The organism is uncultured Parvimonas sp. (assembly GCF_963524015.1).
Classification (GTDB): domain Bacteria; phylum Bacillota; class Clostridia; order Tissierellales; family Peptoniphilaceae; genus Parvimonas.
In genome coordinates this window covers 288358-338571 of record NZ_CAURDT010000002.1, presented here as the reverse complement: position 1 = coordinate 338571, position 50214 = coordinate 288358, and the positions used below count along the sequence as shown (strand labels likewise).

General features: G+C 28.0%; 44 protein-coding genes (1 of these 44 only partly in view). 38 read left to right on the top strand and 6 right to left on the bottom strand.

The annotated features are described in order from the left end of the window. From RWJ08_RS04475 to RWJ08_RS04400, 16 genes are all read left to right on the top strand, one after another. The coding region (locus RWJ08_RS04475) for an Ig-like domain-containing protein (RefSeq protein ID WP_313961219.1) at positions 1-1544 on the top strand (1544 nt) is incomplete at its 5' end. Between the two features lie 469 nt (positions 1545-2013). Further along, positions 2014-6225: a Cna B-type domain-containing protein gene (locus RWJ08_RS04470; protein WP_313961218.1), complete on the top strand. Its 4212-nt coding sequence runs from the start codon at positions 2014-2016 to the stop codon at positions 6223-6225. 210 nt (positions 6226-6435) lie between these two features. After that, a complete protein-coding gene (locus RWJ08_RS04465; protein WP_313961217.1) occupies positions 6436-7242 on the top strand; it encodes a class I SAM-dependent methyltransferase in 807 nt (268 codons plus the stop codon). A gap of 10 nt (positions 7243-7252) precedes the next feature. After that, positions 7253-7717, top strand: coding sequence for a hypothetical protein (locus tag RWJ08_RS04460; RefSeq protein WP_313961216.1), 465 nt, complete (start codon positions 7253-7255; stop codon positions 7715-7717). 99 nt (positions 7718-7816) lie between these two features. After that, positions 7817-8728, top strand: a complete 912-nt coding sequence (locus RWJ08_RS04455) for a YafY family protein (protein WP_313961215.1) — start codon at positions 7817-7819, stop codon at positions 8726-8728. Positions 8729-8770: 42 nt separating this feature from the next. Continuing rightward, on the top strand, positions 8771-9379 hold the full coding sequence (locus RWJ08_RS04450) for a GyrI-like domain-containing protein (protein ID WP_313961214.1): 609 nt from the start codon (positions 8771-8773) through the stop codon (positions 9377-9379). Positions 9380-9390: 11 nt separating this feature from the next. Beyond that, positions 9391-9930 (top strand): ClbS/DfsB family four-helix bundle protein, encoded by a 540-nt coding sequence (locus RWJ08_RS04445; protein WP_313961213.1) that lies wholly within the window; start codon positions 9391-9393, stop codon positions 9928-9930. Between the two features lie 23 nt (positions 9931-9953). After that, positions 9954-10829: a radical SAM protein gene (locus RWJ08_RS04440; RefSeq protein ID WP_313961212.1), complete on the top strand. Its 876-nt coding sequence runs from the start codon at positions 9954-9956 to the stop codon at positions 10827-10829. A gap of 495 nt (positions 10830-11324) precedes the next feature. Then, positions 11325-12122 carry a protein-ADP-ribose hydrolase gene (locus tag RWJ08_RS04435; protein ID WP_313961211.1) on the top strand — a complete coding sequence of 266 codons (798 nt, stop codon included), beginning with the start codon at positions 11325-11327 and terminating at the stop codon, positions 12120-12122. 39 nt (positions 12123-12161) lie between these two features. Continuing rightward, positions 12162-12947 carry a hypothetical protein gene (locus RWJ08_RS04430; RefSeq protein WP_313961210.1) on the top strand — a complete coding sequence of 262 codons (786 nt, stop codon included), beginning with the start codon at positions 12162-12164 and terminating at the stop codon, positions 12945-12947. Positions 12948-12954: 7 nt separating this feature from the next. Further along, entirely contained in the window at positions 12955-13944 is a 990-nt protein-coding gene (locus tag RWJ08_RS04425) for a hypothetical protein (RefSeq protein ID WP_313961209.1), read from the top strand. Between the two features lie 516 nt (positions 13945-14460). After that, positions 14461-15747, top strand: coding sequence for an ABC transporter permease (locus RWJ08_RS04420; protein ID WP_313961208.1), 1287 nt, complete (start codon positions 14461-14463; stop codon positions 15745-15747). 10 nt (positions 15748-15757) lie between these two features. Continuing rightward, a complete protein-coding gene (locus tag RWJ08_RS04415; RefSeq protein ID WP_009354939.1) occupies positions 15758-16402 on the top strand; it encodes an ABC transporter ATP-binding protein in 645 nt (214 codons plus the stop codon). 10 nt (positions 16403-16412) lie between these two features. Then, a complete protein-coding gene (locus RWJ08_RS04410; protein ID WP_293440316.1) occupies positions 16413-17792 on the top strand; it encodes an ABC transporter permease in 1380 nt (459 codons plus the stop codon). A gap of 133 nt (positions 17793-17925) precedes the next feature. Then, on the top strand, positions 17926-18582 hold the full coding sequence (locus tag RWJ08_RS04405) for a response regulator transcription factor (RefSeq protein ID WP_009354903.1): 657 nt from the start codon (positions 17926-17928) through the stop codon (positions 18580-18582). Further along, a complete protein-coding gene (locus RWJ08_RS04400) occupies positions 18579-19910 on the top strand; it encodes a sensor histidine kinase KdpD (protein WP_009354960.1) in 1332 nt (443 codons plus the stop codon). Before RWJ08_RS04405 ends, RWJ08_RS04400 begins: the two co-directional genes overlap by 4 nt. Before the next feature lie 609 nt (positions 19911-20519). Here the strand turns inward: RWJ08_RS04400 and RWJ08_RS04395 are convergent. Then, positions 20520-21896 carry an MATE family efflux transporter gene (locus tag RWJ08_RS04395; protein ID WP_313961207.1) on the bottom strand — a complete coding sequence of 459 codons (1377 nt, stop codon included), beginning with the start codon at positions 21894-21896 and terminating at the stop codon, positions 20520-20522. Between the two features lie 102 nt (positions 21897-21998). Next, entirely contained in the window at positions 21999-23882 is a 1884-nt protein-coding gene (locus RWJ08_RS04390) for a cation-translocating P-type ATPase (RefSeq protein WP_313961206.1), read from the bottom strand. A 159-nt stretch (positions 23883-24041) separates the two neighbouring features. Here RWJ08_RS04390 and RWJ08_RS04385 point away from each other — a divergent pair, with 159 nt between their 5' ends. Both RWJ08_RS04385 and RWJ08_RS04380 read left to right on the top strand, forming a co-directional pair. Then, on the top strand, positions 24042-24599 hold the full coding sequence (locus RWJ08_RS04385) for a TetR/AcrR family transcriptional regulator (protein WP_313961205.1): 558 nt from the start codon (positions 24042-24044) through the stop codon (positions 24597-24599). 115 nt (positions 24600-24714) lie between these two features. Further along, a complete protein-coding gene (locus RWJ08_RS04380; RefSeq protein ID WP_313961204.1) occupies positions 24715-25365 on the top strand; it encodes an HAD family phosphatase in 651 nt (216 codons plus the stop codon). 64 nt (positions 25366-25429) lie between these two features. On the opposite strand, the gene RWJ08_RS04375 is transcribed toward RWJ08_RS04380, so the two are convergent. Continuing rightward, positions 25430-27409, bottom strand: a complete 1980-nt coding sequence (locus tag RWJ08_RS04375) for a S9 family peptidase (RefSeq protein ID WP_313961203.1) — start codon at positions 27407-27409, stop codon at positions 25430-25432. 176 nt (positions 27410-27585) lie between these two features. Between RWJ08_RS04375 and RWJ08_RS04370 the strand changes: the two genes are divergently transcribed. Together RWJ08_RS04370 and RWJ08_RS04365 are read left to right on the top strand one after the other, a co-directional pair. Continuing rightward, positions 27586-28071: a GNAT family N-acetyltransferase gene (locus RWJ08_RS04370; RefSeq protein ID WP_313961202.1), complete on the top strand. Its 486-nt coding sequence runs from the start codon at positions 27586-27588 to the stop codon at positions 28069-28071. Positions 28072-28081: 10 nt separating this feature from the next. Further along, positions 28082-28795 carry a carbon-nitrogen hydrolase family protein gene (locus RWJ08_RS04365; protein WP_293440286.1) on the top strand — a complete coding sequence of 238 codons (714 nt, stop codon included), beginning with the start codon at positions 28082-28084 and terminating at the stop codon, positions 28793-28795. A 299-nt stretch (positions 28796-29094) separates the two neighbouring features. Here RWJ08_RS04365 and RWJ08_RS04360 read toward each other — a convergent pair whose 3' ends face one another. Beyond that, entirely contained in the window at positions 29095-29439 is a 345-nt protein-coding gene (locus RWJ08_RS04360) for a helix-turn-helix domain-containing protein (protein ID WP_293440284.1), read from the bottom strand. A gap of 137 nt (positions 29440-29576) precedes the next feature. Here RWJ08_RS04360 and RWJ08_RS04355 point away from each other — a divergent pair, with 137 nt between their 5' ends. After that, positions 29577-29966, top strand: a complete 390-nt coding sequence (locus RWJ08_RS04355; RefSeq protein WP_293440282.1) for a nuclear transport factor 2 family protein — start codon at positions 29577-29579, stop codon at positions 29964-29966. A 216-nt stretch (positions 29967-30182) separates the two neighbouring features. Here the strand turns inward: RWJ08_RS04355 and RWJ08_RS04350 are convergent, their stop codons facing one another. Beyond that, on the bottom strand, positions 30183-31190 hold the full coding sequence (locus tag RWJ08_RS04350) for an alpha/beta fold hydrolase (protein WP_293440280.1): 1008 nt from the start codon (positions 31188-31190) through the stop codon (positions 30183-30185). 9 nt (positions 31191-31199) lie between these two features. Beyond that, complete coding sequence (locus tag RWJ08_RS04345) at positions 31200-31847, bottom strand: TetR/AcrR family transcriptional regulator (protein ID WP_313961201.1); 648 nt, start codon at positions 31845-31847, stop codon at positions 31200-31202. A gap of 235 nt (positions 31848-32082) precedes the next feature. Here RWJ08_RS04345 and RWJ08_RS04340 point away from each other — a divergent pair, with 235 nt between their 5' ends. From RWJ08_RS04340 to RWJ08_RS04260, 17 genes are all read left to right on the top strand, one after another. Continuing rightward, complete coding sequence (locus RWJ08_RS04340) at positions 32083-35619, top strand: hypothetical protein (protein ID WP_313961200.1); 3537 nt, start codon at positions 32083-32085, stop codon at positions 35617-35619. Positions 35620-35881: 262 nt separating this feature from the next. Beyond that, positions 35882-36364 (top strand): GNAT family N-acetyltransferase, encoded by a 483-nt coding sequence (locus RWJ08_RS04335; protein WP_313961199.1) that lies wholly within the window; start codon positions 35882-35884, stop codon positions 36362-36364. A gap of 35 nt (positions 36365-36399) precedes the next feature. After that, positions 36400-36765, top strand: a complete 366-nt coding sequence (locus tag RWJ08_RS04330; protein WP_313961198.1) for a hypothetical protein — start codon at positions 36400-36402, stop codon at positions 36763-36765. 26 nt (positions 36766-36791) lie between these two features. Continuing rightward, positions 36792-37247 (top strand): GNAT family N-acetyltransferase, encoded by a 456-nt coding sequence (locus tag RWJ08_RS04325; protein ID WP_313961197.1) that lies wholly within the window; start codon positions 36792-36794, stop codon positions 37245-37247. Between the two features lie 219 nt (positions 37248-37466). Beyond that, on the top strand, positions 37467-38324 hold the full coding sequence (locus RWJ08_RS04320; protein ID WP_313961196.1) for a hypothetical protein: 858 nt from the start codon (positions 37467-37469) through the stop codon (positions 38322-38324). Next, a complete protein-coding gene (locus tag RWJ08_RS04315) occupies positions 38309-40306 on the top strand; it encodes a DHH family phosphoesterase (RefSeq protein WP_313961195.1) in 1998 nt (665 codons plus the stop codon). Before RWJ08_RS04320 ends, RWJ08_RS04315 begins: the two co-directional genes overlap by 16 nt. Then, on the top strand, positions 40287-40733 hold the full coding sequence (gene rplI, locus RWJ08_RS04310; RefSeq protein ID WP_009354503.1) for a 50S ribosomal protein L9: 447 nt from the start codon (positions 40287-40289) through the stop codon (positions 40731-40733). The genes RWJ08_RS04315 and rplI overlap by 20 nt, the downstream gene beginning before the upstream one ends. A 3-nt stretch (positions 40734-40736) precedes the next feature. After that, positions 40737-42065 (top strand): replicative DNA helicase, encoded by a 1329-nt coding sequence (gene dnaB / locus RWJ08_RS04305; protein WP_313961194.1) that lies wholly within the window; start codon positions 40737-40739, stop codon positions 42063-42065. After that, positions 42058-42669: a GNAT family N-acetyltransferase gene (locus RWJ08_RS04300; RefSeq protein WP_313961193.1), complete on the top strand. Its 612-nt coding sequence runs from the start codon at positions 42058-42060 to the stop codon at positions 42667-42669. Before dnaB ends, RWJ08_RS04300 begins: the two co-directional genes overlap by 8 nt. Next, positions 42653-43408, top strand: a complete 756-nt coding sequence (locus RWJ08_RS04295) for a DnaD domain protein (RefSeq protein ID WP_313961192.1) — start codon at positions 42653-42655, stop codon at positions 43406-43408. Before RWJ08_RS04300 ends, RWJ08_RS04295 begins: the two co-directional genes overlap by 17 nt. A 2-nt stretch (positions 43409-43410) precedes the next feature. Next, positions 43411-44391 (top strand): ATP-binding protein, encoded by a 981-nt coding sequence (locus tag RWJ08_RS04290; protein ID WP_313961191.1) that lies wholly within the window; start codon positions 43411-43413, stop codon positions 44389-44391. Positions 44392-44400: 9 nt separating this feature from the next. Continuing rightward, a complete protein-coding gene (locus tag RWJ08_RS04285) occupies positions 44401-45585 on the top strand; it encodes an AI-2E family transporter (protein WP_313961190.1) in 1185 nt (394 codons plus the stop codon). Positions 45586-45587: 2 nt separating this feature from the next. Further along, positions 45588-46853, top strand: a complete 1266-nt coding sequence (gene serS / locus RWJ08_RS04280; RefSeq protein WP_313961189.1) for a serine--tRNA ligase — start codon at positions 45588-45590, stop codon at positions 46851-46853. A 9-nt stretch (positions 46854-46862) separates the two neighbouring features. Beyond that, the gene (locus RWJ08_RS04275) at positions 46863-48038 is read left to right on the top strand and encodes a D-alanyl-D-alanine carboxypeptidase family protein (RefSeq protein ID WP_293440393.1); all 1176 of its coding nucleotides are present in this window, start codon (positions 46863-46865) and stop codon (positions 48036-48038) included. Positions 48039-48248: 210 nt separating this feature from the next. Further along, positions 48249-48713 carry an 8-oxo-dGTP diphosphatase gene (locus tag RWJ08_RS04270; protein WP_009354402.1) on the top strand — a complete coding sequence of 155 codons (465 nt, stop codon included), beginning with the start codon at positions 48249-48251 and terminating at the stop codon, positions 48711-48713. A 33-nt stretch (positions 48714-48746) separates the two neighbouring features. After that, positions 48747-49628 carry a DMT family transporter gene (locus tag RWJ08_RS04265; RefSeq protein ID WP_313961188.1) on the top strand — a complete coding sequence of 294 codons (882 nt, stop codon included), beginning with the start codon at positions 48747-48749 and terminating at the stop codon, positions 49626-49628. Next, a protein-coding gene (locus tag RWJ08_RS04260) for a hypothetical protein (protein WP_313961187.1) crosses the window boundary here: on the top strand, positions 49628-50214 show its 5' portion. Its footprint extends 4 nt past the window's final position; only the first 587 of its 591 coding nucleotides appear in the window; its start codon is at positions 49628-49630; the stop codon falls past the right edge of the window. The genes RWJ08_RS04265 and RWJ08_RS04260 overlap by 1 nt, the downstream gene beginning before the upstream one ends.

The following is a 50214-nucleotide window of genomic DNA, read 5'->3' as shown; positions in this document are numbered from 1 at the left end:
AACTACTTTACAAGATTACTTACAAAAATACTACTGGAAAAGAACAAACAGTAACTATTACTGATAAGATTCCAGAACATACAACTTATGTAGAAGGTTCAGTAGATAATAACGGAGTTTACAAGGATGGAACAATTACTTGGACTAAGGAAAAAGTAGCTGATGGAGAAACATTTGAAGTTACTTTCAAAGTAAAAGTAAATGATGATGTAAATGGCGAAAAGATTCTTAACAAGGCAAATGTAGTAGATGGAAATAACAACTTTGATACAAATGAAACAACAAATCCAACACCTACAAAGCCAGTAAAGGATGTATTTGAACCACAAAATGATCGTGTAAGTATTGATGGACAAGTAGTTAAGGCAGGACAAGAATTACTTTATAAAGTTACTTATACAAATACTACAGGAAAAGACCAAAAAGTTGTAATAAAGGATAGAATTCCAGAACATACAACTTATGTAGAAAATTCAGCAGATAATAACGGAATTTACAAAGATGGAGAAATCACTTGGACAAAAGAAAAAGTAGCTAATGGAGAAACATTCGAAGTTACTTTCAAAGTAAAAGTAGATGAAAATGTAAATGGCGAAAAGATAGTAAACAAGGCAAATGTAGTAGATGGAAGTAACAACTTTGATACAAACGAAACAACAAATCCAACATCAACAAAACCAGTAAAAGATGTTTTTGATAGTAAAGATGATAAGACAAGTATTGATGGCAATGAAGTAAAAGCAGGTCAAGAATTAGTTTATAAGATAACTTACAAGAACACAACTGGAAGTAAGCAAACTGTAACAATAACTGACAAGATTCCAGAACATACAAAATTCATTTCTGCAGATAATGATGGAAAAGAAAAAGATGGAACAATAAAGTGGGTTAAAGAAGTAGAAGATGGAGAAACTTTAACAGTTAGCTTCAAGGTAAAAGTTGATGAAAAAGTAAATGGTGAAAAGATAGTAAACAAAGCAAATGTAGTAGATGGAAACAATAATTATGATACAAATGAAACTACAAACCCAACACCAACAAAACCAGTAAAAGATGTTTTTGATAGTAAAGACGATAAGACAAGTATTGATGGTAAGGGAGTAAAAGCGGGACAAGAATTGCTTTACAAAGTTACTTACAAGAATACAACAGGTAAGGAACAAAAGGTTGTAATAAAGGATAGAATTCCGGAACATACAACATATGTAGAAGGTTCTGCAGATAATAACGGAGTTTACAAGGACGGAGAAATTACTTGGACTAAGGAAAAAGTAGCAGATGGAGAAACATTCGAAGTTACTTTCAAGGTAAAAGTAAACAGCGATGTAAATGGCGAAAAGATAGTAAACAAGGCAAATGTGGTAGATGGAAATAATAATTATGAAACAAATGAAACTACAAATCCAACACCATTAAGACCAAGACCACAAGTACCAAAGACAGGATATGGAGTAAATACAGGATTATATACAGTATTACTAGGATTATCAGCTGGGGCACTTGGAGGAATGAAGATCAGATATAGAAGAAAGAGAAAGAAATAGTTTCTTAAAAGTTAATATTTGATACAAGAAAGATAGAAAAGATTGGGAATTATAAACCCAATCTTTTTTTGTATAATAATTTATTATTCTAAATTTTTATATAATATAGAGATTATTTATATTAAATTATTAAAAACACTTGACATAATATATATATATATATAATGGTATGTGAAAAGATATACATTTTAATCTAAATATTAAAAAAATTTATATAAAAATTCTACAATTGTTGAATAATATAAGAGAAAAGTCGTTATTTTCAAAAATTTACTTGAAGTATAGACAATTTTAATTAATTGTGATATAATACAAAGTACTAAACTTTTAACTAAATTAATAAATTTTCAGTAATTTGGAGAGTTTCTTTATTGTTTACATTGCAGATAAAATCTGAGTTTATATGCAATGTAAATTGAAAAGTTAGTAATTTTTTAATTTAGATTTCTTATGGAAAGGAGAAAATGATATGAGAAGAAAGATTTATAAAACCCTATTATCATTATTAATGGTTGTGGGAATGATTCTTCAAGTAGTTAGTTCAACTGTTGTTGCTGAAGGAAAACAAGTTGATGCAACAATTAAAAAGTTCGAAATTCAAAATTTAAGTGGACAAAAAGTAGATAAAGTATTTGTGAGTGATAGATTCTACTTAAATATGGATTGGGATGCTAGTTCAAATGGAGCAAATCTGAACGAGGGAGATTATTTTGATATTACATTACCAGATAAGATGAAATTTCCTTCTGATACAACAGCAACAGAATTTAATATTTATGGAGAAGATGGTAAGACTGTCATTGCTACAGCTAAGGTTATGCCTGGAGCTGGAGATAAAGGTGGCAAGGTTCGAGTTACTTTTACAAAATGGGTTAAAGGAAAAGAAAATGTTAAAGGAAATGTACGTTTAGCTGCAGTATTCGACAAGGAAGCTGTTAAGAAAAATGAAAAGAACAAATTTGATATTACAGTTAATGGAAAAGTTACTCCTACAGAGATAACTGTAGAAGGACCAAAAGAATTACCAAAAGATGAAATACTTGCTAAATGGGGACAATCCGGAGCTAATGCGAATGAAGCAGAATGGTGGGTTAGAGTTAACTACAAAAAAGCAAATATGACTAATGCAGTTATAACTGACCATTTAACTGGTGGAACTGGAGATGAAACATATATTCCAGGTAGTTTCAGACTAAGACGTGTTGAATACAATAGTGTAGGAGATTATTCAAAAGTTTATGAGGATGTTGATTTAACAGGTAAACTTACACTTTCTGCTGATAAAAAGACATTTACAATTAATTTAGGGGAAGTGAATGGTGACCAATATCGTCTTATTTACAAAACAACTTATACACCAGGAACTACACTTCATAATAATGTAAAAATTACTTCAAATGAAGTTAATACAACTACAACTGGAACTCATATTTCTGCAGAATCTGGTGGTTCTGGAACAGGTAATTTAGCTAATAAGATTAAATTAATCAAGGTTGATGCTGAAGATAATACTATTAAATTAGCAAATGCAGTTTTCGAAGTTACTGCTCCAGATGGAACTAAGTCTGAATTAAAAACAGGAGCTGATGGAACTATAACTTCTGGTTCCCTTACTTCAGGAACTTATAAAGTAAAAGAAAAAACTGCTCCAACTGGATACCTTTTAAATGAAGAAGAATTTACATTGGTAGTATCACCTAAAGGTGGAGCAATAAAGACAATTACTAATAAGAGAATTAAGATTAATATTTCTGGTAAAAAGACTTGGGATGATGCAAATAACCAAGACGGAAAAAGACCTGCAAAAATCAAAGTAAATTTACTTGATGATGATAAGAAAGTTGTTCAAACAAAAGAAGTAACTCCAGATGCTGATGGTAACTGGAATTATACTTTTGAAAATGTTGATGAATACAATGTAAAGACAGGTAAGAAGATTAATTATACTGTTTCAGAAGAAAAAGTAGATGGATATAGTACAGAAATAAATGGACATAATATCAAGAATTCTTACACACCTAGCAAGACAAGTATTCAAGTAACAAAAGCTTGGGAAGACAAAGAAAACCAAGACGGAAAGAGACCTGAAAGTGTAACAATTAAGTTATTAGCTGATGGAGTTGCAACAGATAAGACTCTTACTTTAACAAAAACAAACAATTGGACAGGAAGCTTTACTGGACTTGACGAATACAAAGACGGAAAGAAAATTGTTTATACAATTGAAGAAGAAGACGTTGGTAATGGATATTCAGGATTTATTGCACAAACTTCAGAAACAGGATTTAATGTAATAAATAAAAGAGAAACAGAAAAGACATCTGTAGAAGGATCAAAGACTTGGAATGACAATAACAATCAAGATGGAAAGAGACCTATAGAAATAACAATTAATCTATTAAAGAATGGAACAAAAATAGATTCAAAGAAAGTTACTGAAGCTGAAGGTTGGAAGTGGAAATTTGAAAATCTTGACAAATATGAAAATGGACAAGAAATCAATTACACTATTTCAGAAGAAAAAGTTGAAGGTTATACTACAGAAGTTGCTGGATATAATGTAAAGAACTCTTATACTCCAGGAACAACAGGTATTCAAGTAACAAAGGCTTGGGAAGATAAAGAAAACCAAGATGGAAAAAGACCTGAAAGCATAACAATTAAGTTATTAGCTGACGGAGTTGAAACAGATAAGACTCTTACTTTGACAAAGGAAAACAACTGGAGCGGAAGCTTTACAAATCTTGATGAATATAAAGATGGAAAGAAAATTGTTTATACAATTAAAGAAGAACCAGTTGGAAATGGATATATTACTGAAATTATTGGCGATGCTCAAAAAGGATTTAAGGTAATAAATACAAGACAAACTGAAAAAGTAGAAGTTGAAGGCTCAAAGACTTGGAATGACAATAATAATCAAGACGGAAAGAGACCAAAAGAAATAACAATTAATTTATTAAAGAATGGTACTGTAGTAGATACTAAGAAAGTTACAGAAGCTGAAGGTTGGAAGTGGAAATTTGAAAATCTTGACAAATACGAAAATGGAAAAGAAATCAATTACACTATTTCAGAAGAAAAAGTAGATGGATATACTACAGAAGTTGCTGGATATAATGTTAAGAACTCATATACTCCAGGAAAAACAGGTCTTCAAGTTACAAAAGCTTGGTCAGATAAAGAAAATCAAGATGGAGTAAGACCTGAAAGTGTAACAATTAAGTTATTAGCTGATGGAGTTGAAACAGATAAGACTCTTACTTTGACAAAAGCAAATAATTGGAGTGGAAGTTTCACAGATCTTGACGAATACAAAGACGGAAAGAAAATTGTTTATACAATTAAAGAAGAAACTGTTGGAAATGGATATGTAAGTGTTGTTACTGGAACTGCAGAAGATGGATTTACAGTAACTAATACAAGAGAAACTGAAAAAGTAGAAATTGAAGGTTCAAAGACTTGGGATGATGCAAATAACCAAGACGGAAAGAGACCTAAAGAAATAACAATCAATCTATTAAAGAATGGTAATGTAGTAGATACTAAGAAAGTTACAGAAGCAGAAGGTTGGAAATGGAAATTTGAAAATCTTGATAAATTCGAAAACGGAAAAGAAATCAACTACACTATTTCAGAAGAAAAAGTTGAAGGTTATACTACAGAAGTAAATGGATATGATGTTAAGAACTCATATACTCCAGGAAAAACAGGTATTCAAGTAACAAAAGCTTGGGCAGATAAAGATAACCAAGATGGAAAGAGACCTGAAAGCGTAACAATTAAATTACTTGCTGATGGAAAAGAAACAGGAAAGACACTTAAATTATCAGAAGAAAATAAGTGGACAGGAAGTTTCACTGATCTTGATGAATATAAAGATGGAAAGAAAATCGAATATACAATCAAGGAAGAAGCTCTTAAAGATGGTTATGTAAGTGTTGTTACTGGAACTGCAGAAAATGGATTTACAGTAACTAATACAAGAGAAACTGAAAAAATATCTGTTGAAGGTTCAAAGACTTGGGATGATGCAAATAACCAAGATGGAAAGAGACCTACAGAAATTACAATCAATCTATTAAGAAATGGAAAGAAAGTAGACTCTAAGAAAGTTACAGAAGCAGAAGGTTGGAAATGGAAATTTGAAAATCTTGACAAGTATGAAGGTGGAAAAGAAATCAACTACACTATTTCAGAAGAAAAGGTAGAAGGATATACTACAGAAGTTAAAGACTACAATGTTAAGAATTCATATACTCCAGGAAAGACATCTGTTCAAGTAACAAAAGCTTGGGATGATAAAAATGACCAAGATAAGAAGAGACCTAATAGTGTAACAATTAAGTTACTTGCTGACGGAAAAGAAACAGGAAAGACACTTAAATTATCTAAAGATAATAAGTGGACAGGAAGTTTCACAGACCTTGATGAATATAAAGATGGAAAGAAAATTGAATATACAATCAAGGAAGTTGAAGTTGGTAATGGATATAAGACAGTTATTACAGGAAATGTAAAAGAAGGTTTTGTAGTAACTAATGTAAGAACACCAAATAAACCTAAACCAAGAGTACCACAAACAGGATTAGGAAGTTCTTCAGTTCTATATACCGCTTTAGTTGGATTATCAGGAGCTGTTTTATTTGCAGGATTTAGAAGAAAGAAAAAAGAAGATTAATTTTAGAAATTCTTTTAAATAGTAAAAGATAATTAAATATTTAGTATGTAGAGATACTGTTAAAAGAAGAGCATCAAAAAGATGCTCTTCTTTTTTTGTGATAAAAATATAACTTAATTGTATTTAAACTATATTTTTAAATATTACTTGAAAGACAGTATCAAATTGTAGTAAAATATAGTAAAAGTTGATAATTAGAAAGGAAATAATATGAATAAGGAGAATTTACTTAGTGGTGTTGAAGATACTTTATATATTCCTCTCGTTGCAAGAATATTTGCTTCCGAAAAATTTCCAAACTATTTTTATGATGAAAAAGCATTGTCATTAAAGCAATATATTCCTACAAATCTTATTGAAAAAAATGCTAGTGAATATTTTCATATGGCAAGTGTATGCAGACAAGATGTAATAGATAAAAAGATAATTAAATTTCTTGAAGAAAATGAGAATTGTAATGTTGTATTTTTAGGTGCAGGACTAGAGACTGCCTACAATAGAATTAACAATAAAAAAGCTAATTTCTATCAAGTAGATTTACCTAGCGTTATAGGAATTAGAAACAGAATTCTCGGAAATGCCGAGAACGAAAAGCTAATTTCCGGAGATATGTTTACTCTTGAATGGATAAAAGAAATAGATACAGAATTGCCAACTATGATTGCAGTTTCTGGAGTTTATCAATATTTTAATAAAGAAAAAATTGTGGAAATGGTTAAAAAAATGAAATCTCTTCTTCCCAAAGGAGAGTTGGTCTTTGATGCAACTAACACAAAAGGACTTAAAATTGCAAATAGATATGTTAAGAAAACTGGTAATGTAAATGCACAAATGTATTTTAGTATAGATAATGTAACTGAGTTTACAAAGCTAACAGATACAAAATTAATAGATGTTCAAGGCTTTTTTGCTAGAGCATTGAAAATCTGTTCAAATGCAAAAATAATAACTAAATTATTTATGTATTTTTCAGATAAATGGAATAGGACAAAGGTTATTCATTTGAAATTAAATTAATGGAGAAGTTATGGACAAGTTTATTATTTTAGGGATATTAATTTTACTTGGATTAGTATTTTTATATTTAATGTTTAATCCGCCAAAAAGAAAAAAATATAATTTAAAAAGGCTAACTTTTAATAATGAAAATAATTTTTCTTGTAAAACTCTTGGAAACGAGCTGTTTATAGCAAAAAGTAGTAGAAAGTTTATATTACCAACAGAATTTGACCTATGGACTGAGATTATTCTTTTCGAAAACGGTATTGCATTTAAAAGAAATAATAAAGAAAAGAAAGTATATTTTTCTGAAATATATGAAATAGAGCCAATGCTGATTAACTCACTTTTTGTAAAGGGTAAATATTTTGGTTACATTTTTAAATGTAATGATAATAGTATTATTGTAAAAAGTAATGATATAGAAGATTTAGAATTATTTATGGAAAAACTTTTTGATCTTTTTCCAAAAGAAATGATAAGAGAAATTTAGAACAAAATAGTCGATGTGGTTTTTAAACTGCATCGACTTTTTTATAATATGACAATTAATGTCATGTTGTGATATAATATTTCTAGGAGATGTTAAGAAATGAGAGATAGCAGACTATTTAGAATTTTATATTATATTTTGGAAAAAGGAAAAGTTACAGCAAATGAACTTTCTGAAAAATTTGAAGTATCAGTGAGGACAATATATCGAGATATTGATGTGATTAGCTCTGCTGGAATTCCAATTTATGCCACACAGGGAAAAGGTGGAGGAATAGAGATAGCAGATGATTTTGTATTAAAAAAATCTTTGCTTTCTGAAAAAGAACAGGAACAGATTTTAGTTGCATTAAAAGGTTTAGAGGGAATAAATAAACAATATGAAAATGAGCTTTTAACAAAATTGTCTGCCTTTTTCAAAATTAAAAATACAAATTGGATTGAAGTTGATTTTACAAATTGGCAAAGAGGTAATGAATATGACGAATTGTTTAATGATATAAAATCAGCAATTATAAATAAAAATATTATTAGATTTACATATTTTTCAAGCAATGAAAAAGAGACAAGTAGAGAAATAAAGCCAATTAGACTCTTATTTAAGGGTTGGGATTGGTATGTCTATACCTTTTGTTTACTTCGGAACGAATTTCGATATTTTAAATTGTCAAGGATTAGGGATTTAAAAATTCTTGATGAAAATTTTGAAGATAGTTATGAAGATGTTGTGCTAATAAAAGAAATGGAGTATAAGGAAACTGTCCGTGTTAAGTTAAAATTTGACAGGAAAGTGGCTTTTAGAGTTTATGATGAAATGGGAGATATTAAAGAAGATGAAGAAGGTAATTTATATGCAGAAATAGAGCTACCAAATGATTATAATCTTTATAATTATATTTTTTCTTTTGGAGAATCCGTAGAAGTTTTAGAGCCGATAGAAATTAGAAATAAAATTAGAGATATGATAAATAAAATGTCTAAAATATATAATATGACAAGAGGTGTCAGGTAATCTTTTGTATAATTAATATATAAGATACAAAGGAGGTTTACTATGAAATACGAATGGAAGAAAAATGAAAATTATTTATACGGTGTTAAACAAAAACCACAATTGATTGAAGTTCCAAGTGCATATTATATTATGATTAAGGGAGAGGGTAATCCAAATGAGAGCGACTTTTCCAATAGGGTTTCTGCTTTGTACTCTCTAGCATATGGAATAAAGATGTTATTTAAAAATATGAAAAAAGAAGAACTGGAATATTCTGATTTTACTGTATTTCCACTTGAGGGAATTTGGGAGAAATCAGATGATGAGGAATTTGATAAGAATAAATTGAAATATACAATTATGATTAAACAACCTAATTTTATTACAAAGGAAATTTTTGACTTAGCTTTTGAAAAAGTGAAAAAGAAAAAACCAAACGAATTATATGATGAAGTAAGTTTTGATTGTATTGAAAGTAAAAAGGCAATTCAGATTTTGCATATTGGTAGTTTTGATACAGAGATTGAGTCCTTTGAAAAATTGGATAATTTTGCAAATGAAATGAATTTAGAGAGAAGTGAAAAACTTCATACAGAAATATACTTAAATAATAAAAATCGAACTGCAGAAGATAAACTTAAAACAATATTAAGATACAATGTGAAATAAGGAGGCTTATTATGGCTAGACCAACTACTAAAGAAGATTTAATTATTAGCGCAAAAGAAAATTATGAAAAGTTAAATGAATTGATTTCTAAATTGTCAGAAAAAGAGCTGAATACTCCTTTTGACTTTTCTGCTGACGAAAAAAAGAAAGAAGCACATTGGAAAAGAGATAAAAATTTAAGAGATATTTTAATTCATCTATATGAATGGCATATGTTAATTTTAAATTGGGTAAATTCCAATCAAAATGGGGAAGAAAAGCCCTTTATACCAAAGCCTTATAATTGGAAAACCTATGGTGATATGAATGTAGAATTTTGGAAAAAACATCAAAATACACCTTTAGAAGAGGCAAAGAAAATGATTAATAAATCTCATAAGGATGTTTTAGTTTTGGCTGAAAAGTTTTCAAATGAAGAATTGTTCTCTAAAAATATTTTTAAATGGGTTGGAGGAAGTACATTGGGTTCATATTTTGTAAGTTCTACTTCAAGCCACTACGATTGGGCGATTAAGAAGTTAAAAGCACATCAAAAAAATTGTAAAAATTGATTCAAAATAGAAAAGGTATTAGGATGCATTTTGTAAAAGTAAAGGGAATATTATCTTCAAAAAACGGAATGAATTTATTTCGAGGTTGCACACATGGTTGTATTTATTGCGATTCAAGAAGTAAATGCTATCAGATGAATCATAGCTTTGAAGATATTGAAGTAAAAGAAAATTCATTAGAGCTTTTGGAAGATAGACTTAAAAGAAAAAGAAAAAAATGTATGATTGGTATGGGGTCAATGACTGACCCCTACATTAATGAGGAATTAAAACTTAATTATACAAGACAAGCAATAGAAACAATAAATAAATATGGTTTTGGACTTACACTCATTACAAAGTCATCAAATATAATTAGGGATTTGGATTTGTTAAAAGAGATTAATTCCAAGACAAAATGCGTTGTTCAAATGACATTCACAACCTATGATGAAAGATTGTGCAAGATAATTGAACCAAATGTTTCCACTACAAAGGAAAGAGTTGAAACCTTGATTAAATTAAGAGAAGCAGGAATACCTACAGTCGTATGGATGACTCCGATTTTACCATATATTAATGATACAGAAGAAAATATTATGGGCATTTTAAATTATTGCAAAGAGGCGAAAGTAAAAGGAATTTTCTGTTTTGGAATGGGACTTACCTTACGAGAGGGAAATAGGGAGTATTTTTATTCTAAATTAGATAAACACTTCCCATATCTTAAAGATAGATATATTAGAGAGTTTGGTAATTCTTATGTTATTAATAGTAGAAATAATTATAGATTGATGAAAATTTTTCGAGAATTCTGTGAAAACGAAAAAATAATGTATGACTATAATAAAATTTTTAGCTATTTAAATACATTTGAAGAAAAAGAAATATCAAAACAACTCAGTATTTTTGATTTGTAAAAAAATAGATTTTATGGAAGAATATTCTTTTTTAGAGTATTCTTTTTTGTTGAAATAAGAAGTAAAGTTATTATATTTTTGTGGATGTATCTTCGATACATTCACTTTTGTTTGCAACAAAAGTGTGAGATCTTTCGACTACACTACGTTTCGCTCAAGATGACGTATAAGGAGAAATCTGCGATTAAGAGCTAGACGTTAAAAGTAAATAAACTTCAATTGTTTAAAAATTTATGAGAAGTAAAATGTTGCACGTCATAGCAACTATTAAAGTAATGTCCCCAACACGTCATCTCGACTGGAGTAAATCTAGCCTTAACTTTGTTTACTTGTAAACAAAAGTAGGTCTGACGGAGTTATTGTATTATTTGAAACAATAACTCTGGAGATTTCCTAAAGCCCCTTAACTATTAAATTTACTATATCTAGTTTAAGATGTAAAAATAGAATTATAGATATTTTATCTGGGTAATATAGTAAAAAGAGGGTGATTATATGAATAAAAACAAAGAACAAATGTTGGATTTTTTAGTAAAAGAATTTATAGCAGATTCAGACGATTATAAACATATTCCAGTTCCTAAAGATGAAACTCAAAAGAAGGTTATTCTCCGCTCGCTTATGAATATTCGTATGCCGAAAAAAATGGATGATGAAGTTTTAAAAGTACAAGATGAATATTTAAAACTTTGCGCTGAAGAAAAGGAAATTGTAGAGCTTAAGGATATTCCAATTATTAAAGATGTTTTTTCTATTTGGCAAGGAGATATTACAAGACTTAGGGTTGATGCAATAGTTAATGCAGCGAATTCAATAATGCTTGGTTGTTGGGCTCCAATGCATCTATGTATTGACAATCAAATACATACTTTTGCAGGAATTCAACTAAGGGCAGAATGTAATGAAAAAATGCAGGAACTTAAGAAAAAATATGGTCAAGATTATGAACAGCCTACTGCTGTTCCGATGCTTACAGGTGCCTATAATCTACCTTCAAAAAAAGTAATTCATATAGTTGGTCCAATTGTTTATGGAGAGCTTACTAAAGAGCTTGAAAAAGAATTAGCTGAATGTTACGAAAAAACATTGGATATGTGTTTGGAAAATGGTCTTAAAAGTGTAGCATTTTGTTGTATATCAACAGGCGAATTTAGATTTCCAAAACAAAGAGCAGCAGAGATTGCAATTGAAACAACTAAAAAATGGGTTTTAAAACATCCAAAAGCTATGGATAGAATTATTTTTAATGTTTTCAAAGATGAAGATAAAAAATATTATGAAAAAATGATATAATATTATTATAAATTATAAAAATTAGATTAGGAGATAGTTATGAGTTTTGATTTATTTGTCTTTGAAAAAAGAGAAGAAATAAAAACTTCTTTGGATGTATTTGCTTATCAGGAGGAGTTCACAGAATATAAAGAAAATAAAGATTATGAATCTTTAGAGGGATGTTCTCGTGTAATTGCCTGCTGGGCTAAAAAAATGTTTGAAAAATTTCCACCAATAAGTGGGGAGTATGCTTTGCTTGATGAGATTGCCTATGCAACAGAGGATTCAGAAAATCATTTGACTGATTATAGCTTAGGAAAGAATGGAGCGTATTGTGCATTCTCATACAATGTTGAAGATGAGGCATTGGAATTTGTAAAAAGTATTGCAGATGAATATGGTGTAGGAATTTATAATCCTCAAAGTAGTGATGCGATTTTCTGCAAAGGGATTGATATATTAAAATGTAGAACAGAAAGCACAGACGACTTCGAATGTGATTGGGAAAATATTGAAAACTTTATTGAAAAATTTAATGATATTGACCGAGTAAATGAAAATGGAGGACTAACATTCATTACCATTTGGTATGAAACTGATGGAAAACAAGGTAATTTTATCCAATGTACTCCATGTTATAAAAATAAGGGATTTTTTTCATCATTATTTAGTAAGAAAATTTCAAATGAAATAGATTCCTATATTTTTGAAATAGAAAAAAACGGCGGGGTATATCAAACATTTATAGAAGATAAATCCGAACTTATAAAAGTTATAAAAGAATGGTGCATAGATAGAAAAGAGCCTGATATAAGAGAATATAAAAGGATTTTAGACTTGTAGGTAAAATATGAAAGAAAATTATGATAAAACAGATGGATACAGAGAAAGTATTCAAATGGGACTTAAGGGATTAAAGACTGTTGGGAAAAATATATCTTCTGAAAGTGAATTAAATAGAGAAAAGATTGAATTTTTAAAAAAAGAAATAAAAAATGCGGATGCAATTGTAATAGGAGCAGGAGCGGGGCTTTCAACTTCGGCAGGTTTGACTTATAGTGGAGAGAGATTTGAAAAATATTTCTTTGATTTTTCAAAAAAATTTGGAATAACTGATATGTATTCAGGTGGGTTTTATCCTTTTCCGGATAGAGAAACACTTTGGGCTTGGTGGGCAAGGCATATATATTTTAATAGATATATCGAACCACCAAAATCTGTTTACAGGGATTTGTTTTCCATTATAAAGGACAAAGAATATTTTGTTATTACGACAAATGTAGATCATCAATTTCAAAGGGCAGGATTTGATAAAAAACGTCTTTTCTATACTCAAGGTGATTATGGATTATTTCAAAGTGTAAATCCACAAAACCAAAAGACCTATGATAATGAAGAATGGGTTATAAAGGCGATAGAAGTTCAAGGATTTAAGAAAAATACAGAAGGATTTTTTGAAGTGCCAGAAAATAAGGAGATTTTAATGAAAATTCCAACTGATTTAATTCCAAAATGTCCTGATGATGGCTCTGATGTTACAATGAATCTTCGTGCTGATAGTTCATTTGTCGAAGATGAAGGATGGCATAGAGCATCAAGAGAATATTATAATTTTCTTGAAAAGTATAAAGATAAACATATACTCTTTTTAGAGTTGGGTGTAGGAAATAATACTCCTGTAATAATAAAATATCCTTTCTGGCAAATGACTATGGAAAATAAAAATTCAATTTATGCTTGTATTAATTATAAAGAAGCTTTTTGTCCTGAACAAATAAAAGACAGAAGCATTTGTATTGACGGAGATATTGGAGAAATACTAAAGAAAATTATGAAATAATAAGTTAATAGTTTTACGAAGGAATATTCTTTTTAAGAGTATTCTTTTTTTGTTGATGTATCTTCGATACATTCACTTTTGTTTGCAACAAAAGTGTGAGATTTCTCCATTTCGCTTCGCTACAGTCGAAATGACGTATAAGGAAGAATCTTCGTTTAGGAGCTTAACGTTAAAAGTAAATAAATTCTAAAAAATGTTAATAATTAGGAATAGAACAAAATAGTTTGCTATGCTTCGTTTCGGTCGAAATGACGTATAAGGGAATAACCTTCGATTAGGAGCTTAACGTTAAGAGTAAACAAACTTAAAATTTAGTTTATAAAAATTAAAAATTTTTTTCATTTCATAAATATTTCATTTTCATTTCATAAATATTTCATAAATCTAGTTTAAAATAGCTACTGTAAAGAAAATACATAGTGTTAAGGAGGAATGATAAATTTCTAATTACTTAGAATTTAAGGGGTACATCCTAAAATATAAAATAAATTTGAGAGAGGGGAGCTGAATAAGAAAGTGGTAAAAAATGCGATAGCATATGTTTTAAGAAAAAAGAATAGAACTTTTATTGTTTTTATTATTTTGACAGTAGTGCTTTCTTGCTTGTATGCATGTTTAAATATTTTGAAATCTGGGTCTAGTATGGAGAAGTCTTTATATAAATCTTCAAATTCTTCATCAACTATAGCCAAAAAAGATAGTCAAGGATATTTTGACAAAAATGATTTTAAAGGACTAGAAAATATAAAGGAAATTGAAGAAGTTGTTTCTCAATATGAAGGTCTAGCAAAATTGTCAAATACAAATGCTGTAGATAGTGGACAACAAATCACTAGAGATGATATTCCAAGTTATTTAAAAAATGTTGTATCAATACAAGCTACAAGCAATGTAAAAAGGAATGTTTTATTTAACAGTGGAGTTTTTTCAATAAAAGAAGGAAGAAATATTGAAAAAAATGATAAAGACAAGATATTAGTTCATGAAGAGTTTGCCGAAAAAAACAAATTAAAAATAGGCGACAAAATTAGTTTAGAATTTATAGATCCTAATCAAACCGACAAGAGTAACAAGAAACATGAATTTGAAATTGTTGGGATTTTTTCAGGAAAGAAACAAGAAAAACAAACTGGATTAACTTCAGACTTAAGCGAAAACACAATGTTTACAGATTATGATTCTGCTCAAAAAGCTTTAAATGCTGAAGGAAATAAACAACTAGTAAATAAGTTGACATTTTTCTCAGGAACTCCTGAAAGTATGGACGAGGCAATAAATAAAGTTAAAAAACTTAATGTTGATTGGGAAAAATCTTATACAGTTGATAAAGAAGCAAATGCCTTTAAAGATGCTCTTGAGTCACTAAATGGTGTTAAACATATTATTAGAATAATGACTTTTGCAATTATGATTGGTGGTTCTGTAGTTCTTTCATTAATACTAATACTATGGTTAAGAGAAAGAATTTACGAAATTGGAATTTTATTATCCATTGGGGTAAGTAAATCTAAAATTGTTGGTCAATTTATATTGGAATTAATATTTATATCACTTCCAGCAATTCTTGTATCTTTGATATTTGGAAATCTGGTAGTAAATCAAATTATTGGCGGATTGATTAGTTCTGAGGATACAACATCAATTACTTCTAATTTTGTAAGTAATGGATATAATGTTGAAAGCTTAATAACTTTTGCACAAAGTTATGGAATATTGGTGCTAATTATACTTTTATCAGTAGTTTTTGCATCAGGATTGATTTTAATTAAGAAACCGAAAGAAATTTTATCACAAATTAGTTAGGAGGAAGTAAATGAACATATTAGAAATTAAAAATGTAACATATAGTTATGCAAATTCAAAAGAAAAAGTTTTATCATTAATAAATCAAGGATTTGAACTTGGAAAATTTTATGCAATTATAGGTAAATCCGGAACAGGAAAGTCAACATTACTTTCATTATTAGCGGGATTGGATAAACCAAATAGCGGAGAAATTTTGTTCAAAGATGAAAATATAGAAAAAGCTGGTTATAGTAATCACAGAAAGAATAATATCTCTCTTGTATTCCAAAACTATAATCTTATAGATTATCTATCACCATTAGAAAATATTAGATTAGTAAATAGTAAAGCCTCTGAAGATATATTACTTGAGTTAGGACTTGATAAGACTCAAGTTAGAAGAAATGTTATGAAATTATCAGGTGGACAACAACAAAGAGTTGCTATAGCAAGAGCTTTAGTATCAGAAGCTCCAGTTATTTTAGCAGACGAACCTACAGGAAACTTGGATGAAACTACTGCTGGAGAAATAATAGCTGTCTTAAAGAAATTAGCTAAAGAAAGAAATAAATGTGTAATAGTAGTAACTCATAGTAAAGAAGTTGCAAGTGCAGCTGATACGGTACTTGAGCTTAATAATAAGAGATTAAAAGAAGTAACAAAAAGTAAGTAGGAGGTAGGCGATGTTTAAAAATGCTTTTGCGTATGTAACAAGAAAGAGTTTAAAATCATTAATTATATTACTAATTATCTTATCAATGTCAGCACTTAGCTTGATAAGTTTATCTATAAAAGATGCTACAAATAAGGCATCAGAAGAAACTTTTAAAAATATTACAAATAGTTTTACAATGGAAATAAATAGAAGAGTAAATCAAGGTACTGCCAGAGGTGGTGGTAATGTAAGAGGTCAAGATATAAAGAAAATCGTTGATTCAGGACATGTTGATAATTTTGTTAAGAGAATCAATAGTGTTGCTAACCTTGATGACAATTTAGATATAGTTGAAGCACCGGGAGCTGCTCAAAACGAATCTGCTGAAAGAGCTAAGAATTTTAAAAGAGCAGTTATGCTAACAGGTGTAAATAGTTCTGAAAAAGAGACAAAATTTGTTTCAGGAGCGTATAAATTAGTTGAAGGTGAACATTTAACTAGTGAAGATAAAAATAAAATTTTAATGCATAAAGATTTAGCTGCAAAGAATAATTTAAAAGTTGGAGATAAAATTAAATTAAAATCCAATTTATATGATGCAGATAATGAAAAGAAAGCAAATGAAACTGTAGAAGTAGAAATTAAAGGTCTTTTTGATGGACATGGAAAAGGTAGAGTAACTTACTCACAAGAACTTTATGAAAATACTTTAATTACAGATGTTCACACAGCAGCTAAAGTTTATGGAAATACAGAAGATACAGCGACATACCAAGATGCAACATTCTTTATAAAAGGGAATAGAAATTTAGATCAAGTAATAAAAGATCTTAAAAAGTTAGATATTAACTGGAAATCTTATAATCTAATTAAGAGTTCTTCAAACTTCCCTGCATTACAAAAATCTATTTCAGGAATATATTCAATTGCAAATCAATTATTTATTGGTTCTCTAGTATTTGCAGGTATAGTAGTTACATTATTATTATTCTTGTGGATGAATGCTAGAAAGAAAGAAATTGCAGTATTGTTATCAATAGGAATTTCTAAAACAAAGATATTTGGGCAATTTGCAGTAGAATTACTTTTCGTTGCAATACCAGCATTCATAGGATCATATTTCTTAGCTGGATATACAGGAAAAATTTTAGGAAATAGTATATTAAAGAAAGTTACAGGAGGTATTGCAAAACAAATTGCAAAACAATCATCAACTACAAAATTAGGTGGTGGTGCAGAAGTTGACGGATTTAATAAAACATTATCAAGTTTAGATGTAGTAATTAATCCAAGAGCACTTCTTTATGTAGTATTGTTCATGACAATAGTACTTGCGATAGCTTTGGTAATCTCTTCTTCAAATATCTTAAGAAAGAAACCAAAAGAATTATTAATAGATACAAAATAGCTTATTATCCTATGGGAGGAATTTTACAATATTATTGTACAAGAAACAGAAATTATCGATGTATTTACATCGATAATTTTTGCTTTTTATGGTAAAATAGTATAAGGATATTTTTATATAAAAAGGAGGGCTTATGAGAATACTTGTTGTCGAAGATGATCAAATAATCAGAGAAGGAATTTCTGAATATTTATCTGAATTCGGTTATGACATCATTCAAGCAAAAGATGGACAGGAAGCCTTAAAATATTTTAATAACAATGAAATTAATTTAGTAATTTTAGATATTCAAATTCCTTTTCTAAACGGATTGGAAGTTTTAAAAGAAATCAGAAAAAAAAGCAAATTACCTGTTCTGATGTTGACTGCATTTAATGATGAAGAATATAAGATAAATGCTTTTTCAAGTTTAGCAGATGGGTATATGGAAAAGCCTTTTTCATTACCGGTTTTAAAAGTTAGAATTGATTCTCTAATTAAAAGACATTATGGTGGTCAAGAAAAATTTGAATATAAAGATGCAGAGGTTAATTTTACAAGTTATACAGCAAAATATAATGGAGAAGATATAGACATAAATGCGAAAGAACTTGAAATATTAAAATATTTATTGGAAAATGAAGGACATGCTCTGACTAGGGCGCAGATAATAGATAATGTTTGGAAAGAAACAGATGAAATTCCTTTTGACAGAGTCATAGATGTCTATATAAAAGAATTGAGAAAAAAACTAGGTTTAGATTGTATTATAACAATTAGGAACGTAGGTTATAAATTGGAGAGAAAATGAAGAATTTAAAAATATTTCCAAAAATGTTTCTACAGACATTTGGAATTCTTGGGACTGTAATAGTTTTAATACATTTGCTGGTATTTTTTATTTTTCCTAGAACTTATTTGGAAACTAGAAAGCAAGAGCTCTATGCAAAAGCTGACGAAATTTCCGAGAATATTAAAGGAAAAGATATGAAGTTTGTTGAACAATCTTTGGACTTTTACTCAAAAAGTAGTGATATAAAAGCTGTAATAAAGGGACAAGGTGAGGACAATGAATTACAAATTGGTGATGACATCAATGTTGATTTAAAGAGTGGCAACAATTCTTTAATCATTGAAGAAAGAGAAATAGAATTAAAAGATGGTAAAAAAATTTCCATTCAATTTATTTCTACTGCTGATATGAAGAAAGATGCAAAAGAACTTAGTTTTAAATTTTTACCATATTCTTTATTTATTTCTTTTATATTTTCAATAATAATTTCACTTATATATGCAAAGGCGATAACTAATAACATAAATGAAATAAAAAATGTGACAAAAAAGATGATGCGACTAGACAGAACGGCATATTTGAATATTAATTCTACAAACGAAGTTGGGGAATTAAAAGAACAGATTAACGATTTGTATAATACTCTTTTAAAATTGATAGATGATTTAGAACTTAAAAATGAAGAAATAGTAAAATTGGAAAAACTAAAATATGATTTTTTTAGAGGAACATCCCATGAATTAAAAACACCTCTAGCAAGCTTAAAAATAATTTTAGAAAATATGAAATACAATATTGGAAAATATAAAAATAGAGATTTATACATTGATAATTGTATAGATATAGTTGACCATTTAACAAGAAGTATTTCGCAAATGCTATCAGTTTCTTCCTTTGAACATTTAAAAGATGATGAAGAAATAATAGTTGTTAATGACGTATTAGAAGATGTTCTAAAACAATATATACTACTTGCAAATAATAGAAATATCAAAGTCAATAATAATTTGAAAAACGAAAAAATCTATATAGGAATGACGGCACTTAAAATTGTTCTATCCAATTTGATAAACAATGCAGTTAAATACTCTGACGAAAATGGTGTAATAAACATCGGAACTAAAGATGACTGGCTTTATGTTGAAAATTCCTACAAAGACAATAAAGATTTAGATGTAAATAAAATATTTGAAATTAACTTCAACCTAAACAAAGAAAACAGCAATGGTTTAGGATTATACATTGTAAAAAACATCTTATTAAACTACGGAATAAAATACAAAGTAGAAAAAAATGAAATAGGAATTGTATTTTTAATCGAATTGTCAGGTAATATGGATAAGTAAATTTTTGATTTTATATGTATATCATTACAAGTTTATTTACTTTTCACGTCTAGCTATTAATCGAAGATTTCTCTTTATACGTCATTTCGACCGAAACGAAGCATAGCTGAGTGTAGTGAATCTAGCCCTAACTTAGATTATTTACTTGTAAATAATCTATAGTAGGTCTGACGCAAAGATTGTCCAAATCTTTGATTTGGATACAATCGACTGCGGAAATCTCATACTTTTAATTCAGTATTATTGAATACAAATATTTAATTCATAATAAAGAGTCCTTAGGAGATCTCTCAACTACGCTCGAGATGACGTGTTGGGGGACTTTCTATGCAATATGCTATGACGTGAATGTTTAATTTTCTGTGCTATATAAAATTTTTCAGGTTTATTTACTGTTCACGTTTAGCTCTTAATCTAAGAATTTTCCTTATACGTCATTTCGACTGGAGCGTTAGCTAAATGGAGAAATCTCATACTTTTGATTGTAAACAATCAAAAGTAAAATGTATCGAAGATACATCCATTACCGAAACAGCAAAATTATTTTTATTTAAAAATATTATGAAGTTCAAATTTTATACAAAAAAAGTACAGATAATATCTGTACTCTTAAGGAGCGAGAGCTCCTTTTTTAATCTCATTATTTTGTTTTAATAATTTTTTTCTTATCACTAAATAGCAACATATATGTGCTGCAGTTGTCAATATCCATGAAATCGGATAAGAAATGTAAAGTGATTCTTGAGTTCTATAAATTTGAAATATAGTAAATATCCAAATTACTCTAAATAGGCAAGCGCCCGTTAAAGACACAATCATTGGTAAAATGGAGTATCCCATTCCTCTTAAGGAACCAACTGTTACGTCCATTAGTCCACATAGTAGGTATGTTGCTGAAACAATTTTCATTCTGTTAAGTCCATACATAATTACTTCTGGGTCATCTGTAAATATTCCAAGTAGAATATTTCCTAAAGAATATGCACCAACACCTAGTACAAGACCAACTACTGCAACAATTCCAAGACCTTGCAATAAAATTTTATCTATTCTATGATATTTTTTTGCTCCCATATTTTGACTTGTAAAACTAAGTGTTGATTGATAAATTGAATTCATTGACATATATACGAAGCCTTCAATATTTATTGCTGCTGTATTTCCTGCAATTACTAACTTTCCAAAGGTATTTATAGAAGATTGAATTAACACATTTGATATGCTAAATACAATACCTTGAAGTCCAGCTGGAAGTCCTATTCTTAAAATACTAATAACTTTATCTTTTTGTAATTTTATTTTTCTCAAATCTAGATGCATATAACCTACATTTTTTGTTAAAAATAATATCATCATAATAGCCGAAACATATTGGGAAATTATTGTTGCTATTGCTACTCCATCAACACTCATATTTAGTACTATAACAAAAAATAAATTCAAAAAAACATTTAAAACGCCTGAAACTATTAAAAAGAAAAGTGGTCTTTTTGTATCTCCAATGGATCTTAAAAGTGCCGCTCCGAAATTATAAATGGCAGCTGCGGGACTTCCTAAAAAGATTATTCGCATATAAATTGCTGATAAATCAATAATTTCATCAGGTGTTCCCATTAGATGTAACATAGGTCTTGAAGCGATAAGCCCTACAAAAAGTAAAATTGTTCCAGAAATAATTGCAAGTCCGATTGCATTATGAACAGTATCGGATGCATTTTTATAATCTCTTGCACCACAATATTTTCCCATCGTTACACTTATTCCCATAGAAATTCCAATTAATAAACTTACGAGTAAATTTATTAGTGATGAAGTTGCTCCAACTCCTGCAAGTGCAGCACTTCCGGAAAAACGTCCAACAACAATTATATCTATTGTATTAAAAAGTAATTGAAAAACACTTGTAAAAATAATTGGAATTGAAAAAAATATCATTTTTTTCAAGGTCTTTCCATTTATCATATCTATTTCATTGCTTTTAACCATTATATCCTCCGTAAAAAGTCTAAAATCATTCTAAAATAATAACATATTTTTAGTCTTTTTGCAATGATAAAAGAGAAGCAAAATTGCTTCTCTTAAAGGTTTCTAATTAAATTTTCTATCGTATAGTAATGACGCATTTAGAATTACGAGTATTGAACCTAGATTGTGTACTATTGCACCAACTAATGGATTTAAAACTCCAAGAACTGATAAAATTACTGCTACAAAGTTAATTAAAAGTGATATTATGATGTTGAATTTTATCGTCTTAACTGTTGCATTGGCGAGTTTTTTTAGATAAACTATTTTTGAAACATCATGTCCCATTAGTACAATATTAGCACTTTCGATTGAAATGTCGCTTCCTGTTTTTCCCATTGCAACCGAAACATCTGCAAGTTTAAGAGCGGGAGCGTCATTGATTCCGTCTCCAATCATACAAACGACATTATTTTCTTTTAGATTTTTTATATTTTCAAACTTTTCTTCGGGAGAAAGTTCGGCCTTTACTTCTGTTATTCCAACTTTGTCTGAAAAGTATTTTGCAGTTAAAAGATTGTCTCCAGTTAGAAGTAGTGGCTCAATTTCAAAGCTTTTTAAATTTTCTACCATTTCTTTAGCATTTTCTCTTAGAGTGTCTGATAGAGTTACGATTGATAAAACTTCTTTTTCATCTCCAAAAAGAATTATATTTTTAGCTTCATTTGAGTATTTTTCAATTTTTTCTTTTATATTGTCTTTGACATTTATATTATTTTCTCTAAAGTATTTTTCATTTCCGCAGAAATATTTATTTCCTAAAATCTCTCCTTCGACTCCTCTTGCAATTTTCATTTTAAAATTTTCAACATTTTCTTTTTTTATATTTTTTTCATCTAGATATTCTGTTACTGATTTTGCAATAGGATGCTCACTTTTTGATTCTAAACTTGAGATTAAGGACATTATTTTTTCGTCTGAAAAATCAGAAAAATTTTCTATATCATTTACATTTAACTTTCCATAAGTTAAAGTTCCAGTTTTGTCAAAAGCTATTTTATTAACTTTTGCTAGTTTTTCAAGAGCATTAAATGTTTTTATTATAACACCATGTTTACTTGCTTGACCGATTGAAGCCATAACAGCAGTTGGAGTTGATAAGAATAGGGCACAAGGACAAAATACAACTAAAACCGTAACTGCTCTATTTATTGAAGTGTATAAATCAAAATTAGATAACATCATTATTGCAAAAGTTGCAATTGCAATTAAAAGTGCAGTCGGAACGAGTTTAACTGCAAGTCTGTCAATTACTGTTTGCATAGGAGTTTGTTCTTTTTCTGCTCTTTCAACCAAGTCGATAAATTTTTGTAAAGAAGAATTTTCAACATCTTTTGCTATGATGTCAATACTTCCAAAACAGTTCATAGAACCACAGAAAACTTCGTCTCCAACAGTTTTATCTACAGGTAAACTTTCTCCTGTTAGAATTGATTGGTCAATAGAAGAAAAACCCTCTTTTATAATTCCATCAACTGAAATTATTTCCCCAGGCATAACTCTGATTATATCTCCATTTTCAATTTCTTCAATCGGAACTTCTTTAACAGTATAAGAATCATTAGTTTTAATAAGTTTCTTTGCTTTTTTTGGAGCGGAAGAAATTAAATCATTAAGACCTTTTTTGGCTCTGTCAACTGTATAGTCTTCTAAAAGTTCTCCGATTGCCATAAGAATTGCGATTTCAGCTGCTGCAAAATATTCTCCAACAAATACGGATGCGATTACTGCAATTGTGATTAAAAGTGAATTTTTTATTTTAAATTTTACTAGATTTTTAATAGCCCCAACTAAAAAAGGGAAAGCAGATATAACAATACTTATCCATACCGGTTTAAATGCAGTTTCTATCTTTAAAAGATTTAAGACAACATTTAGTATAAAAAATACTATTGAAATGATAGTAAAGTGTAAACCACTGAATAATTTTGAAATTTTATTTATCATAAGTCCTCCTTGATTTTTTCTGTTTATAATGCTACAATTAATTTAATAACGAACACTTTGTTTGATTTAATTGTATCACTATAGATATTATATATCAATAAGCAATTAATTAAAATAGTAATACTTTGAACATTTTTTGAAAAATGTATGGAGGATTTTATGAATAGACAGCAAATTAAAACAAGAAAAGCAATTTTTATGGCTTTTACAGAGCTTTTATCCAAGAAAAATTATAATAAAATAACAGTTCAAGAAATTATTGATTTGGCAGATATAGGTAGGAGTACTTTTTATTCTCATTTTGAAACAAAAGATGATTTATTAAAAGAAATTTGTCGTGAGTTGTTTGAACATATATTTTCTAATGATTTAAGTAGAGAATGTTCAAAAATTTTTGAAAATTCAAACAAAAATCCTAAAATTTTAATTACACATATACTTTATCATTTAAAGGAAAATAAGGAAGAGTTTATAAAGGTTTTAAGTTGTGAAAGTAATGAATTGTTTTTAGAATATTTTAAAACTTATCTATTTAAGGTAATAGATGAATATATTTTTATCGATAATATTGAAGATGAGAAGTTTAAGAAATTCTTGAAAAATCATATTTGTTGTTCATTTGTGGAAACAGTAAAATGGTGGATTAAAGATCAAATGGAAGAAAGTCCAGAAGAAATTGCAGATTATTTTTTTAGAGTAGTAGATCCTATAATTTAGTATATAATGATTTGAGAAATTAGCTAAAATATGATAAAATGAATGGAGCTTTGCGTATTGTGATAAATCAATATTTGTTTTATCATAATTATATATTTAATATCAGGAGGAAGTTATGAAGTGTGTAATGTTTGATATGGACGGAACTTTAATTGATTCTATTGGGGGTTGGTTCGGAAGTTGTAAATATTTTCTTAAAGAGATGAATTTAGAAGAAACTGATGAACTAAAAGAGTTGTTTAAAGGAAAAAAACTTTATGCAAGAGGAATAGCAATTAAAAATTATTTCAATCTTGATTTAACTCCGGATGAAATTTATGCCAGAAATTTAAAATATGTAAAAGAAGGATATGATGAAATTTACGGAGCAAAAGAAAATGTAATGAATGCCTTAGATTACTTAAAAGAAAAAGGCTATAAGATTTCTTTGAATACGGCTACAAATATAGGGCTTTGTAAAAATTGTTTAGAAAGAACAGGACTTATGAAGTATTTTAACTATATCCAAACCTGCGATGATTGTGGATATTTAAAAGATGATGAAAGATATTATGATTGGGCAGTAAAAAAACACAATGCAGATGTTGACGACATAATATTTTTTGATGATACCGAAGCTCCATTAAAAACGGCAAAGAAAAGGGGAATAAAAACAGTTTTGGTTTATGAACCTTTGACTAATGGAGAATTTTTTGAAAGAACAACAGACTTTGACTATAAAATGGATACAATTTCCGTTGAAAATTTGAAAAAAATTGGACTTTAAATAAAATTATGATGAAAAAAGAGCTATGTTGAAAAATTTAACATAGCTCTTTAAAGTTTCTAAATTATTTTAAATAATTATCAAACCATTCTAATATTTCTTTTAATCTTCTTATTCTATGCATTGGTTTACCACTTCTTGATAGTTCATGATTTTCACCTTTAAACATTACAAGTCTCGCAGGTACATCATGATATTTTAGTGCAGAGAACATTTGAATTCCTTCTGGTATCCAACATCTATAATCTTCATCTGAATGAATGAAAAGAGTTGGTGTTTGTGCTTTATTTGCATATTTAAGTGGGGAATGATACCATAATTTTTCATAATTATTCCAAGGAGTTGCAGAGATTTGGTCATCTATGAAATAATATCCAATATCTGTAAGTAAAAATTCAGAAGTCATATTTGAAATTGAACGTTGTGAACAAGCAGCTTTAAATCTATTTGTATGTCCGATAGCCCAATTTGTCATAAAACCACCATAGCTTCCACCCATGATTGCAAGTCTTTCTTCATCAAGTGCAGGGTAATTTTTAATTACAGCATCAGTAAATTTCATTAGGTCATCAAAGTCAATTTCTCCATATTTTCCACGAATATCAGCAAATTCTTTACCTCTACCATCTGAACCTCTAGGATTTGTAAAAAATACAAAGTAGCCATTATTTGCTAAAAATTGCATCTCGTGATGGAATACTTTTCCAAAAACAGTTTTAGGGCCACCATGAACATGAAGTACACCTGGATATTTTTTCTCTGGATCATAGTCAACAGGTTTCATAACATATCCAATAAATCCTATTCCGTCATTAGTAAAAGTAATTTCTTCAATTTCTGAAAGAGAATATTCAGTAGTATCATTATGGAAAGAAATTCTATTTTCTTCTTCTCTAGAAATTTCATAAATATCTTGTAAATTAGAGTCTTTTAATGCAATGGCATAAATTTTACCATCTTTAGAAACATCTATACAATCTATAGAACCTGATTTTTCGTTTAATCTTTCGAGATTTCCATTTTTGTCAATTCTATAAATATATGAACTATTTACCTCAGTATTTATGAAGTACATAAATCCGTCTTTTACTAAAGTGCTTTTTCCGCCAGTTAATCTCATATCAGTACCAACGGAATTATGCATACACATATCAAAATTATCATTTACAATCTTTTCAAATGACTTATTATTAATATTTATAATATAAATATTTGAATTTTCATTTAAACCATATTCTTGCATATCTGAAGCTTTAACTACAATATTTTCATTATCTATAAAGTTAGCATATTCGAAAGAATAGTCTTTTGCTAAAATATCTACTGTTTTAGAACTAATATCTAAAATTTTAACTTCATTTACAAGAGGCATTTTTCCTGTATAAGATGTTGCTATAAATACAGCTTTAGTTTTATTTTCATTTATTTCTAAACCATAAATATCAGTGATATCATCACTTAAAGGAATGAATTCAGAAGTCTTTTTATTAAAAAGATAAAGCCTACTTCTGTCTTCATTTGTAAAGCCAATATTATTTCCCCAGAAAGGAATTTCAGTTGCAACAAGATAATCCTTAGAATCGTCATAAGTTTTTTCTTTATTCTCTTTATTCTTTTCTTCTTTTTCAATTTTTTCTAATTCTTTTGTTCTATTAAAATTAGCCAAAACTAAAAATTCATCGTCATTTATTTGTTTTATTCTATTTACCAAAGCAGGAATAGTAAAGTCTAAAACAGCTTCGCCACCTAAAGGGCATATTCTATAAAATTTAGTTATATCTGAGTCTTCTTTTTTGTCTTCTCTATCGCTTGCAAAAAGAATAGAACCGTCTAAAAGTTCAATAAAAGAACTTTCCTTAGCACCATTAGTAAAAACAAAGGACTTTCTAGTTTCCAAATCCATTTTATAAATTCTATGTTCATAAGAATTCTTTTCTAAATTCATATTAGAAACGGAATAAAATAGATTTTTTTCGTCTTTACTTAAATGTAAATTTCCTAAAAATTTAAAGTTTTTAAATTCATCAATTTTTATACTTTTCATATTGCCTCCTTAAGCTAAATTCACAATGATTAACATTAATTAAAAAATTTTAATGTATAAGCCTTGCAGTTTGATTATACTACAAAAAGAAAAAAATTACAAAAAAATAATTTTTGATAAATTCTAATTATATGATAAAATAAATATATTAAATGAAATTAAAAATGGAGATTATTATGGAAATTAGAAGATTGATAGATACAGATGCTAGAGAGTTTTATAATTGTCTAAAAATTATTGATAGCGAAACAAATTTTATGATGTTTGAACCTGATGAAAGAGTTTGGAACGAGAAAAAACTTGTAAAAAATTTAAAAGATGAAAATAATTTATTTTTAGGAACAATAGAGGATGATAAAATAGTAGGCTTTTTATCAGCAGAAAGAGGAGCTTTTAGGAGAATTAGACATACTGCTTATATTGTAATTGGAATACAAAAATACTACCACAATAGAAAAATTGGAACAAAACTTTTTCAAATGCTTGGTGATTGGGCAGTTAAAAACAAAATTATAAGATTAGAACTTACTGTTGAATGCGAAAATGTATCGGCAATAAAATTATATGAAAAAATGGGATTTTCAATCGAAGGCACTAAGAAAAAGACAATGTATGTAAATGGAAAATATGTAGATGAGTATATGATGTCAAAAATATTTTAATGGAGATATTATGAAAATAGGATTGGTTTCTTACGAATTTAAGAACGGAGAAATTGAATATAATATAAAAAAAATAGAAAAGGCAATTATTTCTGCTAACGGAAAGGCGGATTTACTTTGTTTTGGAGAAACTTTTTTACAAGGCTTTGACTCACTTTCTTGGAATTATGAAATAGATAAAAATATTGCAATTACAAAAGATTCTTTTATAATGGATAAACTAAAAAATCTTAGTGAAAAATATAATATTGATCTTGGTATCGGATATATCGAAAGAGAAAGAGAGCAAATTTTCTCTTCTTTTGTAGTAATTGAAAAAGGAAAAATAATTCACAACTATAGAAGGATTACTAAAAACTGGAAAGAATATTTAATTACTGATGAACACTATTGTGAGGGAGAGACTTCAGAAACTTTTATCTATAAGAATACAGAATTTAAAATTGCACTATGTGGCGATTTGTGGATTTGCCCCGAAAAATTTAAAACAAAAGGAATTTTACTTTGGCCTGTTTATTGTAATTTCTCAAAAGATGAATGGGAAAATACTGAACAATATGATTATGCTAAGCAATCTAAATTGGCATCAGATAATGTTCTTTTGGTAAATTCAATTACAAAAGAGGAGCCAATAAGCGTTGGTGGGGCATATTATTTTAAAAATGGAAAAATTGAAAAGAGTTTAGAGTTGGATAAAGAAGATATTTTAATCGTTGAGATATAAAAAAAGATTCTGAAATTTAGAAAAAGAGCTGACTAGAGATTTTATATCTAAAATCAGCTCTTTTTTCTTTTGCAATTGTTAGATATTTTCTCTAAATTCTGTTAATAATTCAGTAAATTTTTTAGGTTTAAAAGTGTGAATTACATGATTAGTAGAAACTTTTTTACATATAATTTGTGGAGATAATGAAATTGCATTTTTTATCCATAATAAAAAACAGTATTATAAAAAAAATGAGAACTTGATTTATATTATAAATCTCATGTAAATAAATCAACTGCATAATTAAGTATATAAGTTTATTTATTCTTTAGATTATTAATTTTGTTAAGTTCAGAAATATAATCTAGTCCAAAAATTTCTATTTCGTTCAAAACTTTCTGAAATTTAGTACCTAATTTACTTAAAGAGTATTCAACATGAGGAGGTACTTCAGCAAAAACTTTTCTTTTGATTAATTTATCTTGTTCTAATTGACGCAATTGCCTTGTTAAAACAGTTCGAGTAACTTCAGGAATTAATCTTTCAAGTTCATTAAATCTTTTAGTACCTGTACTTAAATGATATAAAACTACAATTGCCCATTTTCCTTGTAAAACCTTCTGAGTAGTAACATAAGGGCATTTATCATAAATAGTTGACATAAAAACCTCCTTAACATGTGTTATAGTATCGTATCAGATACTATGTATTATAAATGTTCGTACTTTTAAAGTCAAGACTTAAAAAGTATAATAATAGTAAGAGGAAATTCAATCCTCAAAAAGAAAGGAGATTGGCTATGAAAAGTGAAATTATGAAAGTATACAATGCTTATACAGAAGCATTATTGAAGGGAGATTTTAAATCGGTTTTTGAAACAATGTCTGATAATATTGTATGGCATATGGGAGGAGAAGGTCCACTTTCAGGAATTGTTAAAGGAAAAGAGGCGTTGGGAGAACGTTTAGGAGAATTTACCAAAAGAAGCAATGGGACATTTAGAGTAATTACAAATTGGGCTGCAAGTAATGATTGTTTTGTTGTTGCAAGTGTTGTTTCTTTAGCTGAAAAAGAAGATGAAAAACTAAATGACCCTGGTGTTGATTTATTTAGAATAGAGAATGGAAAAATACAAGAAGTATGGACTTTTGCAGAACAACAAGAAGAAGAAGATAAATTTTGGAAATAGGTGAATTTATTTTTATAACAAAATGTAAGAGATATGTAAAATAAAATAATGAATGTCAAATTTTTAAAAAGAGAAGATTTTATATCAAAATATATAAGTCTTCTCTTTTGTCGTTTCGCAATAAGAACCCCAGCTTTCCACGATGCTTTGCATCGGGTGAGTACCGAGAACCTTGTTGCTTCGCAATAAAAAATTATTCTAAATAGATTAATAAATTTATATATTTTCTTTAAATTCAGTTAATAATTCAATAAATTTTTTAGGTTTAAAAGCGTGAATTACATGATTAGCAGAAACTTTTTTATATATAATTTGTGGAGCTAAAGAAATTGCATGTTTAGCATCATCTTCATCAAAAGCTCCTACAAGTCCAAAATTTTCATATCTTTTCCAGTCAGCGTGAATAAGCATTATTGGACATTTTGTTTTTTTAAAGGCTTCTTCGTGGTTAATCCCATCATAAAATCTTCCATCAACAAAAGCTCTAGCAAAATCGGGATCAAACATAGACAATGATTTAATAAGTAGTCGTAAACTATCAGGGAATCCTACTGAAATGGGTTTATCAGGGTATTTGTTTTGAAATTTTTTTATCTTTTTTGATAAACAATTAGCAAACCAATTTGGAATTTTTTTAATTCTCTTATCAGAATCAGGTATTTCCATATCTCTAAAATAATCTGCTAAGTCTCTGTCTTCAATATTTCCAATTTTGTCAACAAGATGTTTTAATCCATTGTAAACAAATTTATCTTGTTCTTTAAATCTTGGCATCTCCGTAGAAAAGATTGGGGCATCCTCGAGAACAATTCCAGAAACATATTCAGGAATATTAACTGCGCACCATAGGGCAAGAATACCCCCAGATGAATTTCCACTTATAATTACTTTTTCTTTTATTACATTTTTGATAAACATTTTTAAGTCTTCACCTACAATTTCCCAAGAATAATAACCAGGTGTCCAAGTAGATTTTCCATGTCCTCTTATATCTATTGAATAAACTTGAAAAATTTTAGATAAAGGTATTAGTACTTTTTTATAACTCTCCCACATTCCTATTTGAGCAGGAATTAGCAACAAACTTGGTCCGTTTTTTGGACCAATTACATAGTTAAGTTTAACAGTACCTGTGTCATAAGTTTTTTCTGAAAAACCAGCATTAATTAGCTTTTTATTTTCAAGTTTTCCAGATAAGTATTCATAAGGATTTTTATAAAACATTTTATCCTCCTATCTTAAACAATCTGTATTAAGAAATCCATTAAGCATTAAACCTAGATATTTACTAATACTATTTTTAAATTCATCATAATTGTCGAATAAATCCATTGGATTATCTTGATATAGATTGAGATATTTTATAACAATCGCATCAATATATAAAGATAAAGCATCCACAACTAATTCATGATCAATATCTTTTCTTAAGTTAAATATTTTAATAGAATTAGAAATTTGTTTTTTTAATTTTTCATTTGATTTTTTGTGATATTCACTAAAAATATCCTTAATTTCTTTGTCAACTTCTTTGCTTGTTTCCTTAGAAGCCATATTTAAAAATTTAGTTTCATTAGGATATTTTTTTATTAAATTACATTTTTTATCCATAATACTAAAAATGTTATCGAAAAAATCATAATATGTCTTACATTCTAAATCTTGTGTTAATAAATCTACTGCATAATTAAGTAGATATAGATAAAAATTCTTTTTATTATCAAAATAGTAAAATAATAAACCCTTAGAAATACCAGCTTCCTTAACTATTAAATCAGTTTTTGCCTCCACAAATGAAAACTCTGAGAAAATTTTTATCCCTTTATTTATTATCATTTGTTTTTTATCTTCTGAAATTTTTTCAAAATTTTTAGTAATCATAAACGCCTCCTTTGTTGACTCAATAGTCAATTTCGTTTAATAAAATTATATCATCCTTTGACTAATTAGTCAATGCTAATTAAACTAAATTAAAAATTTTAAAAATGTGTATAATTAAATCCCTTCAAAAGGTTTATTAAAAAAATTATAAAAATATCTTGACTTCAAATATAATTATATAATATAATTTAAACGATATTGCAAATCAATCTATATTAAAAATTCGGAGGTTTATATGAAGAAAAAATTTACGGCAATTGTTTTAAGCCTTTCAATGTGCTTAATTCCAATTAGTCAAATGCAAGTTTTAAATGCAAAAACGACAACACAAGAACAAAAAGATGATATTTCTTTAAAATTTATCAAAGGTAGATTTGGAAGTGGTGATAAATATGAAATTACGCCTAAAGATAAATTAAAGGAAATAACAAAAATTTTTGTAGAAAATAATGAATATGTAAAAAAAGATTATAAAACTGCAGTATTTGGAAAGACATTTTTTGTTGATTTATCAGATAACTGTTTATACCTTGGTCTTAATCCAAAGGATAAAGAAGTTATAAAGATTGAGTTCAAAGATAAAAGTACTATTTCATTTAAAAAAGATGGAGATAATTTTATAAAAATAGAAGAAAATAACAATAAAAAACCTTCTACACCAAATGAAACTCCTGATAATAAAGATCAAAATGATTTTTCATTAAAAATACTTAATGAATCTTTTTTTGAAAATAAATATTCTCTTGAGTTAAAAGATAAGATTACACAAATTAAGCAGATTTTTGTGAATAATGTTGAATATTGGAAGACAAGTAGCAAATCAGCTGTTTTTGGAAATAATTACTTTATAGATGAAGAAAATAAAGTTTTCTATCTTGGACAAAAAGTTCCAGACGGACATATAGTTAAATTTGTTTTCAATGATGAATCTTCTATTTCATTTGAAAGAAATGGAAATTCTTTTGTTAAAAAAGATAATAATTATTCTAAAAAATACTATTTAAGAATTGTAGGTTCATTTGAAGCAGCAATTATAGGTCAACAAAAATACGATGCTCTTTCATCTGCTACAGGTGGAGGAGTAAATTCAAATAAAAATAGTAATGTAAGATTACAAATTGCTTATACAGACAAAGAAATACCATCAGATTCAGACTTTAAGGATGCGAAAGAAGTAACACATAATTTACAATTAGAAGCAAAAATGGTTTCAGATGATTCTGGTATGCAAGCAAAATATTCTGAAATGGACAATAGTATCAAATTATCTGGAATTCCTTCTAAAAAAGGAAATTATAAGGTTTTTGTACAATCAAAAGATGGAAAGCTAAAATCAAATGAATTAGATTTTGAAGTATTTGATTCTAATGAAGTTACACTTGAAGAAAGATTGGTAGATAAAGAATTTAAAACTTTAAAAAACCCTGCTACAAAAAAAGAATGGGATATGAAACCTTGGGTAATCAAAAAGTTTGGAAAAGATAAAGAAGAAGTAACTGTTCCAAAAAATTTAAAACTTTGGTTTGGCTCAAGAGAGAGTGGAAAATATTCTGAACTAGGCTATCCAATTGAAGAAAATAAAGCTACCACTCAAACTTTAATTGTTACGGGTGAACTTTATCTTATAAATATGAAAATTTTAAGTTCTGTAAATATCGTAGTAAAAGACGGTGGTAAACTTAATCTTTCAGATTCATCATTATATGGAAAAATAACAGTTGAAAATGGTGGAACTCTTGAAGTAAATTATGATGACTATCATAAGAGTTTTGCAAGTGGATCTTCTATAAATGGTCAAATAATTTTAAAAGATGGTGCAACATTACAAAACTCTGTTATTTATTCAAATGCAAATTATTTAACTGATGGAAAAAATGCAAAACATATACAAACTCCAGTTGTGAGTGTTCAAGGTAATGCAACTATAAAAGGTAATGTATTTATACGTGGAGATGAAGCTCCTACAGGTGAACAATATAAAGGACAAGGAGCAATGGAGATTGCAAAAGGTAAAACATTAACTATTGAAAAAGATGCAAAACTTGGACTTTTTGCAGGCGGTCGCTATGCTCTTACAAGTAATGGAGGAGATGCTTTAAAATTAGAGGGAACAGTAGCAGGAAAAGGAACTTTAATTGCTGTTGGAGGAAATGGTAGATTTTCAGGCAAAGGTGGAAATGGAGTTTCAGGTAATGGAACAATTACTGTTGATAATGCATATTTGCATGGTGGAAATAGTTATATGAGTAAGAATGAAGGTGGAAAAGCTGTACTTGACTCAATAACTATTGACAAAAAAACAAAAGGATATGCAATAGATGGTAAAAAATCTACGAATTCGATTGAAGACTCTAAACTTCAAAATGAAACACCAAATTGGAATGGATATACTGCTCCGAATAAAGACTTATTAGATAAATTAAGTACAGAAAATGCTCCATCAATAGTTGGAGAAAGAGAAAAAAAAGAACTTGAAAGAATTTTAGAAAACACAAAAAAAGAACTTGAAAAAATCAAACAAGAGCTTGAAAAATCAAAACAAGATTCAGAAAAAACTAGAAAAGAACTTGAAAAAATCAAACAAGAACTTGAAAAAGCTAAGCAAGAGTTAGAAAATGCAAAACAATCTGGAAGTAAAAAAGAAAATAAAATTGATGAGCTTAGCAAAAAGATAAAAGAGCTTGAAAAAATTGAACAGGAATTTGAAAAAGCTAAGCAAGAATCAGAAAAAACTAAAAACGAACTTGAAAAAGCTAAGCAAGAGTTAGAAAGTGCAAAACAATCCGGAAGTAAAAAACAAAATGAAATTGATGAGCTTAACAAAAAGATAAAAGAACTTGAAAAAATTGAACAGGAATTTAAAAAAGCTAAGGAAGATTCAGAAAAAACAAAAAATGAGTTTGAAAAAACTAAAAAAGAGCTTGAAAAAACTAAAAAAGAATTTGAAAAAGCCAAACAAGATTCAGAAAAAACTAAAAAAGAACTTGAAAAAATCAAGCAAGAATTAGAAAAAGCTAAGCAAGAGTTAGAAAGTGCAAAACAATCTGGAAGTAAAAAGCAAAATGAAATTGATCAGCTTAGCAAAAAGATAAAAGAGCTTGAAAAAATTGAACAGGAATTTGAAAAAACTAGCCAAGATTTAGAAAAAACTAAAAAAGAGCTTGAAGAAACCAAGCAAAAATTAGAAAAGGCAAAGCAATCCGGAATTAAAAAACAAAATGAAATTGATGATCTTAACAAAAAAATAAAAGAACTTGAAGAAAAAGTTAATTCTTTAAAAGCTAAGCTCGAAAAAGGAAAGAATAATAATTCATCAGATAAACAAAATAACAACAATCCTAAGGTAATTGAATTTTTATATGGTAAAAATCAAACTGTAACGAAAAATGATGGCCATAAATTATACTTTAGATTGGATGAAGATGTTAAAAATTTTGAAAATGTATATTTAGATGGCAAGCTTGTTGACCCATCAATGTACACTTTAAAATCAGGTAGTACAATCGTAGAGTTTGCTAATGAATTTAAAAATTCTTTAGCAGAAGGAAATCATAATCTTGAGTTTAAATTTAAAAATGGTTATGCCAAAACACAAATTCATGTTTTAAATAAGAAGGAAGACGATAAAAAAGATAAGAGTGAAGTTAAACAAACAAAACAAAAAAATACAAAAAGTAACAAAGGTATTCCAAAAACTAATATTTCAAATTCAAGTATATTGTTAGCAGTAACAAGTTTAGTAGGTTTTCTTTATTCAAAAAAGAAAAAATAGATAACAAAAATGTAATTAGCTTATAATGTAAAGCCCCAAATCAGAACAAAAGATTTGGGGTTTTTATTGCGAAATAACAAGGTTCGCGAGTACCCACCCGATGTGAAGCATCGTGTAAGGGTGGAGTTATTTTTGCCAAAATTCAATTTACAATGCATTTATTTATAATTGAAAATATAGTATAATAACCATTATAGATATATAAATAAATAATCTTGTGTTATAATAAAAGTAAAATAAATTAAAAAAATTTGGAGGTAGTATGCTTCATTTAGAAAAAATAAATAGGAAAAATATATGGGAGATACTTAAATTAAAAGTGTCTAAATCGCAAAATAATTTTGTAGCATCTAATGACGTAAGTATTATTGAAGCATATTTAACTATTACATCAAATGGAGTTGTTTTTCCCTTTGGAATCTATGATGACGATATGCCTATTGGTTTTCTGATGATTGGCTATGATGTAGATGAAACTTGGAAAAATGTTCCGAATATAGCAAAGGAAAACTATAATCTGTGGCGTTTGATGATTGATGAGACTTATCAACAAAAAGGCTTTGGAAAAGAAGCTATGAAACTTGCTTTAGATTTTATTAAATCATTTCCTTGTGGTAAAGCGGAGTATTGTTGGCTATCTTATGAACCTGAAAATAAAATTGCTAAAGAGTTGTATCATTCATTTGGTTTTGTAGAAAATGGAGATATGGATGGAGATGAAGTTATTGCAATACTAAAACTTTAAGATAGATGAAATTTAAATTTATAGGAGAAATAGATATGACAAAGGAAGAAAGAGCAAAAAAATGGTTTAAGAATATTCAAAATGCAGAAGATATAAGTATAGAAAAAAGAATAGAGATATGCAATGTTGCTGCAAGATGGACAGCTCTTATATTTATAGCATTAGTTATAGTAGAGTTTGTTTTGTTATCAATGGTAAATAATGGATCAATTTTAAATTATTTTGCAGATTCTTTGAACGGAATGAGCAAGGATTTACACGGGAGAGGTCAATATAAAACTTTAGCTATTGCAGGAGTTGCTTTTTGTCTACCTCTTATAATTTTACCACTAGCTATAGCTATTACTTTTAGAAATAAATATATTAAGTCTAAAGCAGAAAATTATTTGTATAGAAAATAAAAATTATAGTAAAATTGAGGTTTTATATGGTTATTAGATTTGAAAGAGGATTAAGAAAAGAAAATGCCACACTATTATGTGAATGGTCAAATGAAAGAGGAGAGGATTTTCAAGAACAATGGATGGGACTAAAAATTTCATATCCTTTGACTTATGATAAAATTAAAGAAATGGAAAATGTGTTTTCCATATTCAATGAAGATGAATTTTTAGGAATGATTCAGCAAATAAGAATTGAAAAAGATAATATACATATTGGTAGAATTATAATAAATCCTAAAAAGCAAGGAATGGGTTTTGGAAAAGAGGCAATAAGAAGTTTTATAGATTTGATTTTTAAAGATGAAAATATAAAAAGTATTTCTTTAAATGTTTTCGATTCTAATAAAAATGCAAAAAATCTTTATACTAAACTTGGATTTGAAATTGATGAAGTTATTGAAATGCCAAAACTTAAGTATATAATGAAAAAATATAGATAAATTTTATCGTGAAACTTTTTTAACAGCAATTCAAAAGATTTGCTGTTTTTCTTTGTCAAAATTAAATTTTCAACGCATTTATTTATAATCGGAAATATGGTATAATATTAGTAACTTTATGCATTTGTATAAAGACTATATTATTTTAAAAAAATATGTGTTATAGAGAATTAATAAATGAAAATTTATTAAAGTTAGTTTATGAAATAGAGGTTTAAAATGCAAGATAAAAAAGTATTTTTATATTATTTTTTGGCTATAGGAATGGTTTTGTTTCCTATCTTAAATTTATTAAGTTTTGTTCCAATGGTAATTTTATATAAAAAATCAAATCTAAGGATGTATATCTTATCGGCTGGAATGTATTCAATATTGTCTATTGTGATTTTAGGAAATTTCACTGCGCTCATTCCTGTAATTATTTCTTTCATATTTATAAAAGGAATGGATAAAGGTGTAGACGGCTATAAAATTATGTTTGGAAGCGCAATTGCTATGGCAATGCTTCTAGTAAGTGATTTTATGCTTTTAGAATTAAACTCAAATGCTTATGAGGCATTTTTAAAGACAATGGCAGAATTATTAGATAATTTTAAGAATTACAAAGAAATTTTAAGAATAGGAAGTGTAGAAGCTTTTGTTGAAACCATGAAGACAATTTACCCTGCAATTTCATTTGGGATTTCTTTTGTTTTTTGCTCTTTAGGGTATTCATTTTTATCTAAAAAGATTTATAAATTAAATAGAGATTCGGATGATATGATTATGATATATTCTTCTAAATTTCCGTTATTTGGCATATGTATTTCATTAGCAATCTTTTTTGCTAGTATTTTTGGAATTGAAAAATACTATAAAGTTTTTTTGATTACGTATAATTTAATGCTAATGTTTATAGAAATTATGATAGTTCAAGGATTTATAAAATTTAATGTGTTTTTAAAATCGAAATATAGTGCTATTTTAGCAAATTCTATTAGTATTATTTCAATATTTTTTGCTATTGTGTATTTAGGTTATTTCATATATGGAATTTATAGTTCAATTAAGAGAGGTATGAAATGGGAAAGAAAATAGTTAAATTATCAGATTTTTATATTTTATTTTTATTTATGGTTTTAATCTCAGCTTTTGTTCTTTATTTTCAATTTATATTTGGGATTGTATCTTTTATATTAACTTTTATTTCATTTATTTTAGTTTTATACTATGTAAAGAATAAAAATCTAGAATATGATGAAGATATGAAGAAGCATAGAGATTCCTTGGATAATATTGCAAGTGAAGTAGTTTACAAAATGCCATTTCCTATTGCTGTTCTTAACAACAAAGGTAGAGTTAAATGGTATAGTCCAGAGTTTTCAGTGCTTTTTTCAGGAAAAGATGTTATTGGAATAGATATTAATTCTAAAATTTCAAGTTTTAATATTTCCGAAGTTTTAAAAACTGTATCAGGAAAGGTTAATTGGAAAACAGAAAAATTTGATTACTTAGTTTACTATAATGTTGTAAAAGACGAGGACAATGGAGAGGTTAATGTAATAATTTATCTAATAGATAATTTAGAATTTTCAAAATTGCAAAAGCAATATGAAGATGATACTTTAAATTCTATTTTAATCTATATAGATAATTACGAAGATGTTCGTAATAACACAAATGAAGATTTTAAGACATTATTGACTGCTGAAATGGATAAACTTATTATAAGTTATTTTTCAAATCTAGGAGCAATTGTAAGAAAATATGATTCTGGAAAATATTTAGTTATCTCAAGTAATTCTATTCTAGAAAAAATTAGAAATGATAGATTCAGTATAATAGAAACACTTAGAGAACTAGAAATTACAGGTAATATAAAACCCACTTTAAGTATTGGTATTGGTCTTGGTGGAAATAATCCTTTTGAAAGATATAAGGAAGCTCAAACCGCTCTTGACATGGCTTTAGGACGTGGTGGAGCTCAAGTTGTCTTTAAAAATGGAGATGATCTAGAATTCTATGGTGGAAAAAATAATAAAGGCGTTGAAAGAAATAAAGTAAAGGCAAGAGTAATTTCACAAGCACTTGAAAATATAATTAGAGAATCTTCAGAAGTTTTTGTAATGGGACATAAGAATCCTGATATGGACTGTTTTGGGGCTGCTCTTGGTGTTATGGGAATTTGTAAAGAGTTGAAAAAAGATTGTTATATGGTTTTAGAGGATGTTCCTGTTACAATTAGAAATATTTATGATAGGATTAGTAATACTGAACCTAGCTATGTAGAAATGATGATTTCTCCAGAAAAAGCATATGATATATGTAAGGATACAAGTTTAGTTATACTGGTTGACAATTCAAGGACTGTTTCAACAGAAGCTCCATACCTATTAGATGTAACTTCAAAAATTGTAGTTATTGATCATCATAGAATTGGAAAAGATTTTGTTGAAAATCCTATGTTAACATATCTTGAACCTTATGCATCATCAGCTTGTGAACTTGTAACTGAAATAATTTACTATATGTTTGAAAAAATTGATTTGGATAAAGTAATTGCAGAATCACTGCTTGCAGGAATAGTAGTCGATACTAAAAATTTCTATTACCAAACTGGAGTAAGAACTTTTGAAATGGCATCCTATTTGAAGAGATTTGGTGCGGATAGTATCGCTGTAAAACATTTGTTCAAGGATAATTTTAATACTATAAAATTAAAATCAAATGTTTTATCCAATGCAATATCATATAGAAATTATATCTGTATTGGTGTATTTCCAGAAGAAATTGAAGAGTCAATGCTAATTGCGGCAGAGGCAGCGGATGATTTGCTTGGAGTTTTAGATATTGAGTGTAGTTTCGTTTTAACTATTGTTTCTGGACAAATTCATATAAGTGGAAGAAGTTTAGGAAAAATTTCTGTTCAATTAATTTTAGAAAAACTTGGTGGAGGTGGACATTATACTTCTGCTGGTGCTAGACTTGATTGTTCAATGGATGAAGCAATTGAAAAATTAAAGAAAGCGATAGATGAGTATTTATTGGAGGAAGATATAGATGAAAGTAATTTTGATTAAAGATGTAAAGAGTTTTGGGAAAGCTGGTGAGCTTGTTAATGCTAAGACAGGATATGCTAGGAACTTTTTGATTCCTAATGGCTTAGCTAAAGAAGCTACAAAAGAAAATCTTGAAATCTGGGAAAAAGAACAAGCTGAATTAAAGAGAATAGAAGCTGAAAATATAAAAAATGCAAAAGAATTAAAAGATGTTTTAGAAAAATTGGAAGTAGTTATAAAGACTAAAACAGGAAGTGGAGATAAGCTTTTCGGTTCAATAACTTCTCAAGATATTAGTGATGCTTTGAAAAAACAACATAAAATTGAAATTGACAAAAGAAAAATAGAATTAAAGGAAAATATTAAATCACTTTGCACTTTGACAGTTCCTATTAGAGTTTATCCTGAAATAGTTGCAACTGTTAAGGTTTCTATTGAAAAGGAGTAATTTATGCATAATATTTACGACTTAGAAGCTGAAAAATGCGTCTTGTCGATAATGATTACAGAGCCAAATAAAAGAGAATTAGTTTTTGAAAAATTAAAGAGAAAAGATTTTTATTTAGGTTGGCATAGAGATATATTTAGTGCAATCTTGGAATTATCAAGAGAAAATACAAATGTAGATCCAATTACAGTAATCAATAAAATGGAAGCAATGGGTTTTGATACAGAATCAAATAATGGAATTGTTGGAGTTGTTGAAATTGTAAATGCTGTTGCTTTTCCTTCAAATATAGAAAATTATTGTAAGATTGTAAAGGATAAATCAGATACTAGAAATCTACTTTTTATTCTTGATAGTATAAAAGATAGAGCATATAAAAATGAAGATTATGACAAAGTTTTAGAGTCAATTGAAGGTCAAATTTTTGAATTGTCACAAAATGAAAGTAGAACAGGACTTACTCATATAAAAGATACTCTAAAAGAGGTTATTGAACTACTTGATGAAAGAAGTAAAATAAAAGGTTCTTTGACCGGCGTTCCTACAGGATTCTCAGACTTGGACAGGATATTACTTGGAATGCAAAAAAAAGACTTAATTTTACTTGCAGCAAGACCATCTGTAGGGAAGACAGCATTGGCAGGAAATATAGCTTTAAATGCTGCCCTAAAGGATTATAAAGTAGCAATTTTTTCTTTGGAAATGAGTAAAACACAATTAGCTCAAAGAATGTTAAGTTCTCTTTCTCTTGTAAATTCAAAACAATTTATGAGTGGAGATATAACTGAATGGGAAGATGTCTTTGAAGCGAGCTCTATTATAGCTGGGAAATCTATTTATATGGATGACACTGCAGGAATTTCTATAACTGAACTAAGAAGTAAATGTAGAAGACTTAAAGCTGATAGCGGTCTTGACTTTATTATGATAGACTATTTACAACTTATGACTTCTGAGGGAAGAAATGAAAATAGACAACAAGAAATTTCTACTATTTCAAGAAATTTAAAAGCATTAGCAAAGGAATTGGACGTTCCTATTCTAGCATTGAGTCAGTTATCTCGTGATAGTGAAAAAAGTGGTAGAAAGCCAAAACTTAGTGATTTAAGAGAATCAGGGGCAATCGAACAAGATGCTGACGTTGTAATTTTACTTAACAGAGAAGATTATCAAGATAAAGAAAAAGAAGAAGAAGTACAAAATGAAATTGAATTGATTATAGCAAAGCATAGAAATGGTGAAATTGGAAGTATTAAACTTAACTTTATTAAAGAGTACTCAAGATTTTTGGATTTACAAACTGATAGAGATAAGGAGCTTTTCAATGAATAATTTTTTAATTGAAGATGATGACATTAAGATTAAAAAATTTGAAAAGAACAATATTCAAGGTTTCAAAAAATTCTCTCCTTATGAGGATATATTGCTTACTGATTATAATCTTTGCTTTTTGACTGAATCTGAAATTAAAAATTGGGAAAAGAAAATAAAATCGAAAAAGAACAATTATTTTGCTATTTTTTTACAAGATACTATGATAGGATATATTTCTATAAGTAAAATTAGTTTTTTAAACAGTAATTATGAGCTTTCTTTGTCTTTTGATGAAAGATATTGCTCTAAAGGATATGGATTTAAATCTCTTAGACTGTTTTTAGAATACTATTTTGAAAATTTTGACAAATATTCTATTTGGCTAAATGTAAATGCTTTTAATCAAAGAGCAATACATTTATATGAAAAAATTGGCTTTGAAAAAATAAGTGAATTTCTTGGAGATTTTGAAGTTCAAAAAATGCAAAAATTAAAGAGATATGAAGAAACTAAGGAATATTTTGAAGAAAAAAATAATATAATTTATTCAAAAATTTTCACTATGAAATTAGATAGATTAAAATTTTTAGAAAGGTGGGATAGGAGTGGAAATAAGTTTTAAAAAGTCAATAATTCAACCCGGAGTAACTCCTATTGAGAATATGTTTTTGGATAACTACTTGCCAATAGTTGATGAAATTTCCTTAAAGGTTTATTTGTTTTTATATAAAAGACTTTTTGGATCATATAAAAGCGAATTGTCTATAAAATGTATAGCAGAAGAACTTAGATTTTCCGAAGTTCAAGTTATGAATTCTTTAAAATATTGGAAAAATAATCAACTTTTAGATTATACTTTGGATAAAAAAGGAAATGTAGAAAAGATTGAATTTGTAAACAATTTTGCTCTTTATGCAGGTGGAGTCTATGACGACAATGTAGAAAAAGAAAAAGAAAAACCAATGATTGATAATAAAGAATATTTCAATAAAATTGAAAAACTTACAGGTTTAAGTTTAAAGCCTCACGAAATAACTGAAATCATTTCACATATTGAAGAAACTGGTCATGGTATGGATTTAGTTTATAAGGCTTATGAATATGCTAATAACATGGGAAAGAGTATGTCTGTAAAATATGTTATTGGAATTCTAAGAGCTTGGAAGAGAGATAATAATATTTCAACTGTAGAAGATTTGAAGTATTTCCTTGAAAATAAAGATAAAAATAAAATTAAGAGATACAGTAAAAACACTAAAAAATATATCGAAAAAGAAGATATTTTAACAGAAGAAGAGAAAAGAGAAAAACTTAAAGAAAATAAGAATTCGGATACAACAGAATTACTCGATAGGTATTAATTATGAATTTAGATGAATTAGTTTTAAAAAGTCTTAGTAAAAGACCTTTATTAAGAGAGAAAATAAAAGAAAAAAGACAAAAAAAAGTCTATTCTTCCATTGACAATATTGAAAATTTAATATCGAAGAGAAATGATTTAGCCACAAAAATTATGAAGTCAACACTAGCTAATATTGATTGTATAGAAGAAAGAAAAGAATTTGATATACTAGAAAAAAATATCAATGAATTACTCTTGAAAAATGGCTTCTCAAAAGATTATCTAAATAAATTCTATTGCTGTGAAAAATGTAAAGATACAGGATATTATAATGGCTCTGTCTGTAGCTGTATAATGAATGACTTAGTTGAGGATAGAGTTTTAGAAAGTGGCTTTTCAAGCAAGAAAAGAGAGCAAAATTTTTCTAATTTTGATTTTTCTCTCTTTGAAGGCAATTTTGAGCATGCAAATAGGCTTGTAAATTCTAGGGAATATATAGAAAAATTGATTTCTTTTTCAAAAGAATATTGTGATAATTTTACAATAAAGGATTATGGAATTTTCTTTTATGGTAAAAGTGGTGCTGGAAAGACTTATTTCGCATCGGCAATGGTAAACTATATGTTGGATAAGGGTAAGAGAGCTTGTTTTGTTACTGCAACTGAATTTTTTGAGCTCATGTCTAATTACAGTTACAGTTTTTATAGAGACAAAAAGGAATTACAGGATAGAATTGATTTTATAAGAAATGTTGATTTCTTAGTGATTGATGACCTTGGAAATGAAATTACTAATAAAAATAATAATAGTTTTTTGAGTTCGCTTTTAGATTATAGATTTGAAAATGGTTTGAATACAGTAATAACCTCAAATCTTTTAGAATATGACTTAGCAGAATACTACGATTCAAGAGTGGCAAGTAGAATTAGGGGAAATTTTAAATTCTTTGTTTTTCCACCATTTGATTTAAGAGATAAAATTGGTAAGAATATAAAATTATAGGAGGTAGTTATGAGATTTAACTGGGAACAAAAGAATACAGTAAATGTTATAACCGGAGTTTTAATATTTGCTATTTCAATACTTTGTTATTTTATATTTTCTAATATGAAATCCATAATTTCATATACTTCTAATATAAAATATATTTTGATGCCATTTATAATAGGTGGAGCAATAGCATATGTTCTAAACTTTTTTGTAAAGTTTTTTGAAAAATATATTTTGAAAATTGAAATTTTTAAGAAATTAAAAGCTAAATATGTTAGAATGTTTGCAATGATTATAACTTATTTTGTATTTTTTGCTTTTATAATTCTACTTTTAAAATATATTATCCCACAATTTTATTCAAATATAACACTTTTTGTTGAAAGAACTCCAGCTTTTATAGATATGGGTGTGGAAAAGGCAAAATATATGTTACAAAATATTGAGATAAGTTCAGAAATTAGGACTTTTATCAATGGTAAATTGACAGAGTTCGCAGCTTTTTCAACAACATTTTTGACAAATATGATTTCTTGGGTTGCAACTTTTGCAACTAGAGCTATATCCTTGTTTTTAAATATAATTTTAGCTATAATAATATCAGGCTATCTATTATATGATAAAGAAAACTTTTCAAGAATTTTGAAAAAATTTATGATAGCAGTTTTTCCTGAAAGAACAAACAGGGCAACTTTTAAGATTGTTAAGAGATTTGATTATACTTTAAGGTCCTATCTTTTAGCAAAGGGTATTGGAGCAATAATAGTTGGTATATCTTTTTACATAATTTTATTATTTATGAAGATTGATTATGCTTTATTATTTGCATTTATACTTGGTTTTACAAACTTAATTCCATGGTTTGGTTGTTATCTTGGAGCTGTACCAATAGTTATCGTATTACTTTTTACATCGACTTTCAATACAGTTTTATGGTTTATGGTAATTGTAGTAATTGTGTCGATGATAGATGCGAATGTAATATCACCAAGAGTATCAGGAAAGAGTTTAGGAATAAGCTCGTTTTGGGTTATATTTGCATTGGTACTTGGGGGAAGTTTATTTGGAGTTTTAGGATTTTTACTTTCCGTACCAGTTTTTGTTGTAATTTATACAACATTAAAGGAATATATAGAAGCTAGGTTGATTAAAAAAGGATACTCTATAAAAAATCCTGCAGAAGAGTTTGAAAAGAAAGAGGTTTAATTATGTTAGATATAAAGAGAATAAGAACTAATAAAGAAGAAATTATCGAAAGCTTGAATTCTCGTTTTGGAAATTACAATATTGATAAGGTTCTTGAACTTGATGAAAAGAGAAGAGAAATAATTTTTGAAGTTGAAAATAAAAAAGCAAGACAAAATGAAGTTTCAAAACAAGTTCCAAAATTGAAAAAAGATGGAGTAGATGTTTCTGAACTTTTCAAGGAAATGAAAGCACTTTCTGATGAAATTAAAGAACTTGATGTTAAAGTTAAAGATTTGGACGAAGAAATTAGAAAAGAACTTATGAGTATTCCAAACACACCAAATAAAGAAATTCCAATTGGAAAAAGTGATGAAGATAATGTTGAAATTAGAAAATTTTTAGAACCTAAAAAATTTGATTTTGAAGTTAAAGCTCATTGGGATTTGGGTGTAGATTTAGATATTTTGGATTTTGAAAGAGCAGTTAAAATATCTGGATCAAGATTTTCAGTATTTAAAGGTTTGGGTGCAAAACTTGAAAGAGCACTAATAAATTTTATGCTTGATTTACACAGTGAACAAGGTTATGAAGAAGTTGGAGTTCCTGTTTTGATTAACAGAAATTCAATGTATGGAACAGGACAATTACCAAAGTTTGAAGATGATATGTTCCATGTTCCTTCAAAGGATATGTTCTTAGCACCAACTGCTGAAGTTCCTATTACAAATCTTTTATCAAATGAAATTTTAGAGTTTGAAAAACTTCCAACTTACTATACAGCTTTTACTTATTGTTTTAGACAAGAAGCGGGCTCAGCAGGTAGAGATACAAGGGGTTTAATCAGAAATCACCAATTTGATAAAGTTGAAATGGTTAAATTTGTAAATCCTGAAAATAGTTATGATGAATTGGAAAAACTTACAAATGATGCCGAAGAAATTCTAAAGCTCTTAGAAATTCCATACAGAGTGGTTTGTTTATGCACTGGAGATATTGGTTTTACAAGTGCAAAGACTTATGATATAGAAGTTTGGATGCCAAGTTATGGAAGATATGTAGAAATTTCTTCTTGCTCAAATTTTGAAGATTTTCAAGCTAGACGTGCTAATATTAGATATAGAGATACAGATGGAAAAGTTAAATTTGTTCATACTTTGAATGGCTCAGGATTAGCTGTGGGAAGAACTTTTGCAGCTGTTTTGGAAAATTATCAAAGAGAAGACGGAAGTGTAGAAATTCCACATGTTTTAAGAAAATATATGGGTTTGGATGAGATAAGAAAATAGGTGAGTATTATGAAATTTAAAAAAACACTACTAAGTTTAATATTAATTTTTTCGATTTGCTTTGTAGGGACAGCTAAGTCCTATGCAATATTTGGAATTGAAAATAAAACTACTGCATCCTTAATTGGAGATGCAAAATCAGGAGCTTTATTTGTTGCGGAAAATGTTGATGAAGCCTTACCAGTAGCGAGTATTTCTAAACTTATGACTTTTTATTTAGTTAAAGAAAAAATCGCTGAAGGAAAACTTAAATTAGAAGATAAAGTTAAAATATCTACAACTGCAAGTGCTGAAGAAGGATCTAGTTTGAATTTAAAAGCAGGCGAAGAAATCACTATTAAAGATTTACTTGATGGATTAATGATTGTTTCAGGAAATGACTCAGCGGTTGCATTATCTGAAGCTGTTGGAGAAACTGAAAGTAAATTCGTAACAATGATGAATGAAAAGGCAAAGGAACTTGGTCTTGAAAATTCTACTTTTACAAATGCTTCTGGTCTTACAAAAAACGGACAAGATAATAAAATGTCAACAAGAGATATTTTTACTTTAGCAAAAACTATAATTGAAAAATATCCTGAAGTTTTAGAATATGCTAAGACTACTGTTTTAGAACAACCAGCAAGAAACTTTAAAAAAGAAAGTACTATTCCTCTAGTTGGACAAGTTGAAGGTGTAGATGGTTTAAAAACAGGACATACTGATGAAGCTGGATATTGTTTAGTTTCTACTATGAAAATCACAAAGGGTGAATCTGAATTTAGAATAATTTCTGTATTAATGGGAGCAAAAACAAAAGCTGATAGAGCTCAATATATGAAAGATATGCTAAATTTTGCAAAACAAAATATAGAAACTAGAAAACTTGTGGACGCTGAAAAATTTGTAAAAAAAGTTGAAGTAAAATCAGCAAATCAAGGTTATATCGAGTTAGTAGCTAAAGAAGATCTTGAAAGAGTATCAATGAAAGGCATAAACTACGAAACTGAAGTAAATGTAGGAGATGTTAAACTTCCATTGAAAAAAGGTGATAAGGTTGGAGAAATAAAAATTAAAAATTCTAAAGAAGTAGTTGCAACAGTTGATTTAGTTGCTAAAGAAGACTATTCAAAAGCAGGTATGGTTAAAAGAGTTGGAAGATTATTCAAAACAGTTTTTGAAGTAGTAGAAACAATTTTACCATAAAAATTTTAAGACAAATCCGACTTTAAAGTCGGATTTTTTTTGTGCAAAATCTTGCAATAATGTCTAAATTAAATTTTTGTTATTATTCTTAATTATTAATTAATTTTGAACTTTTTATTATCTCGATAAAGTTATCTATTGTATGTTTACTGTATTAAATGATATAATAATAAAGTGGTGATTTTGTACCATATTATTATTGGAGGATTTATGAAAACAGTTTTAGTAAATATGTGTATGATTTATGATAGAGATAATGATAAAATTTTAATTTTAGATAAAGTAAAAAAACATGGTTGGGAAGGTCTTACTTTTGTTGGTGGACATGTTGAAAAAGGTGAAGTTCTATATGATTCATGTGTAAGAGAAGTTTTTGAAGAGACGGGATTAAATGTAAAAAATCTTAAATTAAAGGGAACTGTCAGTTGGATTGACGAAATTAATGATGTAAGAGAATTAGGTTTTTTATACTATACAGAAGATTTTTCAGGAGAATTAATCGAAAACAATGTTGAAGGAAAACTCTTTTGGATGGGAATAGAAGAGTTTAAAAATGCTGATGGAAAGAGCTATTGTATAGATAAAATTTTTGATTTATATTTAAATGATGATTATACGGAATTGATGGTAAAATGGGGTCAAAATGACGAAATTGTATCTGAAATATTTTTTTAGAGAAAGTAAATATTATAAAGTTAGGAGGTAGTTATGAATTTTATTAAAGGCATTATTTTTACAATTATTTCTGCATTTGTTTTTGGTTTTACACCAATACTTGCAAAACTTACTTATGACGGAGGGAACAATGCAATTACCCTTACCTTCTTAAGAGCTTTGCTTGGATTGCCATTTTTATATGCAGGGATGCGAAAAAATCAAACTCCTATGAAGATTACTAAAAGAGAATTTCTTCATTTTATTGTGCTTTCATTTTTAGGTATAGGAATTACCACAACAGCACTTTATGGTTCCTATAATTATATTTCTGTAGGAATGGCAACGACTATACATTTTATCTATCCTTGCGTTGTTTATTTTATTTGTATTTTATTTTTTAAAGAAAAAGTTACTTTAAAGAAGATGTCAGCACTTGTTTTTTCAATGATAGGTATTGTATTGTTGGTTGATGAAGTCACTGGAGGAAGTGCAATAGGAATATTTTTAGCTGCTTTATCAGGTGTAACATATAGTTTATTCTTGGTATATTTGGATAAAAGTGGTTTTAAACATATGGATCCTTTTAAATGCACCTTATATATCAGTTTATTTAATATCGTAGGTCTTTTTGCCCTTGGAAAGTTTAGTGGACAACTTACTTTTGCACTTACACCAATGGCTTGGGGACTTACAATCTTAATTTCATTTTTAACTTCAATTTTTGGGAATGCTTTTTTGCAACTAGGGGTTAAATATTGTGGAGCTACAACTGCTTCCATTTTATGTACATTTGAACCGATAACAAGTGTAATTTTGGGTATAATCTTTCTTAACGAATCTATGACTATTTTTAAAGTTATAGGTTGTGGATTGATAGTTTTAGCTGTGTTGCTATTATCTATAAACAATGATTTGAGAAGGAGAAAAAAATAATGAGCGCATTTTTAGCACCAATACATTTTTGGATGTATGATAAGATTTTAATTGCACAAAAATTAACTTTTGCAGTTGAAGAAAAATTTTTGAATAAAGAAGAGAGAGACGAAGTAGAAAGTCTATTTCCTGCTTTGATTTCTGAAGACTTAGAAGAAGTAATCGATCAAAGTAATATTCATGGTTGGTTACATACAGCGGTTTCAAATGTTGAAATAAGATTTGCTTATGTTGTAAAAAAACTTTTAGATAAGGGAGTTTCTCTTGAAGAAATTAAAAAAGTTGCTTTTGAATATGGAACAAGTTTTCCAGAATATGAAATTTCAACCTTACAAGATGCTTATGAATTGCTAATGGATACTTTACTTGACGGACTTCCTTGTGATGTTTCAATTTCTGTAATTAGAGAAGAAGAAAACGAATTGGAATTCGTACTATATAATGATATTCACAAACAATATTTTAATGAATTTGATATGGAAGTTTCTGTATATCACGAACTTAGAGAAGCTTTTGTAAATGGTCTTTTTGAAAAATATTCACTAAAATATAAAAATATTACTGATAGCAATAAGCTAATTACAAG

Excerpts from the sequence above, each read along its gene's own strand:
- RWJ08_RS04345 (WP_313961201.1), bottom strand. The coding sequence starts at position 31,847 with ATGATTACTAAAAATTTTGAAAAAATTTCAGAAGATAAAAAACAAATG.
- RWJ08_RS04440 (WP_313961212.1), top strand. The coding sequence starts at position 9,954 with ATGCATTTTGTAAAAGTAAAGGGAATATTATCTTCAAAAAACGGAATG.
- RWJ08_RS04285 (WP_313961190.1), top strand. The coding sequence starts at position 44,401 with ATGAGATTTAACTGGGAACAAAAGAATACAGTAAATGTTATAACCGGA.
- RWJ08_RS04400 (WP_009354960.1), top strand. The coding sequence starts at position 18,579 with ATGAAGAATTTAAAAATATTTCCAAAAATGTTTCTACAGACATTTGGA.
- RWJ08_RS04335 (WP_313961199.1), top strand. The coding sequence starts at position 35,882 with ATGCTTCATTTAGAAAAAATAAATAGGAAAAATATATGGGAGATACTT.
- RWJ08_RS04265 (WP_313961188.1), top strand. The coding sequence starts at position 48,747 with ATGAATTTTATTAAAGGCATTATTTTTACAATTATTTCTGCATTTGTT.
- RWJ08_RS04435 (WP_313961211.1), top strand. The coding sequence starts at position 11,325 with ATGAATAAAAACAAAGAACAAATGTTGGATTTTTTAGTAAAAGAATTT.
- RWJ08_RS04365 (WP_293440286.1), top strand. The coding sequence starts at position 28,082 with ATGAAAATAGGATTGGTTTCTTACGAATTTAAGAACGGAGAAATTGAA.
- RWJ08_RS04270 (WP_009354402.1), top strand. The coding sequence starts at position 48,249 with ATGAAAACAGTTTTAGTAAATATGTGTATGATTTATGATAGAGATAAT.
- RWJ08_RS04375 (WP_313961203.1), bottom strand. The coding sequence starts at position 27,409 with ATGAAAAGTATAAAAATTGATGAATTTAAAAACTTTAAATTTTTAGGA.
- serS (WP_313961189.1), top strand. The coding sequence starts at position 45,588 with ATGTTAGATATAAAGAGAATAAGAACTAATAAAGAAGAAATTATCGAA.
- RWJ08_RS04430 (WP_313961210.1), top strand. The coding sequence starts at position 12,162 with ATGAGTTTTGATTTATTTGTCTTTGAAAAAAGAGAAGAAATAAAAACT.
- RWJ08_RS04315 (WP_313961195.1), top strand. The coding sequence starts at position 38,309 with ATGGGAAAGAAAATAGTTAAATTATCAGATTTTTATATTTTATTTTTA.
- RWJ08_RS04465 (WP_313961217.1), top strand. The coding sequence starts at position 6,436 with ATGAATAAGGAGAATTTACTTAGTGGTGTTGAAGATACTTTATATATT.
- RWJ08_RS04380 (WP_313961204.1), top strand. The coding sequence starts at position 24,715 with ATGAAGTGTGTAATGTTTGATATGGACGGAACTTTAATTGATTCTATT.
- RWJ08_RS04330 (WP_313961198.1), top strand. The coding sequence starts at position 36,400 with ATGACAAAGGAAGAAAGAGCAAAAAAATGGTTTAAGAATATTCAAAAT.
- RWJ08_RS04410 (WP_293440316.1), top strand. The coding sequence starts at position 16,413 with ATGTTTAAAAATGCTTTTGCGTATGTAACAAGAAAGAGTTTAAAATCA.
- RWJ08_RS04445 (WP_313961213.1), top strand. The coding sequence starts at position 9,391 with ATGGCTAGACCAACTACTAAAGAAGATTTAATTATTAGCGCAAAAGAA.
- RWJ08_RS04405 (WP_009354903.1), top strand. The coding sequence starts at position 17,926 with ATGAGAATACTTGTTGTCGAAGATGATCAAATAATCAGAGAAGGAATT.
- RWJ08_RS04360 (WP_293440284.1), bottom strand. The coding sequence starts at position 29,439 with ATGTCAACTATTTATGATAAATGCCCTTATGTTACTACTCAGAAGGTT.
- RWJ08_RS04470 (WP_313961218.1), top strand. The coding sequence starts at position 2,014 with ATGAGAAGAAAGATTTATAAAACCCTATTATCATTATTAATGGTTGTG.
- RWJ08_RS04325 (WP_313961197.1), top strand. The coding sequence starts at position 36,792 with ATGGTTATTAGATTTGAAAGAGGATTAAGAAAAGAAAATGCCACACTA.
- RWJ08_RS04395 (WP_313961207.1), bottom strand. The coding sequence starts at position 21,896 with ATGGTTAAAAGCAATGAAATAGATATGATAAATGGAAAGACCTTGAAA.
- RWJ08_RS04320 (WP_313961196.1), top strand. The coding sequence starts at position 37,467 with ATGCAAGATAAAAAAGTATTTTTATATTATTTTTTGGCTATAGGAATG.
- RWJ08_RS04385 (WP_313961205.1), top strand. The coding sequence starts at position 24,042 with ATGAATAGACAGCAAATTAAAACAAGAAAAGCAATTTTTATGGCTTTT.
- RWJ08_RS04425 (WP_313961209.1), top strand. The coding sequence starts at position 12,955 with ATGAAAGAAAATTATGATAAAACAGATGGATACAGAGAAAGTATTCAA.
- RWJ08_RS04355 (WP_293440282.1), top strand. The coding sequence starts at position 29,577 with ATGAAAAGTGAAATTATGAAAGTATACAATGCTTATACAGAAGCATTA.
- dnaB (WP_313961194.1), top strand. The coding sequence starts at position 40,737 with ATGCATAATATTTACGACTTAGAAGCTGAAAAATGCGTCTTGTCGATA.
- rplI (WP_009354503.1), top strand. The coding sequence starts at position 40,287 with ATGAAAGTAATTTTGATTAAAGATGTAAAGAGTTTTGGGAAAGCTGGT.
- RWJ08_RS04450 (WP_313961214.1), top strand. The coding sequence starts at position 8,771 with ATGAAATACGAATGGAAGAAAAATGAAAATTATTTATACGGTGTTAAA.
- RWJ08_RS04415 (WP_009354939.1), top strand. The coding sequence starts at position 15,758 with ATGAACATATTAGAAATTAAAAATGTAACATATAGTTATGCAAATTCA.
- RWJ08_RS04455 (WP_313961215.1), top strand. The coding sequence starts at position 7,817 with ATGAGAGATAGCAGACTATTTAGAATTTTATATTATATTTTGGAAAAA.
- RWJ08_RS04340 (WP_313961200.1), top strand. The coding sequence starts at position 32,083 with ATGAAGAAAAAATTTACGGCAATTGTTTTAAGCCTTTCAATGTGCTTA.
- RWJ08_RS04390 (WP_313961206.1), bottom strand. The coding sequence starts at position 23,882 with ATGATAAATAAAATTTCAAAATTATTCAGTGGTTTACACTTTACTATC.
- RWJ08_RS04275 (WP_293440393.1), top strand. The coding sequence starts at position 46,863 with ATGAAATTTAAAAAAACACTACTAAGTTTAATATTAATTTTTTCGATT.
- RWJ08_RS04290 (WP_313961191.1), top strand. The coding sequence starts at position 43,411 with ATGAATTTAGATGAATTAGTTTTAAAAAGTCTTAGTAAAAGACCTTTA.
- RWJ08_RS04300 (WP_313961193.1), top strand. The coding sequence starts at position 42,058 with ATGAATAATTTTTTAATTGAAGATGATGACATTAAGATTAAAAAATTT.
- RWJ08_RS04350 (WP_293440280.1), bottom strand. The coding sequence starts at position 31,190 with ATGTTTTATAAAAATCCTTATGAATACTTATCTGGAAAACTTGAAAAT.
- RWJ08_RS04370 (WP_313961202.1), top strand. The coding sequence starts at position 27,586 with ATGGAAATTAGAAGATTGATAGATACAGATGCTAGAGAGTTTTATAAT.
- RWJ08_RS04460 (WP_313961216.1), top strand. The coding sequence starts at position 7,253 with ATGGACAAGTTTATTATTTTAGGGATATTAATTTTACTTGGATTAGTA.